General features: G+C 68.1%; 53 protein-coding genes, 3 tRNA genes, 1 pseudogene and 1 riboswitch (1 of these 58 cut by a window edge). Of the genes and pseudogenes, 24 read left to right on the top strand and 33 right to left on the bottom strand.

Annotated elements, in window-relative coordinates; translation table 11 throughout:
• The 3 genes from DK254_RS26720 to DK254_RS26710 form a co-directional block, all read left to right on the top strand.
• Nucleotides 1–603: the final stretch of an amino acid permease gene (locus tag DK254_RS26720; RefSeq protein WP_109937310.1), read on the top strand. It extends 864 nt beyond the left edge of the window; 603 of the gene's 1467 nt are visible here — the last part of the coding sequence; its start codon lies off the left edge, out of view; the stop codon is at nucleotides 601–603.
• Between the two features lie 39 nt (nucleotides 604–642).
• Nucleotides 643–780, top strand: a riboswitch (yybP-ykoY riboswitch).
• Between the two features lie 80 nt (nucleotides 781–860).
• The gene (locus DK254_RS26715; protein WP_109936247.1) at nucleotides 861–1442 is read left to right on the top strand and encodes a TMEM165/GDT1 family protein; all 582 of its coding nucleotides are present in this window, start codon (nucleotides 861–863) and stop codon (nucleotides 1440–1442) included.
• Between the two features lie 85 nt (nucleotides 1443–1527).
• Nucleotides 1528–1971, top strand: a complete 444-nt coding sequence (locus tag DK254_RS26710; protein ID WP_109936246.1) for a ketosteroid isomerase-related protein — start codon at nucleotides 1528–1530, stop codon at nucleotides 1969–1971.
• A 218-nt stretch (nucleotides 1972–2189) separates the two neighbouring features.
• Here the strand turns inward: DK254_RS26710 and DK254_RS26705 are convergent, their stop codons facing one another.
• Together DK254_RS26705 and DK254_RS26700 are read right to left on the bottom strand one after the other, a co-directional pair.
• Complete coding sequence (locus DK254_RS26705; protein WP_109936245.1) at nucleotides 2190–3173, bottom strand: NAD-dependent epimerase/dehydratase family protein; 984 nt, start codon at nucleotides 3171–3173, stop codon at nucleotides 2190–2192.
• Nucleotides 3174–3252: 79 nt separating this feature from the next.
• Entirely contained in the window at nucleotides 3253–4074 is an 822-nt protein-coding gene (locus tag DK254_RS26700) for a M48 family metallopeptidase (RefSeq protein WP_109937309.1), read from the bottom strand.
• Nucleotides 4075–4267: 193 nt separating this feature from the next.
• On the opposite strand from DK254_RS26700, the gene DK254_RS26695 reads away from it, so the two are divergent.
• Nucleotides 4268–6409, top strand: coding sequence for a methyl-accepting chemotaxis protein (locus DK254_RS26695; protein WP_109936244.1), 2142 nt, complete (start codon nucleotides 4268–4270; stop codon nucleotides 6407–6409).
• 357 nt (nucleotides 6410–6766) lie between these two features.
• Here the strand turns inward: DK254_RS26695 and hemH are convergent, their stop codons facing one another.
• Together hemH and DK254_RS26685 are read right to left on the bottom strand one after the other, a co-directional pair.
• On the bottom strand, nucleotides 6767–7792 hold the full coding sequence (gene hemH / locus DK254_RS26690) for a ferrochelatase (RefSeq protein ID WP_109936243.1): 1026 nt from the start codon (nucleotides 7790–7792) through the stop codon (nucleotides 6767–6769).
• A gap of 9 nt (nucleotides 7793–7801) precedes the next feature.
• The gene (locus DK254_RS26685) at nucleotides 7802–8728 is read right to left on the bottom strand and encodes a TIGR01777 family oxidoreductase (protein WP_109936242.1); all 927 of its coding nucleotides are present in this window, start codon (nucleotides 8726–8728) and stop codon (nucleotides 7802–7804) included.
• A 267-nt stretch (nucleotides 8729–8995) separates the two neighbouring features.
• Here DK254_RS26685 and DK254_RS26680 point away from each other — a divergent pair, with 267 nt between their 5' ends.
• From DK254_RS26680 to phrB, 4 genes are all read left to right on the top strand, one after another.
• On the top strand, nucleotides 8996–9979 hold the full coding sequence (locus DK254_RS26680; protein WP_109936241.1) for an NAD(P)/FAD-dependent oxidoreductase: 984 nt from the start codon (nucleotides 8996–8998) through the stop codon (nucleotides 9977–9979).
• Between the two features lie 117 nt (nucleotides 9980–10096).
• Nucleotides 10097–11056 carry a DUF523 and DUF1722 domain-containing protein gene (locus tag DK254_RS26675; protein WP_109936240.1) on the top strand — a complete coding sequence of 320 codons (960 nt, stop codon included), beginning with the start codon at nucleotides 10097–10099 and terminating at the stop codon, nucleotides 11054–11056.
• Complete coding sequence (locus DK254_RS26670) at nucleotides 11046–11996, top strand: MerR family transcriptional regulator (protein ID WP_109936239.1); 951 nt, start codon at nucleotides 11046–11048, stop codon at nucleotides 11994–11996. The genes DK254_RS26675 and DK254_RS26670 overlap by 11 nt, the downstream gene beginning before the upstream one ends.
• A complete protein-coding gene (phrB, locus tag DK254_RS26665; RefSeq protein ID WP_256595963.1) occupies nucleotides 11993–13483 on the top strand; it encodes a deoxyribodipyrimidine photo-lyase in 1491 nt (496 codons plus the stop codon). Before DK254_RS26670 ends, phrB begins: the two co-directional genes overlap by 4 nt.
• Before the next feature lie 251 nt (nucleotides 13484–13734).
• Here the strand turns inward: phrB and DK254_RS26660 are convergent, their stop codons facing one another.
• The 6 genes from DK254_RS26660 to hemA all read right to left on the bottom strand — a co-directional run bounded on the left by DK254_RS26660 (nucleotide 13735) and on the right by hemA (nucleotide 19106).
• Nucleotides 13735–14259: an acyloxyacyl hydrolase gene (locus DK254_RS26660; RefSeq protein ID WP_109936238.1), complete on the bottom strand. Its 525-nt coding sequence runs from the start codon at nucleotides 14257–14259 to the stop codon at nucleotides 13735–13737.
• 126 nt (nucleotides 14260–14385) lie between these two features.
• Nucleotides 14386–15180, bottom strand: coding sequence for a glutamate racemase (gene murI / locus DK254_RS26655; protein WP_109936237.1), 795 nt, complete (start codon nucleotides 15178–15180; stop codon nucleotides 14386–14388).
• A complete protein-coding gene (locus DK254_RS26650; RefSeq protein ID WP_109936236.1) occupies nucleotides 15173–15928 on the bottom strand; it encodes a molybdopterin-synthase adenylyltransferase MoeB in 756 nt (251 codons plus the stop codon). Before DK254_RS26650 ends, murI begins: the two co-directional genes overlap by 8 nt.
• On the bottom strand, nucleotides 15922–16752 hold the full coding sequence (gene prmC / locus DK254_RS26645) for a peptide chain release factor N(5)-glutamine methyltransferase (RefSeq protein ID WP_109936235.1): 831 nt from the start codon (nucleotides 16750–16752) through the stop codon (nucleotides 15922–15924). Before prmC ends, DK254_RS26650 begins: the two co-directional genes overlap by 7 nt.
• A 6-nt stretch (nucleotides 16753–16758) precedes the next feature.
• Nucleotides 16759–17841 (bottom strand): peptide chain release factor 1, encoded by a 1083-nt coding sequence (prfA, locus tag DK254_RS26640; RefSeq protein ID WP_109936234.1) that lies wholly within the window; start codon nucleotides 17839–17841, stop codon nucleotides 16759–16761.
• Entirely contained in the window at nucleotides 17838–19106 is a 1269-nt protein-coding gene (hemA, locus tag DK254_RS26635; RefSeq protein WP_109936233.1) for a glutamyl-tRNA reductase, read from the bottom strand. The genes prfA and hemA overlap by 4 nt, the downstream gene beginning before the upstream one ends.
• Nucleotides 19107–19296: 190 nt before the next feature.
• On the opposite strand from hemA, the gene DK254_RS26630 reads away from it, so the two are divergent.
• From DK254_RS26630 to DK254_RS26585, 10 genes are all read left to right on the top strand, one after another.
• A complete protein-coding gene (locus tag DK254_RS26630) occupies nucleotides 19297–21018 on the top strand; it encodes a tetratricopeptide repeat protein (protein ID WP_109936232.1) in 1722 nt (573 codons plus the stop codon).
• Between the two features lie 8 nt (nucleotides 21019–21026).
• Nucleotides 21027–21650, top strand: a complete 624-nt coding sequence (lolB, locus tag DK254_RS26625) for a lipoprotein insertase outer membrane protein LolB (RefSeq protein ID WP_109936231.1) — start codon at nucleotides 21027–21029, stop codon at nucleotides 21648–21650.
• 1 nt (nucleotide 21651) lies between these two features.
• Nucleotides 21652–22500 carry a 4-(cytidine 5'-diphospho)-2-C-methyl-D-erythritol kinase gene (ispE, locus tag DK254_RS26620; protein WP_109936230.1) on the top strand — a complete coding sequence of 283 codons (849 nt, stop codon included), beginning with the start codon at nucleotides 21652–21654 and terminating at the stop codon, nucleotides 22498–22500.
• A gap of 32 nt (nucleotides 22501–22532) precedes the next feature.
• Nucleotides 22533–22607, top strand: a tRNA-Gln gene (locus DK254_RS26615).
• 58 nt (nucleotides 22608–22665) lie between these two features.
• A tRNA-Gln gene (locus DK254_RS26610) sits at nucleotides 22666–22740 on the top strand.
• Nucleotides 22741–22824: 84 nt separating this feature from the next.
• Nucleotides 22825–23766, top strand: coding sequence for a ribose-phosphate pyrophosphokinase (locus tag DK254_RS26605; protein ID WP_024128138.1), 942 nt, complete (start codon nucleotides 22825–22827; stop codon nucleotides 23764–23766).
• A 106-nt stretch (nucleotides 23767–23872) separates the two neighbouring features.
• Nucleotides 23873–24481: a 50S ribosomal protein L25/general stress protein Ctc gene (locus DK254_RS26600; RefSeq protein WP_109936229.1), complete on the top strand. Its 609-nt coding sequence runs from the start codon at nucleotides 23873–23875 to the stop codon at nucleotides 24479–24481.
• A gap of 42 nt (nucleotides 24482–24523) precedes the next feature.
• Entirely contained in the window at nucleotides 24524–25108 is a 585-nt protein-coding gene (pth, locus tag DK254_RS26595; protein WP_109936228.1) for an aminoacyl-tRNA hydrolase, read from the top strand.
• A gap of 25 nt (nucleotides 25109–25133) precedes the next feature.
• Nucleotides 25134–26234: a redox-regulated ATPase YchF gene (gene ychF, locus DK254_RS26590; RefSeq protein WP_109936227.1), complete on the top strand. Its 1101-nt coding sequence runs from the start codon at nucleotides 25134–25136 to the stop codon at nucleotides 26232–26234.
• Between the two features lie 176 nt (nucleotides 26235–26410).
• Nucleotides 26411–26487 (top strand) — tRNA-Met (locus DK254_RS26585).
• Nucleotides 26488–26610: 123 nt separating this feature from the next.
• On the opposite strand, the gene DK254_RS26580 is transcribed toward DK254_RS26585, so the two are convergent.
• From DK254_RS26580 to DK254_RS35085, 8 genes and pseudogenes are all read right to left on the bottom strand, one after another.
• Nucleotides 26611–26916 carry a HigA family addiction module antitoxin gene (locus DK254_RS26580; protein WP_109936226.1) on the bottom strand — a complete coding sequence of 102 codons (306 nt, stop codon included), beginning with the start codon at nucleotides 26914–26916 and terminating at the stop codon, nucleotides 26611–26613.
• A gap of 172 nt (nucleotides 26917–27088) precedes the next feature.
• Complete coding sequence (locus tag DK254_RS26575; protein WP_109936225.1) at nucleotides 27089–27334, bottom strand: Arc family DNA-binding protein; 246 nt, start codon at nucleotides 27332–27334, stop codon at nucleotides 27089–27091.
• 342 nt (nucleotides 27335–27676) lie between these two features.
• Nucleotides 27677–27826: pseudogene (locus tag DK254_RS35280) on the bottom strand (type II toxin-antitoxin system Phd/YefM family antitoxin); the annotation flags it as partial.
• 53 nt (nucleotides 27827–27879) lie between these two features.
• Complete coding sequence (locus DK254_RS26565) at nucleotides 27880–29856, bottom strand: polymer-forming cytoskeletal protein (RefSeq protein WP_109936223.1); 1977 nt, start codon at nucleotides 29854–29856, stop codon at nucleotides 27880–27882.
• A gap of 15 nt (nucleotides 29857–29871) precedes the next feature.
• Nucleotides 29872–30528 carry a PilW family protein gene (locus tag DK254_RS26560; RefSeq protein ID WP_146219653.1) on the bottom strand — a complete coding sequence of 219 codons (657 nt, stop codon included), beginning with the start codon at nucleotides 30526–30528 and terminating at the stop codon, nucleotides 29872–29874.
• A complete protein-coding gene (locus DK254_RS26555; protein ID WP_109936221.1) occupies nucleotides 30525–30878 on the bottom strand; it encodes a hypothetical protein in 354 nt (117 codons plus the stop codon). The genes DK254_RS26560 and DK254_RS26555 overlap by 4 nt, the downstream gene beginning before the upstream one ends.
• A 22-nt stretch (nucleotides 30879–30900) precedes the next feature.
• Nucleotides 30901–31371 (bottom strand): Tfp pilus assembly protein FimT/FimU, encoded by a 471-nt coding sequence (locus tag DK254_RS26550; RefSeq protein ID WP_109936220.1) that lies wholly within the window; start codon nucleotides 31369–31371, stop codon nucleotides 30901–30903.
• Nucleotides 31368–31802, bottom strand: coding sequence for a type IV pilin protein (locus DK254_RS35085; protein ID WP_109936219.1), 435 nt, complete (start codon nucleotides 31800–31802; stop codon nucleotides 31368–31370). Before DK254_RS35085 ends, DK254_RS26550 begins: the two co-directional genes overlap by 4 nt.
• Nucleotides 31803–32405: 603 nt before the next feature.
• Here DK254_RS35085 and DK254_RS33930 point away from each other — a divergent pair.
• Entirely contained in the window at nucleotides 32406–32600 is a 195-nt protein-coding gene (locus DK254_RS33930; protein ID WP_089391182.1) for a hypothetical protein, read from the top strand.
• Between the two features lie 2 nt (nucleotides 32601–32602).
• On the opposite strand, the gene DK254_RS26540 is transcribed toward DK254_RS33930, so the two are convergent.
• The 9 genes from DK254_RS26540 to DK254_RS26500 form a co-directional block, all read right to left on the bottom strand.
• Nucleotides 32603–33598, bottom strand: coding sequence for an isocitrate/isopropylmalate dehydrogenase family protein (locus DK254_RS26540; protein WP_109936218.1), 996 nt, complete (start codon nucleotides 33596–33598; stop codon nucleotides 32603–32605).
• A gap of 87 nt (nucleotides 33599–33685) precedes the next feature.
• Complete coding sequence (gene can / locus DK254_RS26535) at nucleotides 33686–34330, bottom strand: carbonate dehydratase (RefSeq protein WP_089391184.1); 645 nt, start codon at nucleotides 34328–34330, stop codon at nucleotides 33686–33688.
• A 66-nt stretch (nucleotides 34331–34396) separates the two neighbouring features.
• Nucleotides 34397–35641, bottom strand: coding sequence for a C69 family dipeptidase (locus DK254_RS26530; RefSeq protein WP_109936217.1), 1245 nt, complete (start codon nucleotides 35639–35641; stop codon nucleotides 34397–34399).
• Nucleotides 35642–35804: 163 nt separating this feature from the next.
• Nucleotides 35805–36257, bottom strand: coding sequence for a ribosomal protein S18-alanine N-acetyltransferase (gene rimI, locus DK254_RS26525; protein WP_009617416.1), 453 nt, complete (start codon nucleotides 36255–36257; stop codon nucleotides 35805–35807).
• Nucleotides 36254–37063 (bottom strand): energy transducer TonB, encoded by an 810-nt coding sequence (locus DK254_RS26520; protein WP_109936216.1) that lies wholly within the window; start codon nucleotides 37061–37063, stop codon nucleotides 36254–36256. Before DK254_RS26520 ends, rimI begins: the two co-directional genes overlap by 4 nt.
• A 106-nt stretch (nucleotides 37064–37169) precedes the next feature.
• A complete protein-coding gene (locus DK254_RS26515; RefSeq protein ID WP_256595962.1) occupies nucleotides 37170–38186 on the bottom strand; it encodes a DUF6160 family protein in 1017 nt (338 codons plus the stop codon).
• 58 nt (nucleotides 38187–38244) lie between these two features.
• Nucleotides 38245–38790, bottom strand: a complete 546-nt coding sequence (locus DK254_RS26510; RefSeq protein ID WP_089391188.1) for a DUF6160 family protein — start codon at nucleotides 38788–38790, stop codon at nucleotides 38245–38247.
• A 15-nt stretch (nucleotides 38791–38805) separates the two neighbouring features.
• Nucleotides 38806–39870 carry a hypothetical protein gene (locus DK254_RS26505; protein WP_371921181.1) on the bottom strand — a complete coding sequence of 355 codons (1065 nt, stop codon included), beginning with the start codon at nucleotides 39868–39870 and terminating at the stop codon, nucleotides 38806–38808.
• Between the two features lie 160 nt (nucleotides 39871–40030).
• The gene (locus DK254_RS26500; protein WP_109936215.1) at nucleotides 40031–40636 is read right to left on the bottom strand and encodes a hypothetical protein; all 606 of its coding nucleotides are present in this window, start codon (nucleotides 40634–40636) and stop codon (nucleotides 40031–40033) included.
• A gap of 191 nt (nucleotides 40637–40827) precedes the next feature.
• Between DK254_RS26500 and mksB the strand changes: the two genes are divergently transcribed.
• The 5 genes from mksB to DK254_RS26475 all read left to right on the top strand — a co-directional run bounded on the left by mksB (nucleotide 40828) and on the right by DK254_RS26475 (nucleotide 48353).
• Nucleotides 40828–42105: an Mks condensin complex protein MksB gene (mksB, locus tag DK254_RS26495; protein WP_109936214.1), complete on the top strand. Its 1278-nt coding sequence runs from the start codon at nucleotides 40828–40830 to the stop codon at nucleotides 42103–42105.
• Nucleotides 42095–42829, top strand: coding sequence for an Mks condensin complex protein MksE (mksE, locus tag DK254_RS26490; protein WP_109936213.1), 735 nt, complete (start codon nucleotides 42095–42097; stop codon nucleotides 42827–42829). Before mksB ends, mksE begins: the two co-directional genes overlap by 11 nt.
• The gene (gene mksF, locus DK254_RS26485) at nucleotides 42826–45663 is read left to right on the top strand and encodes an Mks condensin complex protein MksF (protein WP_109936212.1); all 2838 of its coding nucleotides are present in this window, start codon (nucleotides 42826–42828) and stop codon (nucleotides 45661–45663) included. The genes mksE and mksF overlap by 4 nt, the downstream gene beginning before the upstream one ends.
• A 123-nt stretch (nucleotides 45664–45786) precedes the next feature.
• Nucleotides 45787–46794, top strand: coding sequence for an iron ABC transporter substrate-binding protein (locus DK254_RS26480; RefSeq protein WP_109936211.1), 1008 nt, complete (start codon nucleotides 45787–45789; stop codon nucleotides 46792–46794).
• Nucleotides 46794–48353, top strand: coding sequence for an iron ABC transporter permease (locus DK254_RS26475; protein ID WP_109936210.1), 1560 nt, complete (start codon nucleotides 46794–46796; stop codon nucleotides 48351–48353). Before DK254_RS26480 ends, DK254_RS26475 begins: the two co-directional genes overlap by 1 nt.
• Nucleotides 48354–48747: 394 nt before the next feature.
• Here the strand turns inward: DK254_RS26475 and DK254_RS26470 are convergent, their stop codons facing one another.
• The 6 genes from DK254_RS26470 to DK254_RS26445 all read right to left on the bottom strand — a co-directional run.
• Nucleotides 48748–51051, bottom strand: a complete 2304-nt coding sequence (locus tag DK254_RS26470; RefSeq protein WP_109936209.1) for a PqiB family protein — start codon at nucleotides 51049–51051, stop codon at nucleotides 48748–48750.
• A complete protein-coding gene (locus DK254_RS26465) occupies nucleotides 51044–51664 on the bottom strand; it encodes a paraquat-inducible protein A (RefSeq protein ID WP_109936208.1) in 621 nt (206 codons plus the stop codon). Before DK254_RS26465 ends, DK254_RS26470 begins: the two co-directional genes overlap by 8 nt.
• Nucleotides 51651–52307 (bottom strand): paraquat-inducible protein A, encoded by a 657-nt coding sequence (locus DK254_RS26460; RefSeq protein ID WP_109936207.1) that lies wholly within the window; start codon nucleotides 52305–52307, stop codon nucleotides 51651–51653. The genes DK254_RS26465 and DK254_RS26460 overlap by 14 nt, the downstream gene beginning before the upstream one ends.
• A gap of 116 nt (nucleotides 52308–52423) precedes the next feature.
• Nucleotides 52424–52813: a helix-turn-helix domain-containing protein gene (locus DK254_RS26455; RefSeq protein ID WP_109936206.1), complete on the bottom strand. Its 390-nt coding sequence runs from the start codon at nucleotides 52811–52813 to the stop codon at nucleotides 52424–52426.
• The gene (locus DK254_RS26450; RefSeq protein ID WP_109936205.1) at nucleotides 52810–54126 is read right to left on the bottom strand and encodes a type II toxin-antitoxin system HipA family toxin; all 1317 of its coding nucleotides are present in this window, start codon (nucleotides 54124–54126) and stop codon (nucleotides 52810–52812) included. The genes DK254_RS26455 and DK254_RS26450 overlap by 4 nt, the downstream gene beginning before the upstream one ends.
• 122 nt (nucleotides 54127–54248) lie before the next feature.
• Nucleotides 54249–55394 (bottom strand): ATP-dependent helicase C-terminal domain-containing protein (locus DK254_RS26445; RefSeq protein ID WP_305888138.1); only part of this gene is annotated, 1146 nt, incomplete at its 5' end.

Below are 55394 nucleotides of genomic sequence, written 5' to 3'. Positions count from 1 at the left end.
GCCGGCCTGGCCGCGGCCGCCGGGGTGATGAACGCGGTGATCCTCTCGGCGATCCTCTCCGCCGGCAACTCGGGGATGTACGCCTCCACCCGCATGCTCTACACCATGGCCCTGCATGGCCAGGCGCCGCGCCTGTTCCGGCAGATCTCGCAGAGCGGCGTGCCGCGCTATGCGCTCTACGCCACCACGCTGATCGGCGGCCTGTGCTTCCTCAGCAGCTTCATCGGCGACAAGACCGTCTACACCTGGCTGCTCAACACCTCGGGCATGTGCGGCTTCATCGTCTGGCTGGGCATCGCCATTTCCCACTACCGCTTCCGCAAGGGCTACCTGCTGCAGGGTGGCAAGCTCGACGACCTGCCCTACCGCGCCAAGTGGTTCCCCTTCGGCCCGCTGTTCGCCTTCGCCCTGTGCCTGGCGATCACCCTCGGGCAGAACTACCAGGCGTTCGTCGGCGAGCACATCGACTGGACCGGGCTGGTCGCCACCTACGTCAGCCTGCCGCTGTTCCTCGCCATCTGGTGGGGCTACCGCCTGAAGAACGGCAGCCGCTTCGTCCGCTACGAGGAGATGGACGTCACCTCCGGCCGCGACGTCGACTGAAAGTCAGGCTTGCCCAAGCCGGACGACTTGGGCAGAATGCGCCCCGTCCTAGGGGAGTAGTCTCCCGCGAGCGGCTCCCGCCCTCGCCCGGCACGCGTCAACACACTTGGTCCGCAGACCATGGCGCGTGCGGCCCCAAGGCCCGCAGCAGTCGGGCCCGGGTTTGACAAGACCTATGACACGAGCGATCCGACCCGGGGTGGGCGGATGGCGCGTGTCATCGGTGATTAGTCGACCCGCCCCCTTAGGAAAGCCTGATGGAATCCCTGTTCGTCCCCATCCTGGTGGTTGCCCTCGCCGAAATCGGCGACAAGACGCAACTGCTCGCCCTCGTCCTCGCCGCGCGCTTCCGCAAGCCCTGGCCGATCATCGCCGGCATCGTCGTCGCTACCCTGGTCAACCACTTCGCTGCCGGCGCCGTGGGCAAATGGGTCTCCACCTTCTTCTCCGAAGCCGCCCTGAGCTGGCTGCTGGCCGCCTCCTTCCTGGCCGTGGCGGCCTGGACCCTGGTGCCGGACAAGCTGGATGACGACGAAGAGGGCGGCCTGAAGAGGTTCGGCCCCTTCCTCACCACGCTGATCGCCTTCTTCCTCGCCGAGATGGGCGACAAGACCCAGGTCGCCACCGTGATGCTGGCCGCGCAGTACCCGCACTTCTGGCTGGTGGTGCTGGGCACCACCATCGGCATGCTGCTGGCCAACGTGCCGGTGGTGCTGGCCGGCAACTTCGCCGCCGAGCGCCTGCCGCTGGCGCTGATCCGCCGCCTGGCCGCCTGCGCCTTCGCCGTGCTGGGCCTGGTCGCGGCCTGGCACGCCGCCCAGCTGTCAGGGCTGTTCTGACGGCCGCTTCGGCGTGGCGGCCAATGCCGCCGCCATGCCACAGGCCTACAGTGACAACTGTCGTCCCTAGCTGAAGGAAACAGCCATGACTGACAAGGACCTGAAACGCCTCGCCCGCCAGCACATCGACCTGAGCTGGAACAAGGGCCGCCTGGCCCTGGCCACCCAGCTGCACAGCCCGGACTTCCTCTACAAGAGCAGCTTCTCCGCCCAGCCCCTGGACAGCGCCGGCTACCGGCAGCTGATCGAGGGCATCCGCACGTCCATGGACGACCTGGAAGTGGTGGTCGAGGAATGCATCGGCGAGGGCCACAAGGTGTTCACCTGGAGCACCCTGGTCGGCACCATCAGCCGCCCCGCCTTCGGCTACCCGGCCAGCGACAAGGTGCTCAGCATCCCCGGCATGGCCCTGTGGGTATTCAACAGCCACGGCAAGCTGCAGGAGCTGTGCACGCTGATCGATATGGAAAGCTTCCGCAGCCAGATGGGCCTGCAGAACCGCCCGCTGGCGGAGCAGGCGCTGCCCTGAGGCAGCGCCCTTCTCTTGTAGGAGCGGACCTTGTCCACGATAGCCGGACGTATCGGCGCGTTTCGCGGATAGGATCCGTGCCTACACCCCCCACCCACGCCATTCCAATGTAGGAGCGCGCCCTGCGCGCGAATCGCGGGCAAGGCCCGCTCCTACAGTTTGCGGTAAGGCACGGCATTTCCCGTGCGGACATGGCGCAGTCGGCAAGACTGTTGCGCCTACAGGTACCCGTTGGCGTGGAACCAGTCGATGGCGCGGTGCAGGGTGTCTTCCAGCGGCACGTGGCTTTCGAAGCCGATTTCCTCGCGGGCCTTGCGGCCGTCGAGGAACTGCCCGCCGGCCATCACCTCGATGGCGGTGTCGTCCAGCAGCGGCAGCTTGCCGGTCAGGCGGTAGCGCCAGCGGCCCAGGGTGGCCAGCGCGCGGGCGCGGTGCAGCGGCATCGGCTGCGGCGCCGGGCGGCCCAGCAGGCGGGCGATGGTGGCGGTGAGCTCGGCCATCTCCACGTTGTGCCCGGTGAGCAGGTAGCGTTCGCCGATGCGCCCGCGCTCCAGGGTCATCAGCAGGCCGCGCCCCGCTTCGCCGGCGTCGATCACGTTGCGTCGGCCCGGCACGTAGTGGGACATCTCGCCGCGGCCGATGGCGGTGATCAGGCGCCCGGTGGTCGGCCCCATGTCCAGCTCGCCCAGCACCATGCCGGGAATCCCGATCACCACCGGCAGGCCGCCGCGGGCCTGTTCGCGGGCCTGTTCGTCCAGCGCCCACTTGCACATCACATAGGCACTCTTGCCGGTGGGCAGGCTCTCGTAGAACAGCCCCTCGTGGCCGGGCAGCCCCTGGGGGTGCATGGGCATGGCGAAGGCCGAGCCGACGTAGAGGATGCGCGACACCTTGTTGTGCTGGCAGGCCGCGTAGAAGTGGTTGGTCTGGTCCAGGGCGCTGGCCACCTCCTCCTGCCAGCGGCGCGGCCGCTGCGGGTAGTAGCCGGCGCTGAAGATCACCGCGTCCAGCCCGCTCAGGGCGCGTTCCAGCCCCTTGTAGTCGAACAGTTCGGCGACCCGGCATTCCGGCTCCAGGTAGGCCAGGCGCTGGATCTGCGAGGACGGACGGTGGATCAGCACCAGTTGGTGGCCGGCGGCCTTGATGGCGCGCGCGGCATGATGGCCGAGGAGCCCGGTGGCTCCGAGTACTGCGATTTTCACTGGCGCTCCCTGGTGATGGTCGAACCGGCCGCGCGGGCGGCCGGCTGCAACGGATCGACGGCGTCGATCCCCCCGCTCGTCAATTGCGGCCCTTGGCCTGCTCGTACAGCGGCATCACCTTGGGAATGGCGGCCTGCAGGTTGGCCATGCGCGTGCTGTCCGCCGGGTGGGTGCTGAGGATCTCCGGCGGCGCATCGCCGCCCGCCTTGCCCATCTTCTCCCACAGGGTCAGCGCGGCCTGGGGGTTGTAGCCGGCGCGGGCGGCCAGCTCCAGGCCGATGAGGTCGGCCTCGGTCTCGTTCTGCCGGCTGTTGGGCAGGGTCAGGCTGTACTGCACCACCTGGTCGGCCAGCTGCATGCTGGTCTGGCCCATGCCCAGCAGCGCGCCGCCGAGGTTCTCGCCCATCTGCACGGCGTAGGCCCGGGACATCTGCTCGCGGCCGTGCTCGCGCAGGGCGTGGGCGATCTCGTGGCCCATCACCGCGGCGATCTCGTCGTCGGTGAGCTTCAACTGGTCGATCAGGCCGCTGTAGAAGATGATCTTGCCGCCGGGGCCGCAGTTGGCGTTGAGCTCGTCGCTCTTGATCACGTTGACCTGCCAGTCCCAGCCCGGGGCGTCCTGGCGGAACGAGCCGGTCTGCGGGATGAGCCGCGCGGCCACGGCCTTGACGCGCTTGGCGTCGCTGCTGCCGTTGTCCAGCTTGCCCGCGGAAGTCGCGTCGGTGAGGGTCTTCTGGTACGACTGCGAGTACATCTGGTCGACCTGCTGGCTCGACAGCATGCTGAACATGTACTGCTTGCGCTCGACGCCGACGGCGCCGCCGCTGGTGGTGTTCACCTGTTGGCAGCCGGCCAGCAGCAGGGCCGCGGCCAGGCCGGCGAAACGGAATACGCTGGACATGATGCTCTCCTGAAGCATTGCATTCTCCCTTGGACAGCGCGCAATGGTAGGCCGCCCCCCGATGGCCGGCAACCGCTGTGCGAGGGAGACGACACAAGGGCGTTACAACCCATTACAAGGCATTTCCTAAGGAAACGCTGAAGTCCTGCCGATACAGCGGAACAGGCTGTCCCTGGTACGCGGGTATTTCGTCATGAAGTTCAAGTCGATCCAGTTTTCCGTGGTGGCGCTGGCGGGGGCCAGCGTGCTGGCAGTGGTGGTGGCGCTGGTGCTGTATGCCCTGTTCGCCGGCGGGCGCACCCAGACGCTGGTGCAGGAACGTACCCAGGCGCTGCTGGAAAAGGTCATCAACGAACGCCTGGTGGCCCTGGCGCGCGCCCAGGCCAGCCAGATCCAGCGCGAACTGGAATACCCGCTGACGGTGGTCAAGGGCCTGGCCCAGGCCAACATGCTGATGGACGGCAAGGACGCCGAAGGCAAGCCGCTGCTGGGCATCAGCCGCGGCGAGATGTCCAACCTGCTGCGCCAGACGGTGCAGCAGAACCCCAAGCTGCTGGACGCCTTCGCCGGCTGGGAACCCGGCGCCTTCGCCGGCCCCGACAGCCTCTACGCCGGGCAGACCGGCGCCGGCTACGACGCCAGCGGGCGCTTCATGCCCTGGTGGTACCGCAAGGCCGACGGCAGCCTCACCGTGGAAGCCATGGGCGACACCCTGGAAAGCCAGAAGGTGCTGCCCACCGGCGTGCGCGAGGGCGAGTACTACCTGTGCCCGAAGGAACGCCACAAGCCCTGTGTGATCGACCCGGCGCCCTATGAGATGGGCGGCAGGATGGTGCTGATGTCGTCCTTCAACGCGCCCATCCTGGTCGACGGCCAGTTCCGCGGCGCGGTGGGCGCCGACCTGTCCCTGGACTTCATCCAGGACCTGCTCAAGGCCGCCGACAGCACCCTGTACGACGGCGCCGGCGAACTCGCGCTGATCTCCGCCAACGGCCGCCTGGTGGCCTACACCAAGGACGCCGGCAAGCTCGGCGAACCGGCCGACAAGGTACTCGACGCCTCCCAGGCCGCCAGCCTCGGCAAGCTGCAGGGCGAGCAGCCGCTGTACCAGCAGGACGAAGCCCGCGATACCATCGCCGTGTTCCTGCCCTTCGCCATCGGCGACACCGGCACACGCTGGACGCTGATGCTGGAAATCCCGCGGCAGGCCGTGTTCGGCGAACTCAAGCAACTGCAGGGCGCGCTCAAGGCGCAGAGCGATTCCGACACCCTGGGCATGACCCTGGTCGGCCTGCTCATCGCCGCCGGCGGCCTGCTGGTGATCTGGCTGGTGGGCCACGGCATCGCCCGCCCGCTGCGCCAGCTGGTGGGCATGCTCGACGACATCGCCCAGGGCGAAGGCGACCTCACCCGCCGCCTCGCCAGCGAGCGCGCCGACGAGCTGGGCTCCATCGCCCGCGGCTTCAACACCTTCCTCGGCAAGCTGCAGGGCATGATCGGCCAGGTGGTGACCTCGGTGCAGCACGTCAGCGACTCCTCCGAGCACACCGCGGACATCGCCATCCGCACCAACCAGGGCGTGCAGAAGCAGCTGGCGGAGATCGAGCTGGTGGCCACCGCCGTCCACGAGATGACCGCCACCGCCCAGGACGTGGCGCGCAACGCCACCCACGCGGCGGAAGCGGCCAGCCACGCCGACCAGGCCGCGCACCAGGGCAGGCAGATAGTCGAGAGCAGCTCAGCGGCGATCCAGGCCCTGGCCACCGAGATCGGCCGCGCGGTCGGCGTAGTGCAGTCGCTGGCCCGCGACAGCGAGAACATCAACGCCATCCTGGTGGCCATCCGCGGCATCGCCGAGCAGACCAACCTGCTGGCGCTCAACGCCGCCATCGAGGCGGCGCGGGCTGGCGAGCAGGGCCGCGGCTTCGCCGTGGTGGCCGACGAGGTGCGCAACCTGGCGCAGAAGACCCAGCAGGCCACCCAGGAAATCCAGACGATGATCCAGCAACTGCAGAACGGCACCCGCGAAGTGGTACAGGTGATGCAGCAGAGCCAGGAGAAGACCGACGACAGCGTGCGCCACGCCCACGAGGCCGCCCAGGCGCTGGAGTCGATCACCCAGGCGGTATCGGTGATCAACGACATGAACACCCAGATCGCCAGCGCCGCCGAGGAACAGAGCGCGGTGGCCGAGGACATCAACCGCAACGTCGCCAACATCGGCCTGGTCGCCAACCAGGTGGCCGGCGGCGCCGACGAAGCCTCCCAGGCCAGCGCCGAGCTGACCAGGCTGGCCGAGCAGCAGCGGCGGCTGGTGAATCAGTTCAAGGTCTAGAGAGCCCCTCTCCCCAGCCCTCTCCCGCAAGCGGGAGAGGGGGCTGTCCCGAGTGGCCTGGAAGCCGGGCATCATCCCCACACCACGCACGCGCTAACGGCATGCGCGTAGGGCGCATAACGCCTACGGCGTTATCCGCCGTTTTCGCCGGGCGCCGGCATTCCGGGCCAACGGCGGATAACCGCGAACGCTTATTCGCCCTACGAACCAGGTGCCGGGCCCAAGAGCCCCTCTCCCGCAAGCGGGAGAGGGGCTGTCCCGAGTGGCCTGGAAGCCAGGCATCATCCTCACACCACGCACGCGCTAACGGCTGCGCGTAGGGCGCATAACGCCTATGGCGTTATCCGCCGTTTTGCCTCACAACGGCTCCGGCAACCGCTCGCACAACCGCGCCAGCGCCAGCGCCCAGGCCTGCTGGTCGTTCAGGCAGGGGATCAGCACCAGCTCCTCGCCGCCGGCGGCGATGAACTGTTCGCGGCCGCGCTGGCCGATTTCCTCCAGGGTCTCGATGCAGTCGGCGACGAAGGCCGGGCACATCACCAGCAGGCGCTTCACGCCCTGCTTCGCCAGGACCTCCAGCTGCGCATCGGTGTAGGGGCCGATCCATTTGGCGCGGCCCAGCCGCGACTGGAACGACACCGACCAGCGGCCCTTCTCCAGGCCCGCGCGCTCGGCGAACAGCTCCGCGGTGCGCAGGCACTGGCTGCGGTAGCACAGCGCCAGGACTTCCGGGCGCACGTGGCGGCTGTCGGCGGCGTCGAGGTCGTGGTTGCGGTCGCCCACCAGCTTGCGGATGTGCCGCTCGGGCAGGCCGTGGAAGCTCAGCAGCAGGTGGTCGTAGGGCTGCTCCAGGTAGGGCTGCACGCTGGTCACCAGTGCCTGCTGGTATTCCGGCTCGGCGTAGAACGGCGGCAGCACCATCAGGCGCATGCCATGCAGGCCGAGCTGGCGGATCAGCCGCCGGGCCTCCTCGATGACGGTGGTGGTGGTGCTGTCGGCGAACTGCGGGTACAGCGGCGCCAGGGTCACCCGGCGCACGCCCTGCTCGTAGAGGTCCAGCAGGGCGTTCTCGATGGACGGCTGGCCGTAGCGCATGGCCAGCGCCACCGGGCCATGCGGCCAGTACTTGCGCATGACCTGCTGCAGGCGGCGGCTGATCACCACCAGCGGCGAGCCCTGGTCCCACCAGATGGAGGCATAGGCATGCGCCGACTCCTCCGGGCGCTTGCGCAGGATCAGCGACACCAGCAGGCGCCGCGCCGGCCAGGGCAGGTCGACGACGTACGGGTCCATGAGGAACTGGTCCAGGTAACGGCGCACATCGGCCACCTCCGTCGAGGCCGGCGAGCCCAGGTTGACCAGCAGCAGGGCGTTGAGGGTCATGCAGCATCCTTAGTGACGGTGGGCGGCGGCCGCCGGGCGATGCGCGAGGACATCGCCGAGGGCGGCCGGCAGATCGTTGTAGCGGAACACGAAGCCGGCTTCCAGCAGGCGCCGTGGCTCCACGCGCTGGCCGCCGAGCAACAGCAGCGACAGCTCGCCGAGCAGGGTGCGCAGGGCGAAGGCCGGCACGCCCAGCAGGGTCGGGCGGTGCAGGGCCTGCCCCAGCGCCCGGGTGAAATCGCGGTTGCGCACCGGCTGCGGCGCGCAGGCATTATACGGACCGCTGGCGTCGCTTCGCTGCAAGAGAAAATCGATCAGGCCGATCATGTCCTCGATGTGCACCCAGGACATCCATTGCCGGCCGTTGCCCAGCTGGCCGCCCAGGCCGAAGCGGAAGGCCGGCAGCAGGCGGGCGAGGAAGCCGCCCTCCGGCGCCAGCACCAGCCCGGTGCGCAGGCGCACCACGCGGATGCCGAGGCCCTCGGCCTGCAGGGCGATCTGCTCCCAGGCCAGGCACAGCTCGCTGGCGAAATCCTCGCCTGCCGCCGCGCTGCCTTCGTCCAGTGGCCGCTCGCCGGCATCGCCGTACCAGCCCACCGCCGAGCCGCTGATCAGCACCGACGGCCGCTGCTTGCGCCCCTCCAGCCACTCCACCAGGCGCTCGCTGAGGCGTACCCGGCTGTCCCACAGCAACGCCTTGCGCCTTGCCGTCCAGGGCCGCTCGGCGATGGGCTCGCCGGCCAGGTTGACCACCGCGTCGACCGGCTCGTCGCCCACCGCCTCGAAGCTGGAAACGCCCCGCACCTCGCTGCCGCAAAGGTCGGCAACGCGCTCCGGGCGGCGGCTCAGCACCGTCAGCCGATGGCCGGCGGCGCTCCAGTGGCGGCACAGGCGGCGGCCGATCAGGCCGGTACCGCCGGTAATGAAGATGTGCATCTGAACCTCCTTGCGCTGAACTCCCACACCTACCATCAGTCTGGACGAGGGAACGGCGCTTGCATTACCGCACCCGTCCGAGTGTGGCGAACGTCTACGCTGTAAATGCCGGAACCGATACGCGACGCCCCCGAAGGAATGGCCACGAAGCGTGGACGGAATTCCGCTCGACCGTTCGAACGGCGACCGAACAACTATACAAATAAAACCGATTGTACAAGGTTGTTCGACTCGCTAACCTGAACACAACAACCTACGAGGCATGTCATGAGCGCCCCCATTGCCATCATTGGCACCGGAATCGCCGGACTCTCAGCCGCCCACGCCCTGCTCGACGCGGGACAGGAAGTCCAGCTCTTCGACAAGGGCCACGGCAGCGGCGGCCGCATGGCGAGCAAGCGCAGCGACGCTGGCGCGCTCGACCTCGGCGCCCAGTACTTCACCGCCCGCGACCGCCGCTTCCTCGACGCCATCCAGCACTGGCGCGACGCCGGCTGGGTCGCCGAGTGGGACCCGGCCCTGTACCAGTACCGCGACGGCATGCTCAGCCCGTCGCCGGACGAGCAGCCGCGCTGGGTCGGCACGCCGCGCATGAGCGCCATCACCCGTGCGCTGCTGCAGGGCCTGCAGGTCACCTTCTCCTGCCGCATCACCGAAGTCTTCCGCGGCGAGCACCACTGGCACCTGCAGGACTCCGAAGGCTGCAACCACGGCCCGTTCAGCCACGTCCTGGTCGCCACCCCGGCGCCCCAGGCCGCGGCGCTGCTGGCCGGCGCGCCCAAGCTGGCGGCGGCGGCGGCGAGCATCGCCATGGAGCCGACCTGGGCCGTGGCCCTGGGCTTCGCCGACCCCCTGCAGACGCCGGTGCAGGGCTGCTTCGTCCAGGAAGGCCCGCTGACCTGGATGGCCAGCAACCGCTGCAAGCCCGGCCGCGACGAGCACATGGACACCTGGGTACTGCACGCCAGCAGCAGCTGGAGCCGGCAGAACATCGACAAACCCAAGGAAACGGTCATCGAGCACCTGCTGGGCACCTTCGCCGAAATGATCGGCTGCGCGGTGCCGGCGCCGGTGTTCGCCCTGGCCCATCGCTGGCTCTATGCCCGGCCGCTGGAAGCGCACCAGCTGGGCGCGCTGGCCGACGCCGACCTGGGCATCTACGCCTGCGGCGACTGGTGCCTTTCCGGCCGCGTCGAGGGCGCCTGGCTGAGCGGCCTGGAAGCGGCCCGCCGGCTGCTGCAGCACCTCTGAGCCCGACGGCGCCCACCAGGGCGCCGCACCCTGTACAAGCAATTTGCCGCTGTACAACTCCCGGCCTATGCTGAAAAATAGTTGTACACGTGAAGCCTACTTGTACAGGGCCAGACCATGTCCACTTCCCCTCCCCGGCCCAGGCTCGGCATCAGCGCCTGCCTGCTCGGCGCGAACGTCCGCTACAACGGCGGGCACAAGGCTTCGCGCCTGTGCCTGGAGGACCTTGCCCGGCATTTCGATTTCGTCCCGCTGTGCCCGGAAGTCGCCATCGGCCTGGGCGTGCCGCGCCCGACCCTGCGCCTGGTCGGCGAGGCCGCCCGGCCGCGCGCCGTGGACAGCCGCGATGCGACCCTGGACCACAGTGCGGCATTGCGTCGCCATGGCGCGGAGCAGGCCGGCCAGCTGGACGAACTGGGCGGCTTCATCTTCATGCAGAAGTCCCCCTCCTGCGGCCTGCACCGCGTCAAGCTCTACCCCGACGACGGCCAGCCGCCCCTGGCGATTGCCCGCGGCCTGTTCGCCGAAGCCTTCTGCGCCGCCCGCCCCGAGCTGCCGGTGGAAGAGGAAGGCCGCCTGCACGATCCCCGCCTGCGCGAGAACTTCGTCACCCGCGTCTACGCCCATCTCGACTGGCTCGCCCTGTGCCGCGCCGGGCTGACGCACAAGGCGATCCTCGATTTCCACTCGCGCTACAAGTACCAGCTGCTCGCCCACCACCCGCGCCTGTACGCCGAGCTGGGCCACCAGCTGGCGGATATCGGCCGGCACCCGGCGGAGCATTTCGGCCCGCTGTACTACCGCACCTTCAGCCAGGCGCTGGGCCACTGCGCCAGCCGCGGCAGCCACAGCAACGTGCTGCAGCACCTGGCCGGCTACCTCAAGCGAGCCCTGGCGGCGGACGACCGCGCCGAACTGCAGCGGCTGATCGAGCAGTACCGCCACGGCGACGTGCCGCTGGTGGTGCCCCTGGCGCTGCTCAAGCACCACTTCCGCCGCCACCCGCACCCGTACATCGCCCGCCAGGCGTACCTGCAACCCCACCCCGAGGCCCTGGGTCTACGCAATGCCATCTGAACGAAGCGACACCCTTCCCGACGATTATCGCCAGGCGCTGGCCGCCGGCTGGCTGCCCATCAGCGAAGTGGCGCGGCGCACCGGGGTGAACCCGGTGACGCTGCGCGCCTGGGAGCGCCGCTACGGGCTGGTCGTCCCCCAGCGCACCGCCAAGGGCCACCGCCTGTACTCCACCGAGCAGCTGGAGCGCATCCGCCACGTCCTCACCTGGCTGGAACGCGGCGTGGCGGTGGGCAAGGTGCGCGACCTGCTCGACGAACCGCCACGGGCGGCAGCCGCAACCCACTCGCCCTGGGACGACCTGCGCCAGCAGGCGCTGGGCGCCATCGCCCGGCTCGACGAACAGCGCCTGGACGAGCTGTTCAACGGCGCCCTGTCGATCTACCCGGCGCAGACGCTGTGCGAGCACCTGATGCTGCCATTGCAGCGCGACCTCCAGCAGCGCTGGCAGGGCCAGTTCGGCAGCGGCCTGGAGCGCCTGCTCTACCATTCCTGGCTGCGCAGCAAGCTCGGCGGCCGCCTGTACCACTACAACCGCCAGCAGCAGGGGCGGCCACTGCTGCTGGTGAACCAGTCGGAGCACCCGCGGGAGACCGGCCACTGGCTGTGCGCCTGGCTGGCCAGCGCCGCCGGCTGCCCGGTGCAGGTGTTCGACGGCCCGCTGTCCTGCGCCGAGATCGCCCTGGTCGAACAGCGCCTGAACCCGCGCGCCCTGCTCCTCTACTCCGACCAGAGCCTGAGCCCGACGCACCTGGCGCGCCTGCTCGACGGCTGCATCTGCCCCACCCTGCTGGTGGGCGCCAGCGTGAACATCCACGCGCGGGAGCTGGCCGACCTGCAGCGCGGCAGCCACCCGGGCCTGCACCTGGCGCAGGACCCGCTGCAGGCGCGCGCCACCCTGCAGGCACTGGGCCTGCTCAACGGCGGGGGCGGCGAATGAGGCGCCAACTGCTCTGGCTGCGCAGCGACCTGCGCGTGCACGACAACACCGCCCTGGCCGCCGCGGCGCAGGCCGGTCCGGTCATCGCCTGCTACCTGCTCAGCCCCGGCCAGTGGCGCGCCCACGACGACTCGCCGAACAAGGTCGACTTCTGGTTGCGCAACCTGCAGGCGCTGCGGCACGACCTGGCGCGGCTGAACATCCCGCTGCTGGTGCGCGAAGCGGATACCTGGTGCCAGGCACCCGAAGTCCTGCTGCAGCTGTGCCAAACGCTGGGCATCGCCGCGGTACGGGTGAACGAGGAATACGGCCTCCACGAAAGCCGCCGCGACGAGACGGTGAAGCGGCGCCTGGCCGAAGCCGGGGTGGGCTTCCACAGCCACCTGGACCAGCTGTTCTTCGCCCCCGGCAGCCTGCTCACCCGCGGCGGCGCCTACTTCCAGGTCTTCAGCCAGTTCCGCAAGCTCTGCTACCAGCGCCTGGCCAGCGCCCTGCCCGCCTGCCTGCCGGCGCCGCCACCGCAGGCGCCACTGGACGTGGCCAGCGACCCCGTGCCCGACGAACTGCCCGGCTTCGCGCCCAGCGCCGCCCAGGCGCGCGAGTTCTGGCCCGCCGGGGAAAAGGCCGCCGGCGAGCGCCTGGCCGGCTTCGCCGAGGACGACCTGGCGCATTACCACGAACGACGCGACCGCCCAGACCTCGACGGTACCAGCCAGCTCTCCGCCTACCTGGCCGCCGGCGTGCTCTCGCCGCGCCAGTGCCTGCACGCGGCGCTGGCGAACAACCGGGGCGAGTTCGAGAGCGGCGGCCCGGGCCCCGTGGCCTGGATCAACGAGCTGCTCTGGCGCGAGTTCTACAAGCACATCCTGGTCGGCTTCCCGCAGGTCAGCCGCGGCCGCGCCTTCCGCGCACAGACCGAGGCACTGCCCTGGCGCCACGCGCCGGCGGACCTGGAAGCCTGGCAGCAGGGGCGTACCGGTTTCCCCATCATCGACGCGGCGATGCGCCAGTTGCTGGCCACCGGCTGGATGCACAACCGCCTGCGCATGCTCACGGCCATGTTCCTCAGCAAGAACCTGCTGATCGACTGGCGCGAAGGCGAACGCTGGTTCATGCGCCACCTGGTCGACGGCGACCTGGCGGCGAACAACGGCGGCTGGCAATGGAGCGCCTCCACGGGCACCGACGCCGCGCCCTACTTCCGCCTGTTCAACCCGCTGGCGCAGTCGCGCCGCTTCGATCCCCACGGGCGCTTCCTGCGCCAGTGGCTGCCGGAGCTGGCGCAACTGGACGGCGAAAGCCTGCACGAGCCATCGCGCCTGGGGCTGTTCGGCGCGCCCGGCTACCCGGCGCCGATGCTCGACCTGGCGGCGAGCCGCGAGCGGGTGCTGGAGGCTTTCCGCAATCTGCCGGGGGCTGAATCCGCCCAGGCGAGCACGGCTTCTCGTAGGAGCGAGGGGGGACGCCTAGTTCTTGCTCGCGAATGAGCCCCGCAGCGGAGTCTGTTCGCGAGCAAGCTCGCTCCTACGAAGAGCACTCCGGATGCGGTGCTACCCGCTCCTACATGGGAACGATGTGGGCGAGACGTCGGAGCGGATCTCATCCGCGAATCGTGCCGGGTTATCCGCCGTCGGCCGGAACACTAACGTCCGCCCTACGGATTTCCGGAGAATGGCTCGTAAACCCAGGGCATGAAAAAACCGGCCACCTGGGCCGGTTTTTTCGTACAGCAAAATTCTTACAGCGGATGGCTGTAGAACAGGCTGTAGGACTCGATGCCGTCGTTGGGCATCGACAGCCCGGCATTCGAGTAGTGGATGGCACGGATGCCCACCGACTGGCCGCCGGCGAACTTCAGGCCGAAGCCCAGGCGGTCCTCGAAGGCGAAGGCGCTGCCCAGGTCATGGTCGCCGACCTCGGAGCCGCTGAAGCCGGCGATGCCGATGCCGGCCTCGATGAAGGGCTTCACGCTGTCGCCATTGAACTGGTAGACGAACACCGGCGAGAAGGACAGCGAATAACGGGCACCCGCGCGGTCACCGGCGCCCCAGTAGGTGACGCCGGTGTCCCAGTAGCCGGTCAGGTGGCCGGTACCGCTTTCCCACCAGGTCTTGTCCCAGTCGAAACTCGCACCCAGGCGCAGGGCCACGTCGCCCTGGCCGGTGGCGCCTGCCGCGGCGGTCAGATTCGCGGCCTGCGCTGCGCCGGCGGCACCCACCATCATGATTGCGGCCAAGGCGGCCTGCGAGAGTAGCTTCTTCATCGAAAGATCCTTATGGATAAGCTGAATGAAAAATCCCCGCGAATAGCTAACGATTATAAGGCGAATTGCCAGATTAGGCCTGGGAATTGTCAGCAGATTGTTACGCCTCTTCAGAATCTGCTTTGCTTAATCGGCAAAAAATCTGACCGATCCATCAAGGCCCCACAACACCGGCAACACCCTCTCGAACATCTCGACCGCCCCGCTGGTGAAGAAGTGCGTTTTTTTTGCCGGCCCCAGTGCCTGCTGGCCACGGCCGACCAGCGATGCCTGCAGGTGGCGGGCCACCGCGGCGCCGGTGTCGATCAGCGACACCCCGCTCGGCAGCATCCGGCCCAGCAGCGGGCGCAGGAAGGGGTAATGGGTGCAGCCGAGGATCAGGGTGTCGCAGCCTTCGGCCAGCAGCGGCTCGACGAAGCCCTGGAGCAGTTCGCGGGTCTGCGGCCCGTCCAGGTCGCCGGCCTCGATGCGCTCGACCAGCCCCGGGCAGGGCTGGGTGACCACCCGCACGTCGCTGGCGAAGCGGTCGAGCAAGGCGGCGAAGCGTGCGCTCTTGAGGGTGCCGGTGGTGGCCAGCACGCCGACCACGCCGCTGCGGGTCGCCGCCGCGGCCGGCTTCACCGCCGGCTCCATGGCCAGGATCGGCAGCTGTGGATAACGCTCCCGCAGGTCGGAGGCGGCCGCCGCGGTGGCGGTGTTGCAGGCCAGCACCAGGGCCTTGCAGTCCTGGGCGATGAGGAATTCGGCGATACGCCGGCAGCGCTCGCGGATGTATTCCGGGGTTTTCTCGCCATAGGGCACGTGGCCGCAGTCGGCCAGGTACACCAGCGATTCGTCGGGCACCCGCGCGCGGATCTCGCGCAGCACCGAAAGGCCGCCGACGCCGGAGTCGAAGACGCCTATCGGCCGCTCGTCAGCCATGCGTTACGCCGCAGACCGAGCACTGCGGGTCGCGCTTCACGCGCAGCTCGCGGAAGCGCGTGCCCAAGGCGTCCACCAGCAACAGGCGGCCTACCAGCGGCTCGCCGAAGCCGGCCAGCAGCTTCAGCGCCTCCAGCGCCTGCAGGCTGCCCACCAGGCCCACCAGCGGCCCGACCACGCCGGCCTCGCTGCAGGTCAGCTCGGTTTCGCTGCCATGGCCGTAGAGGCAGTGGTAGCAGGGGCTGTCGTCGCGGCGCGGGTCGAACACCGAGAGCTGGCCTTCCAGACGGATGGCCGCGCCGCTGACCAGCGGCTTGCCGGCGGCGACGCAGGCGGCGTTGACCGCCTCGCGGGTGGAGAAGTTGTCGCAGCAGTCCAGCACCAGGTCGACCTGGGCCAGCACCGCGGCCAGGGAATCCCCGTCCAGCGCCTGGCGGTGCGGCACCAGCTTCACCTGCGGGTTGATGGCGGCCAGGCGGGCCATCGCCGAGTCCACCTTGCTGCGCCCGACCTGGGTGCTGTCGTGCACCACCTGGCGCTGCAGGTTGGTCACATCGACGCTGTCGAAGTCGGCCAGGTGCAGCTCGCCGACGCCGGCCGCGGCCAGGTACAGCGCCACCGGCGAGCCCAGGCCGCCGAGGCCGACGATCAGCGCACGGGCATTCTTCAGGCGCAGCTGGCCGTCGATGTCGATCTGCGGCAGGAGGATCTGCCGGCTGTAGCGCAGCAGTTCTTCGTCGTTCAACATGGCAGGCGCCCCAGACTGATGCGTTCGTGGCCGCCGAGGTCGCGGCGGCTTTCCACCTCGCGGAAACCATTGCCCAGCAGCAGGTCGCGCACCGCCGGGCCCTGGTCGTAGCCGTGCTCCAGCAGCAGCCAGCCGCCCGGCTCGAGGAAGCGCGGGGCCTGGCCGACGATCAGGCGGATGTCGTCGAGGCCGTCGGTGCCGGCCACCAGCGCGCTCTTCGGCTCGAAGCGCACGTCGCCCTGCTGCAGGTGCGGGTCGTTGCCGGGAATGTACGGCGGGTTGCCGACGATCAGGGCGAAGCGCTCGCCTTCCAGCGCGGAGAACCAGTGGCTCTGGCGGAAGCCGACATTGGCCAGGCGCAGGCGCTCGCGGTTGCGCTCGGCCAGGGCCACGGCCTCGGGAATGCGGTCGACGCCGGTGACCTGCCAGCTCAGGCGCTCGCAGGCCAAGGCCAGGGCGATGGCGCCGGTGCCGGTGCCCAGGTCGAGCACCCGCGCCGGGCTGGCCGGCACCAACTGCAGGGCGGCTTCCACCAGCAGCTCGGTGTCCGGGCGCGGGATCAGGGTGTGCGGCGCCACTTCCAGGTCCAGGCTCCAGAAGCCCTGGCGACCGAGGATGTAGGCCACCGGCTCGCCGGCGCGGCGGCGCGCCAGCCAGCCTTCGAAGCGTTCACGCACCTCGCGGTCGACCACCCGCTCCGGCCAGGTGCGCAGGAAGCTGCGCGGCTTGCCCAGGGCGGCGGCCAGCAGCAGCTCGGCGTCCAGGCGCGCGCTGGGCGAGTCGGGCAATTGCGCTTCGGCGAGCAGGGTCATGATGGTGGCCATGGCGCCTCAATCCCCCAGGGCGGCCAACTGGTCGGCCTGGTATTCCTGCAACAGCGGCTCGATCACCTGTTCCACTTCGCCTTCCATGACTTCGCCCAGGGAGTACAGGGTGAGGTTGATGCGGTGATCGGTGACCCGCCCCTGCGGGAAATTGTAGGTGCGAATGCGCTCGGAGCGGTCGCCCGAGCCCACCAGCAGCTTGCGGGTGCTGGCGATGGCCTGCTGCGCCGCGGCCTGCTGCTGGTCGTTGAGCTTGGCCGCCAGCCAGGCCATGGCCTTGGCGCGGTTCTTGTGCTGCGAACGCTCTTCCTGGCACTCCACCACGATGCCCGAGGGGATGTGGGTGATGCGCACGGCCGAGTCGGTCTTGTTCACGTGCTGGCCGCCGGCGCCGGAGGAGCGGTAGGTGTCCACCCGCAGGTCGGCCGGGTTGATCTCGATGGCCGCCTGCTCGTCGGGTTCCGGCAGCACCGCCACGGTGCAGGCGGAGGTGTGGATGCGGCCCTGGGACTCGGTCGCCGGCACGCGCTGCACGCGGTGCGCGCCGGATTCGAACTTGAGCTTGGCGTAGACGCTGTCGCCCTCGACGCGGGCGATCACTTCCTTGTAGCCGCCGTGCTCGCCCTCGTTCTCCGAGAGCACCTCGACGCGCCAGCCCTGGCGCTCGGCATAGCGCGAGTACATGCGGAACAGGTCGCCGGAGAAGATCGCCGCCTCGTCGCCGCCGGTGCCGGCGCGGATTTCCAGGAACACGTTGCGCCCGTCGTTCGGGTCCTTGGGCAGCAGCATGCGTTGCAGGCGGTCTTCCAGCTCGATCAGGGAGGCCTTGGCGCTGGCGACCTCTTCCTCGGCCATCTCGCGCAGGTCCGGGTCACTGTCCTTGAGCAGCGCCTGGGCGCCCTCGAGGTCGGCCTGGGTCTTGCGGAAGTCGCGGAACGCCAGGATCACCGGCTCGACTTCGGCGAACTCGCGGGAATAGGCACGGAACTTGGTCTGGTCGCTGATCACCTCGGCGTCGCCGAGCAGAGCGGTGAGCTCCTCGTAGCGGTCGCTGAGGTTGTCCAGCTTGGTCAGCAGGGAGGCTTTCATCGCTTCTCAAGGCCCTCCTCGAGGGCGAACAGTTCCTGCGCCAGGGCCAGCGCATCGATGCGGCCCTCGGCGGAGAGTTTCTTCATCTGCACGCTGGGGGCGTGCAGCAGCTTGTTGGTCAGGCCGCGGGCCAGCTGGGCGAGGATGTCGCCGGGGTCGCCGCCGTTGGCCAGCAGGCGCTGGGCCTTCTGCAGTTCCTCGTCGCGCAGGCGCTCGGCCTGCTGGCGGTAGGCGCGCAGCACGTCCACCGCGGCCAGCTCGCGCAGGCGCTGCATGAACTCGACGACGCCCTCGCCCACCAGTTCCTCGGCGGCCTGGGCCGCGCCCTGGCGGCTCTTGAGGTTCTCGGCGACCACTTCGTGGAGGTCGTCGACGCTATAGAGGTAGACGTCGTCCAGCTCGCCGACTTCCGGCTCGATGTCGCGCGGCACGGCGATGTCGACCATGAACATCGGCTTGTGCCGGCGCTGCTTGAGCGCCCGCTCCACCGCGCCCTTGCCGAGGATCGGCAACTGGCTGGCGGTGGAGCTGATGACGATGTCGCTGTGCGCCAGGTGCTCGGGCATGTCCGCCAGCAGGATGGCCTCGGCACCCAGCTCCTGGGCCAGCAGGCTGGCGCGCTCGAGGGTGCGGTTGGCCACCACGATGCGCTTCACGCCCTGCTCGTGCAGGTGACGGGCGACCAGGGTGATGGTCTCGCCGGCGCCGATCAGCAGCGCCTGGCTGCGGTGCAGGTCGCTGAAGATCTGCCGCGCCAGGCTGACCGCGGCGAAGGCCACCGACACCGGGTTCTCGCCGATGGCGGTGTCGGTGCGCACGGTCTTGGCGGTGCTGAAGGTGGCCTGGAACAGGCGGCCGAGCATCGGGCCTATGGTGCCGGCCTCGCGGGCCACGGCGTAGGCGGACTTCATCTGGCCGAGGATCTGCGGCTCGCCCAGCACCATGGAGTCCAGGCCGGCGGCCACGCGCATCATGTGGCGCACCGCGTCCTCGTCCTCGTGCACGTAAGCGCAGCTGCGCAGCTCGTCCAGGCTCAGGCGGTGGTAGTCGGCCAGCCAGGCCAGCACGTCCTCGGCCTCCGGGTGCTCCAGCTCCAGGTAGAGTTCGCTGCGGTTGCAGGTGGAAAGGATCGCCGCCTCGCGGCTGGCGGTCAGCCGGCAGAGCAACTGCAGGGCCTCGACCATCTGCCCGGGCGTGAACGCCACGCGCTCACGGACGGCCACCGAAGCTGTCTTGTGGTTGATGCCAAGGGCAATGAAGGCCATGCGGGATCGCTGAGGTAATTCAGGAAGCCCGCAATTGTCCTACGTCGACCGGTAGAGGACAACCACCGCAATACAAGCAGTCGATCTGTGCGTCTATGCTGGGTTTTGGCTGCCCCCACCCCATGGGCTTGCCGAATGGCTTATGTCATGATGGGGCACAACCCGCCGTCCAGGTCCCTCTCTTTCGTCTATGAACAAATCCCTAGCGCTGCTGACCGCCCTGTTGCTGCTCGGTGGCTGCCAATCCATGCTGCACAAGGAACCGGCGCCGAAGCCGGCCAAGGACAGTGCGGCCAGCGCGGAGAAGGGCCGCAAGTACGGTTCCTTCAGCGAGGACACCCTGTATTCCCTGCTGGTGGCGGAGATCGCCGGCCAGCGCAACCGCTTCGACATCGCCCTGGCCAACTACGTCGACCAGGCCAGGCAGACCCAGGACCCGGGCGTGGCCGAGCGCGCCTTCCGCATCGCCGAGTACCTGGGCGCCGACCAGGAAGCCCTGGACACCTCGCTGATCTGGGCCAAGGCCGCCCCCGACGACCTCGACGCGCAGCGCGCCGCCGCCCTTCAGCTGGCGCGCACCGGCCAGTACGACGAATCCATGGTGTACATGGAGAAGGTCCTCAACGGCCAGGGCGACACCCACTTCGACTTCCTCGCCCTGTCCGCCGCGGAAACCGACGCGGACACCCGCGCCGGCCTGCTGCAGAGCTTCGACCGCCTGCTGAAGAAGTACCCCGACAACGGCCAGCTGCTGTTCGGCAAGGCCTTGCTGCTGCAGCAGGACGGCCGCCCGCAGGAGGCCCTGAGCCTGCTGGAGAGCAAGCCGGCCAGCCGCCATGACGTGGCCCCCATGCTGCTGCGCGCGCGCCTGCTGCAGAGCATGAAGCGCAGCGACGAGGCCCTGCCGCTGCTCAAGGCCGGCATCAAGGAACACCCGGACGACAAGCGCGTACGCCTGGCCTACGCCCGCCTGCTGGTGGAGCAGAACCGCCTGGACGACGCCAAGGCCGAGTTCTCCGCCCTGGTGCAGCAGTTCCCCGACGACGACGACCTGCGCTTCTCCCTGGCCCTGGTGTGCCTGGAAGCCCAGGCCTGGAACGAAGCCAAGGTCTACCTGCAGGAACTGGTCGAGCGCGACAGCCACACCGACGCCGCGCACTTCAACCTCGGCCGCCTCGCCGAGGAACAGAAGGACCCGGAAACCGCGCTCAAGGAATACGCCCAGGTCGGCCCGGGCAACGACTTCCTCCCGGCGCAGCTGCGCCAGAGCGAGATACTCATGGACTCCGGGCGCAGCGCGGAAGCCTCGCGACGCCTGGCCGAGGCCCGCGAGCGCCAGCCCGACTACGCCATCCAGCTGTACCTGATCGAGGCCGAGGGCCTGTCCAACCGCAACCAGGCCGACCGCGCCTGGCAGATCATCGAGCAGGGCACCAAGCAGTTCCCCGACGACCTCAACCTGCTCTACACCCGCTCCATGCTGGCGGAGAAGCGCGACGACCTGGTGCAGATGGAGAAGGACCTGCGCCTGATCATCCAGCGCGAGCCGGACAACGCCATGGCGCTCAACGCCCTGGGCTACACCCTGGCCGACCGCACCACGCGCTACGACGAGGCCCGCGAGCTGATCCAGAAGGCCCACCAGTTGAACCCGGACGACCCGGCCATCCTCGACAGCCTGGGCTGGGTCAACTACCGCCTGGGCAACCTGGACCAGGCCGAGACCTACCTGCGCCAGGCCCTGGAGAAATTCCCCGACCACGAAGTGGCCGCGCACCTGGGCGAAGTGCTCTGGGCCCGCGGCAAGCAGCGCGAGGCCCGCGAAGTCTGGAGCGCCGCCCTGCAGAACCAGCCCGACAGCCCGGTGCTGCGCGACACCCTGCTGCGCCTGACCGGGTCCAAGACCCCCTGAGATTTCCCATGCGTCTGATTCACGTCCTTGGCGCCGCCGCCCTGCTCCTGCTCAGCGGCTGCGCCGGCTTCACCACCCAGGAAGCCCTGCAAGGCCAGGGCAACGCCGACAGCTGGAAGACCCACAAGGAACGCGTCGCCGCCCTCGACGGCTGGCAGATCGACGGCAAGGTCGGCATCCGCGCCCCGAAGGACTCCGGCAGCGGCACCCTGTTCTGGCTGCAACGCCAGGGCTACTACGACATCCGCCTGTCCGGCCCGCTGGGCCGCGGCGCCGCGCGCCTGACCGGGCGCGAGGGCGCGGTGACCCTGGAAGTCGCCGGGCAAGGCCGCTACCAAGCCGAGTCCCCCGAGGCCCTGCTGGAGCAGCAGATGGGCTGGCGCCTGCCGGTGTCCCACCTGCTCTGGTGGGTGCGCGGCCTGCCGGCGCCGGACAGCAAGAGCCGCCTGACCCTCGACAGCGACAGCCGCCTGGCGCGCCTGGAGCAGGACGGCTGGGACGTGGAATACAGCAGCTACGCCCAGCAGGACGGCTACTGGCTGCCCGAGCGCCTGAAGCTGCACGGCAAGAACCTGGACGTCACCCTGGTGATCAAGAGCTGGCAACCGCGCCTGCTCGGCCAGGCGCACTGACATGCAAGCGCGCCTGACCCTGCCGGCCCCGGCCAAGCTCAACCTGTTCCTGCACGTCCTCGGCCGCCGCGCCGACGGCTACCACGAGTTGCAGACGCTGTTCCAGTTCCTCGACCACGCCGACGAACTGCACTTCGCCCCGCGCGAGGACGGGCAGATCCGCCTGCACACCGAAATCCCCGGCGTGCCCCACGACAGCAACCTGATCGTCCGCGCCGCGCGCCAGTTGCAGGAGCAGTCCGGCTGTCGGCTGGGCGCCGACATCTGGCTGGACAAGCGCCTGCCCATGGGCGGCGGCATCGGCGGCGGCAGTTCCGACGCCGCCACCACCCTGGTCGGCCTCAACCACCTCTGGCAACTGGGCTGGGACGAGGACCGCCTGGCGGCCCTGGGCCTGGGCCTAGGCGCCGACGTGCCGGTGTTCGTGCGTGGCCGCGCGGCCTTCGCCGAAGGGGTGGGCGAGCGGCTCACGCCGGTCGAGCTGGAGGAGCCCTGGTTCCTCGTCGTCGTGCCGCAAGTCTTTGTCAGCACAGCAGAAGTTTTCTCCGATCCCGAGTTGACACGGGATACTCCGCCCATTAAAGTTCGCAGCCTTCTCGGGGTGGACGGTCGAAACGACTGTCAGACGGTCGTCGAGAAACGTTACCCAGCTGTACGTAACGCGCTGATGTTGTTGAACAAATTCACATCGGCCAGATTGACCGGAACCGGAGCTTGTGTGTTTGGGAGCTTCCCAAACCAGGGCGATGCTGATAAAGTTCGCCGCCAACTTCCGGCCACTCTGCCAAGCTTCGTCGCACGGGGTCGCAACACCTCTCTGTTGCATCGCAAGCTTCAAGAGCTGACCTGAGAAGGAATGCAGAGCATTCGGTTGTACGATACAGGGGCGTCGCCAAGCGGTAAGGCAGCAGGTTTTGATCCTGCCATGCGTTGGTTCGAATCCAGCCGCCCCTGCCATTAACCCCACGGGGGGTTGCGTACGACGGTAACGGAAGCGCTGCACAGCAAAATTCATAGGGGCGTCGCCAAGCGGTAAGGCAGCAGGTTTTGATCCTGCCATGCGTTGGTTCGAATCCAGCCGCCCCTGCCATATACAAAAAAGCTGTTCAAAAGCCACGGCCTTTGAACAGCTTTTTGGTTCATCAGGCCCACCCTCAGCCGGCAGGTACTGCGCGTGTCCAAGATGATGGTCTTCACGGGGAACGCCAACCCCGACCTGGCACGCCGAGTCGTGCGTCAACTGCACATTCCCCTCGGTGATGTTTCCGTCGGCAAGTTCTCCGATGGCGAAATCAGTGTCGAGATCAACGAAAACGTCCGCGGCAAGGACGTCTTCCTGATCCAGCCGACCTGCGCTCCGACCAACGACAACCTGATGGAACTGGTGGTGATGGCCGATGCCTTCCGCCGCTCCTCGGCCACTCGTATCACCGCGGTCATCCCCTACTTCGGCTATGCCCGCCAGGATCGCCGTCCGCGTTCCGCCCGCGTGGCCATCAGCGCCAAGGTCGTGGCCGACATGCTGACCGTCGTGGGCGTCAACCGCGTCCTCACCGTCGACCTGCACGCCGACCAGATCCAGGGCTTCTTCGATATCCCCGTCGACAACATCTACGGCTCGCCCGTACTGGTCGACGACATCGAGGACCAGCGCTTCGAGAACCTGATGATCGTCTCCCCGGACATCGGTGGCGTGGTGCGCGCCCGCGCCGTCGCCAAGTCCCTGGGCGTCGACCTGGCCATCATCGACAAGCGTCGTCCGAAGGCCAACCAGTCCGAAGTCATGCACATCATCGGTGATGTCGAAGGCCGTACCTGCGTACTGGTCGACGACATGGTCGATACCGCCGGCACCCTCGGCCACGCCGCCAAGGCTCTGAAAGAGCACGGCGCCGCCAAGGTCATCGCCTACTGCACCCACCCGGTGCTGTCGGGCCGTGCCATCGAGAACATCGAGGGTTCCGTACTGGACGAGCTGGTGGTGACCAACACCATCCCGCTGTCCGCCGCTGCCCAGGCCTGTGGCCGCATCCGTCAACTGGACATCGCGCCGGTCGTCGCCGAAGCCATGCGCCGGATCAGCAACGAAGAATCGATCAGCGCCATGTTCCGCTGAGGAACAGGGCCTGACGAAAGCGCCCCGCCGCGGCGGGGCATTTGAAGAGTCGCCCGAACGCTGGTCGCAAGCGCTCGGGCGATCTTGTCATTGTGGAGATAGTGTAATGGTTGACTTTGTTCTGAATGCCCAAGCGCGTTCCGACCTGGGGAAAGGTGCGAGCCGCCGCCTGCGTCGTAATGCCGGTCTGGTTCCCGCGGTCATCTACGGTGGCGAGAAAGCCCCGGTTTCCGTGACCCTGGAACTGCGTGAAATCGCCAAGCTGCTGGAAAACGAGGCTGCCTTCAGCCACGTCATCGCCCTGAACGTCGATGGCGCCAAGGAAACCGTGCTGATCAAGGCCCTGCAGCGCCACCCGGCCAAAGGCTTCGTCATGCACGCCGACTTCCTGCGCGTCGTCGCCGACCACAAGCTGACCGCTCACGTTCCGCTGCACTTCCTCAACGAGGAAACCGCAGTCGGCGTCAAGCAAGGCGGCGGTGAAGTTTCCCACGTCGTCTCCGAAGTCGAAGTTTCCTGCCTGCCGAAAGACCTGCCGGAATTCATCGAAGTCGACCTGGCGAAAGTCGAAGTCGGTCAGATCGTTCACCTGTCCGACCTCAAGCCGCCGAAAGGCGTGGAACTGGTTCAGCTGGCCCATGGCAACGACCTGGCCGTGGCCAACATCCACGCTTCCCGCGTAGTCAAGGAAGAAGGTGAAGGCGCTGCCGAGTAATCACTCGCCAGCCTCTCAGCCTCCAAGGAAAGGGCCCTCGTCGTGACCGCCGTGCAACTGATCGTTGGCCTGGGCAACCCAGGCCCGGAATACGACCAGACCCGGCATAACGCGGGGGCCCTTTTCGTCGAGCGCCTGGCCGACCGCGAACGCGTCAGCCTGAACTTCGACAAGAAGTACTTCGGCCTGGTCGGCAAGTTCAACCACCAGGGCCGCGACGTTCGTCTGCTCATCCCCACCACCTACATGAACCGCAGCGGCCAGGCCGTGGCGGCGCTCGCCGGTTTCTTCCGCATTCCGGTCGAAGCCATCCTGGTGGCCCACGACGAACTCGACATGCCTCCCGGCGTCGCCAAGCTCAAGAAAGGCGGCGGCCACGGCGGGCACAACGGGTTGCGCGACATCATCGCCCAACTCGGCAACCAGAACGGCTTCCACCGCCTGCGGCTTGGCATCGGCCATCCGGGGCACAGCAGCCTGGTCTCCGGCTTCGTTCTCAGCCGCGCCCCGCGCAGCGAGCAGGAGCTGCTCGACACCAGCATAGATTCCGCCCTCGGCGTGCTGCCGGAGATGCTCGCAGGGGACTGGACCCGCGCGATGCAGAAGCTGCACAGCCCGAAGGCCTGACCCGTCTCCGCCAGAGGTACACAGCATGGGCTTCAACTGCGGCATCGTCGGCTTGCCCAACGTCGGCAAATCCACCCTGTTCAACGCCCTTACCAAATCCGGTATCGCGGCGGAGAACTTCCCCTTCTGCACCATCGAGCCGAACAGCGGCATCGTGCCGATGCCCGACGCGCGCCTCGACGCCCTGGCGGAGATCGTCAAGCCCGAGCGGGTGCTCCCCACCACCATGGAGTTCGTCGACATCGCCGGCCTGGTGGAAGGCGCCTCCAAGGGTGAAGGCCTGGGCAACAAGTTCCTCGCCAACATCCGCGAGACCGACGCCATCGCCCACGTGGTGCGCTGCTTCGAGGACGACAACGTCATCCACGTGGCCAACAGCGTCGACCCCAAGCGCGACATCGAGATCATCGAGCTGGAACTGATCTTCGCCGACCTGGAAAGCTGCGAGAAGCAGCTGCAGAAGGTCGCGCGCAACGCCAAGGGCGGCGACAAGGACGCGATCGCGCAGAAATCCCTGCTGGAGAAGCTGATCCCGCACTTCAGCGAAGGCAAGCCGGCGCGCTCGCTGATGAAGAACCTCGGTGACGAAGAGAAGCGCCTGGTGCGCGGCTTCCACCTGCTGACCAGCAAGCCGGTGATGTACATCGCCAACGTCGCCGAAGACGGCTTCGAGAACAACCCGCACCTGGACGTGGTGAAAGCCATAGCCGAGGAAGAAGGCGCCATGGTGGTGCCGGTGTGCAACAAGATCGAGGCCGAGATCGCCGAACTGGACGACGGCGAGGAGAAGGACATGTTCCTCGAATCCCTCGGCCTCGAAGAGCCCGGCCTGAACCGCGTGATCCGCGCCGGCTACGAACTGCTGCACCTGCAGACCTACTTCACCGCCGGGGTGAAGGAAGTCCGAGCCTGGACTGTCCGCGTCGGCGCCACCGCCCCACAGGCCGCGGCGGTGATCCACACCGACTTCGAAAAAGGCTTCATCCGCGCCGAAGTGGTCGCCTACGACGACTTCATCCAGTTCAAGGGCGAACAGGGCGCGAAAGAAGCCGGCAAATGGCGCCTGGAAGGCAAGGACTACATCGTCAAGGACGGCGACGTGATGCACTTCCGCTTCAACGTCTAAGCCCTGCCGGCGCGCCAAAGCGCCACTCCAGGCCTAGAAAAGGCCCCGCGCACCCCGCGGGGCCTTTTTCGTTCCCGCCCTACCGCTCGTCCCGCTAAACGCTTGAAAGAACAGAAAAATATCTAGCCAAAGGGGGTTGACAGTCCCCCGAAAGATCCGGAAAATGCGCGCCACTCGGCTACATAGCTCAGTCGGTTAGAGCGCAGCATTCATAATGCTGATGTCCCAGGTTCAAGTCCCGGTGTAGCCACCATTATTTTCAAGGGGTTAGCGAAAGCTAGCCCCTTTTCTTTTGGGGCGGCAGACTACAACCTATCTCCCCTCTTCCGCCCGCATCGCCATTCGCGAGGCCCTTGCATTCCCTCGGTAGCTAGCTCTAGCCACGACCGGCCAGTGGCTCAACTTCGTGCACGATTTGCTCACCATTTGCCGCATAGGCAGTGGCCAGCGCGCACGCGCTCTGCAGGTTCATCCAGAAATCAGCCGACGTGCCGAAGTAGCGAGCCAAGCGGATAGCCATATCCGCGGAGACATCTCGACGCTCGCGAATGATGTCGTTGACGGTCGGAACCGACACCTTGAGGGCTCGTGCCAAGGTCGTCGGAGTTATCCCCAGCTCCAGCAGGAACTCTTCATGGAGGACTTCCCCTGGATGGACGGGGCGCATTCCGTTGGTTTTCATGATCTCCCCCTCGTGGTAGCCCACTAATGGCCTGACTGAGTTAGCGATGGGAAGCGCAAGGCAGGCTACTTCTTCCAAGGATCGACATGGGCTGCGCATCGATCCAGATGCATAACGGCCGATTCCAGCTCAGCCCGTCCCAATACTGAAAGAACACGGGTATCGAGCAGGATCATTCGTCGAAGTCCGCCGCACGGGCCTTGCACTTGCTAACAGGAGGCTCGATGTCCAACTCGCTTATGGATGCAAAGCGTGCGTGAATCCGACTACCCAAGCCTCCCCGCTTTTCACTCCCGGAGAGCGCCTGAGCCAGGATCACCAGAATCTCCTCCTCCATCGAACGACCATGGCTAGCAGCAACCACACGAAGTTTGGCCTCGAGGTCTGCTTCCAGGTTTCTGATGGTGACGTTGACCATAGGAACCTCCAATGCGATCGGGATCAAAGCTCATCCAACGAAACATCCCTGGAAGGCTCTTCGCGACGCTGCTCCACGATCAGGCACAACTCGACATCGTCGTCAGCCGTTTCAGTAACGTCGGATATCTCGATCGACTGCATTAACGTAGATAGAGGCATGAAGGGCTCCAAGTGCTCAGGTGACATGCTCATGATGTTCGAGGAGCGTCCCGGAATGCTCTGCAAGATTAGGGTGCCCCTTCCTTGCATCCTGTAATGCCTGGCGAAGGTGTGCCGTAGGACGTGAACCGTCGACCTGGAGCCTCCACCTCCCCGTCCGCCGATGACCAGGCGGTTGATGTCATCTACTCCCCTTATCCCCCTTACGCGTCCTTTTACGACGATTCGGCTTGCCTGCCTCCATCTGAGCCAGCGAGCGTGCCAGGTGAGCGGCGTTAGCCGGGGACCTCAGCAAGTGGAAGGTTTCCACCAGGCTGTTGAAGTCATCGAGCCTGTCCATAAGCCGCATCTGTCTTTGCTCCCTATGCGGATATCGTCTTCCCCTCACAGGTACCTCACCCACTTCGCCCTGGCGCTGGCCTTCACGTCGCAGTTGGACAAGCACGACCCCATACCCGGAACGTCATCCGGCCTGTAGTCCGGCGGGAGGTCCGCCAGGTCGAGTTCGAGGTCGTTCAGGAAGTCGCTGCTGCCCTCTCCCCAGCCGGCGGCGGTGATGTAGCCGCGGATCTTGCTGTCGCCCGTGGCGGACAGGCGGTTGCCGGCGATGACGCTGCCGTTGATTTCGCTCTGGCTGCCGAGGCTGATGTCGCCGCCCTGGAACTGGCTGTCGACCACGCCGCCGGCCAGCAGTCCTATGTTGCCGATGGAGTTGCTCTTCAGCTTGCCCGTCGCCATGTCGCACAGGTTGCTGGGGTAGAGCCCCGTGAAGTCGATGTGGGGGTACTGGATGCTGCAGATGAACTTGAAGCCGCTGTAGTTGACCGCCGAGACGACCACCTGGCCGCCGGTGCTGATCGAGCGGGTCGACAGGAAGCTGTTGTGGTAGTTGCCGTTGGAGATGTGCAGGTCCCCTTCGAACCACAGGACGCCGGGCGCCAGGCTCTTGCCCGCCAGGGTCCACTTCCTGTTCCGGCTGTCGTAGGACAGGCAGCCCTGCTCGCTCGCGTGGCCCTGGCAGATCGTCCGGGCCTGCCGGCGATCGGCCGGGGCCGGGTCGAGGCAGTTGGCGCTGGTGTCGACCTGCAGGCAGAGGAAGTCCCTCCAGCCCCTGCCGTCGTGGGAGTAGTTGCCCAGGAAGTACTCGCCATCGGCGAGGCCGTTGACGTTGCGCACGGTCACCCGGCGTTGCCCCGCCGCGAATTCGAAGACGTAGTTGGCCCCCGCCTTGAGGGTGTAGGCGTCCACCGTCGGTTTCTGCGGCATGACGTAGGGTTCGAGCTTGGCCATCAGTTCGAAGCTGACTTCCGCCGGCGCCTGGACCTTGTCGATGGCCGGGCAGTTGCTGACGGCCAGCGCCCTGATGCTGTCGAACGTGGTCCAGCCTACCGCCGGGCAAGTGATGGTCGCCCGGCTGTTGATGGTCCGCACGTTGAGCCAGGCGTTGATGGCGATGTTCCCCACCGCATTGGCCGTTTCGGCCATGCCGTTGCGCAGGGTGAGCGTCCTGCCGGCGGTCAGGCTGCCGTAGCCGGAGCCGCCGGCGCGGATCTCGCCCAGGGCGTTGCCGGTCTCCACGCGGCCGTTGTCGATGAGCAGGTTGCCGTTGGTGTTCAGTTCTCCGCTCTGCGCCCCGCTCTGCATGGCGATGCCGCCCAGCGCCGAGCCCTTGAGCACGGAGGCCGAGCCTTTCAGCGTCAGGGTGCCGTTGGCGTAGGCCTCGCCGACGCTGGCGCTGCCTTCGAGGGTGATGTCCTTGGTCGCGCGCAGCGCCTCCACGCCGTTGACCGAGCCCTTGAGGGTCGCCGAGCCATCGACGTTGAGCTTGGCGTTTTCCTCGCCCTCGATATCGATGTCGCCGGAGGCGTTGAGATCGCCGTGGATGTCGATGACGCCGTCGTGCTCCGGGCTGGGGGCGCTGCCGGGCGTCACCTGGTAGACGACCCGCAGCAGCGTCGCCGCCTGCGCCACCGCATGCCGGTTGCGCAGGTCGGCGGTGATGCTGTACGCCCTGTCCTCCTCCGCCTCCCCGGGCGGCTCGACGTCGATGATCTTCAGCGTCAGCGCATTGCTTCCCAGGCTGGCCTCCCGCTCGTCGCCCACGGCCAGTCGGGCCAGCCGGGATTCGTCCTCGGGAAATTGCGAATCCTCCTCCGCCAGCTTCAGGAAGTACCGGCGGAAGACCTCCACGCCGGTCCAGACGCCGGCCTGGGACTGGCTGGCGGCCTGTGCCGCCACTTGCCGGTCTTGGTTGCCGCGCACACTGAAGATCAGCGACAGGGCGATGACACCCAGCGCCAGGGCGCTGACCAGGACGGTGAGGATGGTTGCCGCGCCGCGTTGGCGAGAAGGTGCATTCATGGTGGACGATCCCCGTCAGGCGTCGGATGCAGGAAGGTTGAGGAGGCAGATGCGATAGCTGACCGGAGGCACGTCGGCCCCGGCCTGCTGCGTCGAGCTGGGCGCGGAGAGGGTGACCGTGGGGTGCCTCCGGGCCTCGCCTATCGCGCCGAACGGCGAGCACACCTCCTCCGCCAGTTCGATGCGCAACTGGCTTTCGTTGCGGTTGCGGAACAGCAGCAGGTCCTCGGCCGGCGCCCAGGCGAGGCTCGCCAGGCCGGTACCCAGCGAGCAGTCGGGCGCCCGCAGGCGCGAGAGGATGCGCAGGGGCTGGCCGTTTTCCGCATCGCGCCCCGCCCGCTCGACGAGGCCGCCGCAGGTGGGCCGCGCGCCGTCCCGGAAGCGCCAGAGCAACGCCTCCCGGGGCTCCGCCTGGCCGTCCAGGGCGAGCCGGGCCACGGCCAGGGCCTCGCCCGCGCCTGCCGCCATGCCGTAGCCCGCCCCCTGGATGTCCATCTGCAGCGAGGCCAGGGCCGTGGCCAGCTCGCCGTCCTGGTTGGCCTCGCGCCTGGCCTGGGTGCCGATGGACGAGAAGGTCCTCAGGCTGGTCATCAGCACCAGCATCACCAGCACCGAGATCAGCAGGCCCACCATCAGGCCGACCAGGCTCATGCCCCCTTGCCGGCCGCTCATGCCCCGCCTCCCACGGCGATTTCGTCGCCATCCAGGGAGACCTTGAGCAGCAGCGGCGGGCTGATCTTCCCGAGGGTGGTGCCGGCCACCTGCACGGTGGTGGCGGCGCAGCCCGTGACCGTCACCGGGATCGGCCGGGCGGAGCCGGGCAACTGGATGACGGCCCCTTCGCGGGCGCACAGGTCGACGCCTTCCTGGCCATTGCGCTGCAGCAGGTCGCGCATCTGCGCCACCGCCAGGGCCTGCAGGTTGCCGTTGCGCTGGTTGGCCAGGGTCATGGCCATGCCCAGCGCCAGCCCCAGGCAGAGGATCGACATCAGCACCACGCCGATCAGGGCATCCAGCAGCACGTAGCCCTGCTGGCCGCGGGCCTCAGTGGAGGGAGACGGAAATACTGGAGCGTCCATAGACAAGTTCGAGCTCGTTGCCGGCGCAGGTGGCATCCATGCTGGAGCTCCCGCGGTTGTTGAAGGACATGCAGACCAGGGCGTGGCTCCCGGCCTTGGGGCGCGTGGTCAGCTTCTCGGGCAGGCGGGCCTGCCAGAGCACTGGCGAGGTACAACTGGCGGGGGTGTCGGCGTCCCTTGCCGAGCGCACGGTCAGCTGGCCCTTGCCCAGGCAGACGAAGCTGGCCGCCCGGTCCCCGCCGATGCCGTGCGGGTTGCGCAGCGCGGCGGCCTTGGCCCGGCCATAGGCCTCGCGCCAGATGCCTTCGGCGGTGTTCAGCCTGGCGTGCTCGACCCAGGCCGTGGTGAAGGGGGACGCGAGCATCGCCAGCAGCCCGATCAGCGCCACCACCACCATCATCTCGATCAGCGTGAAGCCGGCGTGCTTCGGGTTCATTTCCAGTCCCTGCCGCCGCCATGGGGGCAATCGCCCCGGCGCACGCCCTTTTCGTCGATGCTCATGTTGCAGTCCCTCGCCGAGCCGCTGAGCCCGGCGCCCCTGGCCTTGGCCCGGTAGCCACCAGGCAGCGAGCTCACCGAATAGCTGAAGGCCCGCTCGGACGGGCGCCAGCCGTCGAACTGCCGCATGACCGCGGAGGTGCCCTTGAACTCGCCCTCGGGAAAGGCCATCGCGCGCTGGTAGCCGGCCTCGATGACCATGCTCAGGGCGACGAGGTCCACCTGCGCGGAGCGGATCCGCGACTTGTTGATGTAGTGGTCGTACGCCGGGAATGCGATGGCGGAGAGGATGCCGACGACCGCAACGGCGACGAGCAGCTCGATCAGCGAAAAACCGCGCTGTCGACAATCGAGTGGACGATGACGCATGTCTGGACTTGCTCTGGAGGAGTGGGAAACGGTTCCGCGCGGCATTGCGCGTCTTTTTCCACTTAAAGTCACGGAGCGGGGAAAAGCCACCGGGAGAAAGCAAAACAACGGAAGGACTCACATTTAAGCGGCCGAACGGAATAAGTCCGCACTCGCTCTGCAAACCCCGTCAATCAAAAAGTCCAGCTTGCTTCTCAAAACGTTATATTTCTTAGGAATCTTCCGTAATACGGGCGCCCCGAATCGACGCGGCGTATATCCATGGGATCTCGAAAAAGCATCAGCCGGATGAAAAGTACAATCTAAAAACCGTAAATTACCGGGCGACTTGGATATCGCACCGAACTCACCAGGCAGAAATCACGCTTATCAACTTCCCCATATATTTCCTACAAACTTTCGAGAATAAGACTTCCTGAAAAGTAACGATTGTTTCACCCAGGGAAAAACTCCTTCGCACGCTCGTTAGCTAGCTAACGGCAACCCCGGACGCTACCTTTGTCCCGGCAGGTTCTTCCATTTCCTGCACTCCCGCATGGCCATTGCCCGCCCCCGCTCCGAGCGGGCAATGGTCTCTTTTTCCCGCTCGTTCAGGACGTCGCCATGCGTTACCTCGTCCGCACACTGGTTGTGGTTTGTCTTTCCCTGTTCCTGGGGCTGGCGGCCCGGGAATGGACCTTGTTCGTCCAGGCGCTGCCCATGGGCGGTGGCCTGCGCGCGATGCTCGCGGTGCTGCCGCTGCTGGCCGTGGGCAGCGGCAGCGCGACCTGGCTGGCCGCCCATCCCGAGCAGGGGTAGCCCTAGAGCCGCTGCAGCACGCCCTCGCCCACCACGCGGGTGGTTTCCAGGCCATGGTCGAGATGGCCTTCGTCGCGCAGGAAGCCTTCCACCGCGCGCTCGATGCGCGCGGCGCCGGCTTCGTCGTGCCAGTGGAAGCGCAGCAGCATGGCGGCGCTAAGGATGGCTGCCAGCGGGTTGGCGCGGCCGCTGCCGGCGATGTCGGGGGCGCTGCCGTGCACGGGTTCGGCCAGGACCAGTTGGTCGCCCATGTTCAGCGAGGGCGCCAGGGCCAGGCCGCCACCCCAGTGGCTGGCGAGGTCGGAGAGGATGTCGCCGAACAGGTTGCTGGTGACGATCAGGTCGAAGGCTTCCGGGCGCTCCACCAGTTGCAGGGCGGCCACGTCCACCAGGCGCTCGTCGAGCACGTCGCCCCAGCCTTCGGTCACCAGCAGGTCGCGGCAGGTGTCGCGGAACAGGCCGCAGGTCAGCGGCAACACGTTGGCCTTGTGCACCAGGGTGATGCGCCGCGCCTGGCGCTGCCGGGCGATGCGCGAGGCGGCCTGGGCCAGGCGGGTGCAGGCGGCGCGGCTGATCACCCGTTCGGCGACGGCCACGCCGTCGGCTTCCCAGTGCTCGCGGCCGCTGTACAGGCCTTCGCTGTTCTCGCGCAGGACCAGCAGGTCGACGCCGGCGCGGGGCGACACCACCGGCCAGGTGCGCACCGGGCGCAGGTTGAGGTACAGGCCCAGTTCCTGGCGCAGGCGCAGGATGGCGCTGCGGTAGCCTTCCACCTTGTGGCTGGGCGAGGACACCGCGCCGAACAGCCCGGCCCCGCATGCCCGCAGGGCCTCCAGGGTGGCTTCCGGCACCGAGGTGCCATGGCGCTGGAAGCAGTCCCAGCCCGCCTCGGCCTCGCGCAGGCGCAGCCCGGGCAGCAGCTTCTGCAGCACGGCCACGGCCGCCGGCAGCACCTCGCGGCCGATGCCGTCGCCGGGGATCACGCAGAGTTCACGCATGCTCGTCTCGTCGTGGACAACCTACCCACTATCTTCGGGCCAGCCGGCCCGCCCGGCGAGGCAGGCCGGACGACCGGCAGGGACGGCTCAGAGCTGGCCGATGGGGCGCAGGCGGTACTGCGGCGGCAGCTGGTCCAGGCCACTGACGGTGACGTTGAGGTTCTTCCAGCGGCCGTCCTTGATGCCGTAGATGCAGCCGTGCACCGACAGCGGCTGGCCGCGGTGCCAGGCGTTCTGCACGATGTTGGTGTGGCTGACGTTGGCCACCTGCTGGATGACGTTCAGCTCGCACAGGCGGTCGACGCGCTCTTCCTCGGTGGCGAACTGCGCCAGGTGCTCGCGGTACTCGTAGGCGAGGTCGCGGATGGTCCGCAACCAGCCGTCGATCAGGCCGAACTGCTGGTCCTGCAGCGAGGCGCGCACGCCGCCGCAGCCGTAGTGGCCGGTGACCAGGATGTGCTTCACCTTGAGCACGTCCACCGCGTACTGGATCACCGACAGGCAGTTGAGGTCGGTGTGCAGCACCACGTTGGCGACGTTGCGGTGGACGAACAGGTCGCCGGGCAGCATGCCGACGATCTCGTTGGCCGGCACCCGGGCATCGGAGCAACCGATCCACAGGTACTCGGGGGCCTGCTGGCGTGCCAGTTTGGCGAAGAAATCCGGGTCTTCGCGGTTGATCGCCTCGGCCCAGCGGGCATTGTTCTCGAACAGCTGTTCCAGGTCGCTCATGGTGGCTCCTCCTCTTCGGCTGGCGCACCTTACGTAACGCCGGCGGCCTTTGACAAGCGCTACCGCTCAGGGCGTGGCGTGCTGCCGCCACCAGCGCGGCAGGCGCGGCTCCAGTTGCCCGGCCAGCTGCTGCCAGGCAGCGTGCCAGGCCTCCGCCTCGGCGGCCAGGCGCGCCCAGTCGGGGTTGCGGCGGTCCAGCGCAGCGAGCTGCTCGGCCTCGAGCCAGGCGTGCCCGGCGCGCAGGGCCGCGGCGAACTCGGGGTCCACCAGGGCGCGCCGATGCACCGCCTCGAAGCGGCACCACAGCGCCTGCTCCAGCGGATCGTCGGCCTTGCTGAGCAGGCTGGCGCCGGCGGCCGCCTCGAAGCCCAGTGGCTGGAACAGCGACAGGCACGGCGCCGAGGTGCCGGTGGCGGCCAGGCGCGGACCGTCCGGGCCCAGGCGGGCGATGAGGCTGGCGGTGGTCTGCGAGGGGCGCCAGAAGCTGCCGGCGTGCATGCACACCTGGCGGTTGTCGTGGCGGGTGAAGTTGTGGTCGCGCCGGCCATGGTTGCGCAGGGCTACCACCAGGGCTTCCCAGCCGGGCTCGCGCGGGCAACTGGCGAGGAACTCCTGGTTCAGCCGCCGGCGCTGGTGCGCCCCGGCCACCCAGGGCAGCAGGCGGCCATCGAAGGCGCGGGCGAAGTGGAAGTCGCCGCGGCCGTTCCAGCAACCCAGGCGGCGCGCGTGGGCCGGCAGGTCGTGGCTGCACAGGTCGTACTCGTGGCCGATGCTCAGGGCGTTGGAGATGGCCCAGCGCTGCACCCGCCGGGCGGCCCACAGGCGGCCGGCGGTCTCCAGCACCCAGGCCTCGCCGGCGTCGGCGATGACGAAGCTGTTGTCGTAGCGCAGGCGCTTGTTGCGAAAGCCCGCCGGCCCGCCCTGGCCGTGGCGCTCCAGCAGGCCGGTGATCACCTCCAGGGCCTCGCGCGCGCTGGCGCCGCGCTCCAGGCCCAGGCGTACCAGGTCCATGCCCAGCAGCGCCTCGCCGCCCTGGTCCACCAGGCGGGTGAAGACCGCTTCGTTGCCGATGGCCACGCCATGTTCGTTGACGCCCATTTCCGCCCCCCACAGCCAACTGGGCTGGCTGAGGATGACGGCCTGGCGGTCAGGCACCTGGGGGATTTCCAGGTAGGTGGTGCGCAGTTGCCTGGCCGTATCGCCGTGCACCGCCGGCAGGCGCAGCAGGCGCTGCGGCTCGGAGGGCTCGCGGTCGCTGTTCTTGGCGAACCAGGTGCAGCCGTCGGCGCGCAGGACGAGGGTGTCACACATGGACACCCCCCTGCCGCGCGCCGGCGGCATGTGAGGCGGGAAGCGGATGACGACGGGCAGGCGCCGCCGCTGCAGCGGTTGGCTTCATGTCGCGACCTTGTTCTTGTTATTGATCGCCCAGCCTACGCCTGTGCGCGGCGGCCGGATATGGCCGGGATGCCGGTCAGTCGAGCAGCGTGCAGGCCATCACCAGGGCGTCCTCGCGCCCGCCCACCGCCGGGTAGTAGCCGCGCCGGCGGCCGATCTCGTTGAAGCCGAAGCGTTCGTACAGGCGGTAGGCGCTCTGGTTGGTCTCGCGCACCTCCAGGAAGCACTCCCGCGCGCCCAGCTCGCCGGCCCGCGCCATCAGGTGCTCGAGCAGGCGCAGGCCGAGGCCGCGGCCCTGGCTCTCCGGCTTGACCGTGATGTTCAGCAGGTGCGCCTCGTCGAGGATGATCTGGATGACGCCGTGGCCGACCTGCTGGGTGCCTTCGAACATCAGCCAGCAGTCGTAGCTCTTCAGGCCGTCGGTGAAGATGCCGCGGGTCCAGGGGTGGCTGAAGGCGGCGTACTCGATCTTGAGCACGGCATCGAGGTCCGCCTCGGTCATCGGGCGGAAGGAAATCGCGTCGGTCATTCTGCGTTCTGGTCCATCCAGCGCTGGCGCACCCGGCGCATGGCGCGCCACAGCTCGCCCTTGAGGGCGGGTTCGTCGCTCAGCCGCTCCAGGCCCGGGATGGCCCAGGCCACGCCGAGTTCCTCGATCTGCAGCTCGCGCAGCAACGCCTCGTCGTCCGCCTCGCCGGCGAAGCGCACGGCGGGCCGGCCGACCAGCCACAGGCAGCGGCACGGGCCGCTGTCTTCCAGGCGCGCGGCGACGAAGCCCTGGACGAATTCGCGGGCCGCCTGCGGACCCTGGTCCATGTTGCCGCCGGAGAGCAGCGGCCAGCGCACCGGCTCGCCGAGCAGTTGCGGGCTGTCCGGCAGGCCGGCGGCGCGCAGCAGGTCCTTGAGCAGCAGGTAGGCCGGGTCGCGGCTGGCCAGGGGCTCGCCGGTGGGCAGTTCGACCAGCAGCGCACAGGCGCCGGCGCGCAGCAACTGCAGGCTGAAGCGCGGCGGCGGCTCGACCGGCGCGCGTGGCGCAGGCGCCTCGGCTTCGGCAGGCGCCTCGGCGGCCACCGGCGTGCGGGCCTGGGCGGCGGGGCGCGGCACCACCACCGGGATCGACGGCCGGGCCTCGGGGGTGGGCGCCGGCTTCTCCGGCGCGGCGGCCGGCGTGCTGGCGACTTCGGGCGCAACGCTCGGCGCCGGGGCCTGGACGGGCTCCGGCGCTTCCAGCAGCTGCGGGCGCGAAGGCGCGGCGAAGGGCAGCACCACGCGCGGCAGCCAGGAGGCGACCTGCATGGCGCCAAGATAGGCGCGGCGGCGGGCTTCTTCGATCAAGAGTCCTGTACCTGTGGGCATCCTGCGGGCGCAGGGCTAAACGCAACGGAGCGGAATTGTCGCGTGAAACGCGCCCGACGGAAAGGCCGGCCGGCGGATGGGCCGCTCAGCAGCCCTTGTTCATGCCGACGCAGGTGTCCTGGCGGGGGATGCCGTTGAAGGCCTGGTTGAAGTCGATGTTGATCGGCGAGACCAGGTTGCCGTTGGCGTCGCGGTACTTGGGCATGTTCATGAAGGCGCCCTTGAGCGCGGTGATCATCTGCCCGGTGTCCATGTCGCGCCACTGCACGTCCTGGCTCTGCAGGGAGATGAAGAAGCCCTTGGCGGCGCCGGCCATGCCGGCCTGGCTCAGGTCGCCCACCGGCAGCGACTGGAACTGGCTGAGCTTGAAGCAGGTGGTGATGCCGAGGATGGCGCAGCTGTTGGAGGTGAACAGGCCGGTGACGATGTCCGTCCACAGCGGCACGCAGCCGTTGGTGCAGTCCAGTTGCGAGCCGTTGGTCATGCCGGCGTAGGTGCCGCGCACCGGGTCGCTGGCGCCGCCGGAGGTGACCAGGCCGGCATCCGCCTCCACCGTGCTGCTGCGGTAGATGCCCGCCAGGCCGAGCAACAGCTGTTGCCCTACCGTGGCCTTGTTGTAGATGGCGTCGGCAGTGCCCTTGATATGCACCGGAATGTTCCCGGTCAGCGACTGGATGTCGCCGGAAAGCACGCCCTTGGCCTGGTTGAAGCCGATGCGCACGCCGACCATCTTGTTGCCGTCGTAGGCGAACTCGACGTACGGATCGACGATGGTGAAGGGGTTGATCTGCCCGGTCTGGTTGTTCACCGTGCCCAGGGCGAAGTTGTTGATGGAAATGTCCGCGCTGTTGGCGGCTTCGCCGGCGCGGTCGTAGAGGCCGAGCTGCAGCTTGTTCATGTTCAGCTGCGTCTCCACCGTGGCGCCGATGTTCAGCCGGGTGTAGTTGATCCCCGCGGCGGCGTCGGTGGCCAGGTTGATGAAGGCCTGGCCGGTGACGTCGGACAGCTGGCTGTCGCTCAGCGCCCGCAGCTCGGCATTAGCGCCGCCGGCCAGGCACAGCAGCAGGCCGGTCAGCAGCAGGCGCCGCATGGAGCGCCGCATGGAAAAGAGCCTCATTGGTTTTCCCCCTGGAGCTTGGTCCCGGCCATGCGAGCTCCCCTCATCGTGCCGGGACCTGGAACAGGTTGAGGTTGCCCTGCACGTGCAGCACGCCGTCGACACGGGCGCTGAGCAGGTCGGTCTGCACCAGGCCCGCATCGGTGCTGCGGGCCTTGTTGGCGCCGGCCAGGGTCATGCTGACGCCGTTGAAGTTGACGTCCTTCAGGCCCACCCGCAGGACCTGGCGGTTGAAGGCGGCACCGTCGCCACCGAAGCCACTGTTGATGGACAGGATGTCGACCGTGACCTCGTCGAAGCTGAAGGTCCCGCTGATGTTGTCCAGCACCAGGAAGTTGTTGCCGCTGCCCGCCGGCTGGATCGCCACGCGCGCGCCGCAGCCACCCGGGCAGCGGGTGATGCTGGGGGTCTTCTGGACGTTGACCGTGACGCCCAGGCTCAGGCCGTCCTGGCCGACCACCCGGCCGAGATCGTCGTCCGGCAGGGTGCGCAGCTCGGCCTGCGCGGCGGTGCCGGCCAGCAGCGCCAGCAGCGCGACGGCGCCGGCCCGTGACAGGCGCCTGGTCGGCAGCAGCGGTGGAAGGTTCATCGTGCCGTGCTCCGCTCAGAGGTTGTGGGACGTGACTTTGAGGTAGTTGAAGCTCAGCCCGGACAGCTCGCTGCGCCCCAGGTTGACCCCGCCGGTTGGCACCGCGCCGTAGGAGGCCCGGGTGCCACCGATGTTCAGGTTGTCGATCACCAGGCTGGTGCGCGGCGCGTTGGCGTAGAAGTCCGCGGCGTTGGCCGCGGTCAGCATGGGCAACTCGAAGGTGAAGTTGCCGTCGGCGGTCACCGACAGCAGCAGCGGCTGGGACTTGCCGTAGCCCAGGGCGACGCTGGCGTAGGCGTTGGTCAGGTAGACGCTGCGCGCGGCCTTCTCCGCCGCGCTGGCGCAGCTGGCGTTGCCCGCGGCGCAGGAGAGGATGTCCAGGGTCTTGGCATAGAGGTTCAGGCGCAGTTCGCCGACCAGTTGGCTGCGCGCGCTGGAGCCCCACAGGCGCAGGTAGCTGCCGTCCATCGCCAGGTCCTGGAAGTCCAGGGCCAGCACGTCGGTGCGGGTGCCGCCGCTGACCGGCACGGTGAAGTCGAAGCGCGCCCCCAGGTCGACCTTCTCGCTGGCGCGGCTCGAACAGCCGCTGCCGGCGCCGGCGAAGCCGCTGATGCAGGGCTGCCCGGCGTTGTTGGCGATCAGCGGCGGGAAGGCCAGTTCGAGCACGTCGGCGTCGCTGGGCAGGGTGTTGACCACGCGGCCGTCGTTGAGCTGGGTGGTGAGCACCGACCCCTTGGCCAGGTTGAGCTTGAAGGGATAGGTCAGGCGGCCGATGGTGACCGGCTGCAGGTTGCTGCCGTGGTTGCTGCCGGAGGCCCCCAGGTAGAGGTTGCGCACCGCGATGGACACGTCCTTGCCGTTGGGGTCCTTCAGCCCGGTGACGGTGGTAGTGGCCTTGCTGCCGTCGATCATGGCGTTGTCCACCACGAAGCCGATGCCGGCACCCTGCACGTCGGATAGCTGATCGTCGTCCAGGGCGACCATGTCGGCATGCGCCGCCAGGGCCATCCAGGCAAGGCAGGCGCCCGTCGCCAGCGCAAGGCGGGTGGGGCGCGGAAGGCTGATACGGCTGCTGGCCATGGCCACCTCTTGTTCTTTTCTCGTTCGCCGATCCAGGGACAAAAGCCCTGTCTGCCACTATAGGGAGCCGTCGGCCCTTGCGGCCCGACCCATAGTCGAGAATCGCCTGCTGGCAGCTGGCCGCCGTGTTACCCAAGGTCACACCGGCGTAACAACCCCGTCAGCCGTGGCGGAACAGCCCGATCAGGTGCTCGGCGATGGCGCCCTTGATGGCCTCGAGGTTCAGCCGCGACTGCGCCTGCAGCTTGGCGCTGTTGAGCCGGTGCAGGTGCAGCGAGGGCATGCGCGCCTCGTACTCGCGCAGGTCACCCTTGACCAGCACCGGCAGGAAGGGCTCGTCGCGCATGCGGTAGCGGCGGATCAGCAGCTTCAGGCCGTCCTGGAACGGCAGCTCGGCGGAGCCCACCAGGCGGTGTTCGCCGGGGATCTTCAGGTACAGGCCGCGGTGGCCCATGGTTTCACCGGGCAGGATGTGGATGCCGGTGGGCTCCACGGCGCCGGCGGGGATGTCGTGGAAGGTGTCGAACCAGGCCTGCTCGTTGGGCAGGATGGTGATGCCGCCCTCCTGGCTCTCCGGGATCACGAAGCTGTAGTTGCTGTAGAGCTTTTCCACGTAGGAGGAGTAGATGCACAGGCGGTTCTCGAAGCGCCTGAGGAAATCGATGGCCTCGCTGCGGTCGGTGATGGCGTCCAGGTCCCAGTCCAGGTCATCCTGGCGCTCCAGTTCGGCCCAGCGGGCCTTGGCGAGTGCGGCGTCGTAAGTCATGGCGGCAATTGGCTATTGGCTGAGAGCCAACTGGCAGAAAACATGCCAGCAATTTCAGGGGGTTAACGCCAGTTTTCAGGGCCATGGCGGCACCCCGCACGGCGTAAACTGCCGCGTTTCGTCACCCCTTCCGCCGCGGGCGGACCTTTGCAGTACAATCGCCCCCTTTACCCGTCACCTGCGGTTACCCGATGATCGACCCCCGACGCGTACTGCGCGCCCTCGCCGAACACTGGGCCCTGCTGGAACCGCTCTGCGAGCGCTTCGACAGCGGCACCCTGAGCCTGGCCGAGCTGCGCCTGCAACTCACGGCGCAGCTGCCCGAAGGCAGCCCGGCGGATGTCACCGCCCTGCTCGACCAGTGGATCCGCCTGGACATCCTGGTGCCGGTGGCCAAGAGCCCCAACCGCTTCGAGCTGAACGCCCAGATCCACGACTTCCTCGCCTACCTGCGCCACGAGCACCGCCTGGGCCTGTGCCTGGAGATCGAGGCCTACCTGCGCCACCTGGAACGCCTGGCCGGCTACATCCGCGACGCCTTCGAGGTGCGCGACGGCAACGACCTGGCGCGCCAGTTGCGGCTGCTCGACATGCGCGTGCGCGACGTGCTGAAGAAGCTGGCCAACGACGAACAGGCGCTGATCGCCGTGGCCGAGCGGGCCAAGACCAGCGACCGGCAGATCCCCCTGCGCCAGCGCTACGCCGAAGTCCTGGCGACCTGGGACGAATACGTCGAGCCGATGATCCAGCTGGTCTCCGCCGACGGCGCCTTCGAGCAGGGCGTGCGCCGCGTCGAGCAGGTGCTGCTGCGCCTGCTGGGCGAACAGCAGCGCCTCGGCCAGCTGGTCGACGACGACCAGTTGCTGCGCACCCACGCGCGCATCCTGGAGATGCAGACCACCGCCCAGCTCACCCTGCGCCGCGCCCGCGAACTGCTGCTGCCGCTGCGCGAGGAGGCCCGTCGGCACAACGCCATCACCCGTGGCGCCGCCCTGGCCCTGTCGGTGATCCGCCGCAAGGGCATCGAAGCCGTGCCGCAGGCCTCCATGCCGCTGTTCACCCGGCCGCAGAGCACCTTCCTCGGCAGCGCCTCGCAGGTGGAAAGCTACGTCTTCGCCCTGGCCCGCTTCGAGCCCAAGCCGGCGCACTTCCCCAAGGCGACCGGCAAGCGCGGCGGCGACGGCCCGCGCGCCGCGCCGCGCACCGCGCGGGAGATGCTCGAGCGCTGCCAGGCCGCCCTGCCGCTGCCGGACCTGATGGTCTGGCTGCTGGAGCAGGAGCCCGAAGGCGCCACCGACGAGCTGCTCTACTGGTTCTCGCGCCTGTCGCGCGACGGCCGCTTCCAGCGCGAGCGCCTGGAGCGCCGCGACTACGATACCGCCCAGCACAGCGTCAGCCTGTGCTCCTTCGCCCTGCTGGCCGCCCAGAGCGGCAAGGGCGACAAAGCGAGCGAAACCCATGCAGATTAATCTTTCCGAACTGACCCAGCTCGGGCCCATCTTCCGCGAGCTGTTCAAGGGCTTCCACATCAGCCGCCGCGACCCCGAGCTGTACAGCCAGCTGTCCAACCAGCAGGACCAGTACCGCGCGCTGTTCCGCTCGCTGGGCTTCGAGCTGGTGTGCGACACCCGCGGCTTCTACTACTTCGTGCCCGAGCAGGTCGGCGCCCAGGTGAACAAGACCGCCCAGCGCCTGGCGCTGTTCACCTTCATCCTGGTCGAACACCTGGCCGACCAGAGCCGCGACCCGCTGGCCGTGCTCGACGGCGGCAGCATCGGCCGCGACGAACTGCCGCCACTGCTGGAGAAATACCGCGACCTGTTCCTGCAGGCCGAAGTGACCACCCAGGAAGAACTGGAAGAAAAGGTCATGCGGCGCATGACCCAGCTCGGCTTCGCCGCCGAGGACAACGGCGTGTACCGCTTCCTGCCGCCGATGCACCGCTTCCTCGACGTCTGCCTGTCGGTGCAGCAGGACCGCGATCTGGCCGCCAGCCTGCACGCCAAGGACCTGGCCTACGTCGCCCCGGCCCTGGCCGAGGAAGACGAAGAGCCCATCGTCAGCCTGGAAGAGCCCTGCGAGCCGGCGCCGCTGCTGGCCGAAACCGCCGCGGTTGAAGCCGGGGAAAACGAGGAAGACGCCATCGCCCGCGCCATCGCCGAAGAACAAGCCGACATGGAGGCCCAGGCATGACCCAGGAACGCTACGGCATTCGCCGCTTCGCCCTGCTCAACACCGCCGGCTACAGCCTCGGCATCTTCCCCCTGGAACAGCCGCTGTCGGTGTACGGCGCCAACAACCTCGGCAAGTCGGCGTCGATCAACGCGCTGCAGTTCCCGATCCTGGCGCGCATGTCGGACATGAGCTTCGGCAAGTACAGCCTGGAAGCCTCGCGCAAGTTCTACTTCGCCACCGACACCAGCTACATCCTCATCGAGCTGGAACTGCCCCACGGCCGCCACGTCATCGGCTGCGGCGGGCGCGGCCCGGGCGGCGGCTTCGGCCACCAGTTCTTCGCCTACCAGGGCGAGCTGGACCTGGAGCACTACCAGAAGAACGGCACCTGCCTGCGCCTGCGCGAGCTGTACGCCAGCCTCGAACGCGCCGGGCTGAAGGCCTACGAACTCAAGCCCGACGAACTGCGCCGGCTGCTGGTCGGCGGGCATACCTCGGTGCCGCTGGACCTGACGCTGATCCCGCTGCGCTCCACCAGCGAACAGAGCCTGAAGACCTTCCGCTCGCTGTTCATCAACCTGCTGCACATGCGCGAGATCACCGCGGCCAAGCTCAAGCAGCTGTTCCTCGACGCCTTCGAGCACAGCCTGCGCTCGGGCAGCGTCGACTACATCGCCGCCTGCGAGGAAGCCTTCCGCGACGTGCGCCGCATGGAAGGCGACTACCAGGCCCTGGTGGCCGCCGGCCCGCTGGTCGAGGCACTGGCCAACGGCGTGCAGCAGCGCGAGTTCCTGCGCGGCAAGATGCACCGCCTCTCGCCGCTGCTCGACAACCTGCTGGGCACCTGGGAAGACTACGCCGGGGCACGCAAGGAAGAGCTGGTGATCCAGGCCGAGCACTACCGCAACGAGCAGGACGGCCTGCAGAACGAACAGCGCGGCGGCACCGCCGAACTGATGCGCCTGGAGCGCGAGATCAGCGAGATCCAGCGCTGGATGGGCGAGCTGGCGGTACTGAAGAACCGCTTCGCGCTGGTCGAGGACGCCAAGATTCTCGAGCAGCAGTTGCTCGCCGCCAAGGACGCCCACGACGAACTGGCCGGCGCCCTGGCGCACTCGCGGCAGTTCACCAGCGAGGACCTCGACGAGCGCGTGCGCGACCTGGAGAAGCGCGTGAAAAGCGTGCGCCAGCAGCTCGAACACGCCGACAACAACAGCTACGCCCGCCTGCGCGAAGAGTTCTCGCAGCAGGACGTGGAACGCCTGATGCGCCTGTTCAACGGCGCGCTGTTCAGCCTGCCGCTGGGCGACAAGGGCGTGAGCCTGGACGAGGACGGCCAGTGGGTCGGCAGCGTCGAGAAGATTCTCGACCACTTCAAGGGCGAGCGCTTCGAAGTGCCCGGCCTGTCCATCGACCTGTCGCACATCGAGCCGCCGGCGCTGCAGGCCCTGGCCGACCGCGCCGCCCTGCGCGACCAGAAGGAGCGCCTGGAGAAAGAGCTCAAGCAGCTCAAGACCCAGCAGGCCGTGGCCGCCGACCGCCACGCCAGCAAGGCCCAGGCCGACAAGCTGTACCAGGAGGTGCTGGATGCGCAGAAGGCCCTGGAAGACTACCGCCGCAGCCAGACCCTGAGTGCCGAGGAGCCGGCCAAGCTGGAAACCCTGGCGCAGCTGGAAGCCACCCAGGACGAGCTGAAGCGCTCGGCCGACGCCTTCACCGAACGCGTCCAGCAGCTGTCCGCCAAGCTGCAGCTGGTGGGCCGCCAACTGGCCGACCTGGAAGCCAAGCAGCGCACCCTCGACGACGCCCTGCGCCGCCGCCAGCTGCTGCCCGCCGACCTGCCGTTCGGCACGCCGTTCATGGAGCCGGTGGACGACTCCCTGGACAACCTGCTGCCGCTGCTCAACGACTACCAGGACACCTGGCAGCAACTGCAGCGCATCGACGGCCAGATCGAGGCGCTGTACGCCCAGGTGCGCCTGAAGGGCGTGGCCAAGTTCGACAGCGAGGACGACCCCGAGCGCCGCCTGCAACTGCTGATCAACGCCTACGCGCACCGCACCGACGAGGCCCTGACCCTGGCCAAGGCGCGCCGTGCGGCGGTGACCGACATCGCCCGCACCCTGCGCAACATCCGCAGCGACTACGACAACCTGGAACACCAGCTGGCGCTGTTCAACCGCGAGATCAACAAGCGCCAGGTCTCCAACCTGCAGAGCTTCCGCATCGTGCTGGCGCCGAACAAGGACGCCCTCAAGCACATCGACCAGATCATCCACAGCGCCGGCCAGTACGAGGAAGGCGAGAACCTCTCGGTGTTCGACCTGACCCAGAGCGCCGAGCAGGATGCGAAGAACGAGGAAGCCAAGGACTACCTGTCGCGCCTGGTGGCGGCGAACAACAACCAGCTGGGCCTGAAGGACCTGTTCGAGCTGGCGTTCGAGATCACCAAGGTCGGCGGCCAGCCGATCGTCCACACCGACATCGACGGCGCCGCCTCCAACGGCACCACCATGACCATCAAGGCGCTGACCAACATGTACCTGTTGCTGCACCTGATGGACCGCGAGCAGGCCGGGCGCATCCGCCTGCCCTACTACCTCGACGAGGCCGCCGACATCGACGAGCGCAACCAGGCCGCGCTGCTGGAGACCAGCCTGCAGCTGGGCTTCGTGCCCATCCTGGCGAGCGTCAAGCCGCAGGTGTCGGCGCAGGTGGCCATCGACCTGGAAGGCGGCAGCGGGCCCAGCGGCATCTACATCGACGAGGCGGACTGGAAGTTCATCCGCCGCCGCGAACTCGCCGTCGACCGCCCCGCCGCCGAGGCCGAGGAGGCCGCGGAACCGGCCTGACCGCCCGCCGCCGCCGGCACGCAACCGGCGGCGGCGTTCATGAGCAGGCTATGGAGTTTGGCCGGAAAGGCCAGGTTACATATAATGGCTTGCATTCTCATTGGCGACACCACGGGAGTTTCCATGTCTGTTCGTCTGCTCGCCGGCGTCAAGGGCGCTGTCCTGGCCTGCCTGCTCGGCGGCCTGTCTCTGCATGCCGCGGCCGATCCGGTCACCCTCACCCTGTACAACGGCCAGCACGCCGCCACCGGCATCGCCATCGCCAAGGCCTTCACCGACAAGACCGGCATCCCGGTGAAGATCCGCAAGGGCGGCGATGGCCAACTGGCCAGCCAGATCACCGAGGAAGGCGCGCGCTCGCCGGCCGACGTCATCTACACCGAGGAATCACCGCCGCTGATGCGCCTGTCCGGCGCCGGCCTGCTGGCCCCGCTGGACGCCGGCACCCTGGCCCTGGTCGAGGCGCAGAACGCCGGCGGCAAGGGCGACTGGGTGGGCATCACCGCGCGCGCCCGGGTGCTGGCCTACAACCCGAAGAAGATCGACGAGAAGGACCTGCCCAGGAGCCTGATGGACCTGTCCGACCCGCAGTGGTCCGGGCGCTTCGGCTTCGTGCCCACCAGCGGCGCCTTCCTCGAGCAGGTCTCGGCCGTGATCAAGCTCAAGGGCCGCGACGCCGCCGAGGACTGGCTGACCGGGCTGAAGGCCTTCGGCGCCATCTACACCAACAACGTCACCGCCATGAAAGCCGTGGAGAACGGCGAGGTCGACATGGCGCTGATCAACAACTACTACTGGTACACCCTGAAGAAGGAGAAGGGCGAACTGAACTCGCGCCTGTACTTCTTCGGCAACCAGGACCCGGGCGCGCTGGTCACCGTCTCCGGCGCCGCCGTGCTCAAGTCCAGCCAGCACCCGAAGGAAGCCCAGCAGTTCGTCGCCTTCATGCTCAGCGAAGAGGGCCAGAAGGCCATTCTCAGCCAGTCCGCCGAGTACCCGCTGCGCAAGGGCATGCAGGCCGACCCGCAGCTCAAGCCGTTCACCGAGCTGAACCCGCCACAGCTCAGCCCCGCCGACATGGGTGAGGCCAAGGACGCGCTGGACCTCGAACGCGACGTCGGCCTGAACTGATGTCCATCGCCGCGCCCGTGGTCCAGTCCCGCGGCGGCCACGGGCGCAAAGCGCCGCTGTGGCTGCTGCCGCCGGTGCTCCTGCTCGCCCTGCTGGCGGCGCTGCCGCTGTTCTACGTCGCGGCCAAGGCCTGGGACTCGGGCTGGCACGTGGCCTGGGAACTGCTCTGGCGGCCCTACGTGTTCCGCCTGTTCGGCAACACCCTCAAGCTGCTGGTGCTGGTCACCGTGCTCAGCGCCCTGCTCGGCCTGGCCTGCGCCTGGCTGGTGGAGCGCAGCGACCTGCCCGGGCGGCGCTACTGGAACGTGCTGCTGTGCCTGCCGTTCGCCATCCCCTCCTTCGTCAGCAGCTTCACCTGGGTGTCGCTGAGCCCGGCCTACGAGGGCCTGGGCGGCGCGGTGCTGGTCATGGCCATGTCCAAGTACCCGTTGGTGTACCTGCCGCTGGCGGCCACCCTGCGCAACCTCGACCCGTCGCTGGAAGAAAGCGCGCGCATGCTCGGCGTGTCGCGCCGCCAGGTGTTCTGGCGGGTGACCCTGCCGCTGCTGCGCCCGACGCTGGCCGCCACCAGCCTGCTGGTGGCGCTGCACATGCTGGTGGAGTTCGGCGCGCTGTCGATCCTGCGCTTCCAGACCTTCACCACGGCGATCTACCAGGAATTCGAACTGGAATTCAGCAACGCCACCGCGGCCATGCTCTCCTCGGTGCTGCTGGCGCTGTGCTTCCTGCTGCTGTGGCTGGAACTGCGCATGCGCGGCCGCGGCCGCCTGGTGCGCACCGGCCAGGGCAGCGCGCGGCAGGCCGGGCGGGTGCGCCTGGGCGCCTGGAAATGGCCGCTGCAGCTGCTGCTGGTGGCGCTGGTGGTGGTCGGCACCGGCATCCCCATGGCCATGCTCGGCTACTGGCTGCTCACCGGCGCCTCGGCGGCCTTCCCGCTGCTGGAGATCGGCCAGGCGCTGCTGTCGTCGCTGTCGCTGTCCTTCGGCGGCGCCCTGCTCGGCTGCCTGCTGGCGCTGCCGGTGAGCATCCTGGTGGTGCGCTACCCCGGGCCGCTGGCGCGCTGGGCGCAACGCCTGCCCTACCTGCTGCAGGCCCTGCCGGGGCTGGTGATCGCCCTGTCGCTGGTGTACTTCGCCCTGCACTACGTCCCGGACCTGTACCAGACCAACGCCCTGCTGCTGATCGCCTACGCCCTGCTGTTCCTGCCCCTGGCCCAGGCGCCGATCCGCGTGGCCCTGGAAAAGGCCTCGCCGCAACTGGAGGAGGCCGCCCGCACGCTGGGCCAGACGCCGCTGCGCGCCTTCCTGCGCATCACCCTGCCGATCATCTCCCCGGCCATGGGCGCGGGCTTCGTGCTGGTGTTCCTCGACAGCATGAAGGAACTGACCGCCACCCTGGTGCTCGGCCCCACCGGGCTGACGACCCTGGCCACGGCGGTGTGGGTGCATACCTCGACGCTGGAATACGCGGCGGCGGCGCCCTATGCGGCGCTGCTGATCCTGATCTCGGGGGTGCCGGTGTACCTGCTGACCACCCGGGCGGCGCGCAGTAGCCGCTGAGGCGCCAGGCTTTTCGTAGGAGCGAGGGGGGCGCCTGGCTCTTGCTCGCGAAAGGTATCATCCCGAAGAGCACCCTCTCCCCAGCCCTCTCCCTGAAGGGAGAGGGGGCTTGTCCGTGCCGAGAGAAGATCCGGTTCCAGCCGGCAGTTTTGGGTGTTGCCGGCTGACTCCAGAACACCAGCGTCTGCCCAACGGTCCCCTCTCCCTTCAGGGAGAGGGTTAGGGAGAGGGAAAGGAGCCAGACCCAAGCACCGAAGCCACCGGTGAACACGATTCGCGAGCAAGCTCGCTCCTACAAAAAGCCCAAGGCCCCAAAAGAAAACGCCCCGCCCGGTCTCCCGGCGGGGCGCTTGGCCTCGGATAAGCGGCGTATAACCGCGAACGGTTATACGCCCTACTCGCCCACCGCCTTCCCCAGCGGAATCTTCGGCGCCCACTGCAGCCATTCGTCCTGGTACTCGTCGAACAGCGCGAAGGTCTGCCCCGGCCGCGCCGCGGCGCCCATCTGGGCGTTGTCCGGGGTGGCGAAGGCCACGCCGCCGGCGAGGATGGTCTCGAAGGACTCGGTGCGCACCTTCACGCCCTTGAACAGGCCGGCATCCACCCCGACCCCGCTGGTGTTCCAGAAGCGGCTGCCGGTGCGCACCAGGGGCGCGTAGCGCGGCTCGATGAGGATGTGGACGAGCACCCGGTCGCCCTGCTCGCCCAGCTCGAAGGAGGTGACCTTGCCCACCTGCACCTCGCGGTAGGTCACCGGCACGCCCGGCTTCAGCGAGCCGCGGCGGGCGGCGCTGAGGGTCAGGCGCAGGCCGTCGGCGTCGAGCAGGCGGTTGGGCTGCTGCGCCAGCAGGCTGAAGCTGTTCTGCGCCGGGCCCGGCTTGGCTGCCGGCAGCACCTCGATGTAGGGGCCGCTGACCAGGGTGCCGAGGTTCTCCGCGCCGCCCAGGCCGAGCTGCGCCGAGACCACCCAGAAGCGGCTGCCCTGGCGGGCGATGCTGTCCTGGGCCTTGACCAGGCGGGCCTTGAGCACCACGCCGCCGAGGTCGCGGCTGAGGTCCACCTGCTCCACGCGGCCCACGTCCAGGCCGCGGTAGCGGATCACGGTGCCCTCGCGCAGGCCGTCGGCCGAGTCGGCGCGCAGTTCGATCACCTGGCCCTTGGCGTGGGCGCTTTCCTCGCTGTCGTAGAGGGCGAAGCGGCGCACCTTGGTGATGGGCGCGGCCTTGGGGTCCGGGGTGTCGAAGGCGATGCCGCCGCTGATCAGCGTCTGTAGCGACTCGCTCTTGAACTTGATGCCGTTGAGGTCGCCGCTCAGGGTCACGCCGCTGACGTTCCAGAAGCGCGTGGAAGTGTTCACCAGGGCCGCGTATTCAGGCTCGATGTGCACGCCCACCACCACCCGCTGGCGGTCGCGGGACAGCTGGTAGCTCTGCACGGTGCCGACCTTCATCTGCCGGTAGAGGATGGGCGTGCCCACCTCCAGCGAGCCCAGGCGGTCGCTGGTCAGCACCAGGTGCAGGCCCGGCGCGTCGAGGTTCAGCGGCGGCGCCTTCGGGCGGATGGTGAAGTCGCGGGTGGGCTCACCGTCCTTGGCGAAGCGCACGGCGATGTAGTTGCCCTTCACCAGCGCCTCCAGGCCGGTGATGCCGGCCAGGGAGATGCTCGGCTTGACCAGCCAGAACTCGGCCTTGGTGTTGAGGAAGTCTTCGGTGCGCGGGTCCATCGACAGGGTCGCGGTGGCGCCGTTGAAGTCCTTGTTCATGTCGATGGTCTTGACCGTGCCGACCTGCACGCCGTTGTACATCACCGGGGTGCTGCCGGCGGAAAGGCCGCTGACGTCGTCGACCTTCAGGCGCACCGCCAGGCCCGCCTGGGCGGCGTCGTAGTCCTCGTAGAGGCGGAACGGCTTGGTCGGGTCGGTGGGCGGGCTGTCCGGGTAGCTGTCCGGGGTGGCGAAGGCGATGCCGCCGGCGGCGATGCTGGCCAGCGACTCGGTGCGCAGCTTCAGCCCGCTGAGGCTGCCGGACAGGGTGATGCCGCTGGCGTTCCAGAAGCGCGTGTGCTTGCGCACCAGGTTGGCGTAGGCCGGCTCGATGTGGACCTTCACCTCGATGGTCTTCTGGTCCTCGGCCAGTTGGTAGCTCTTCACCTGGCCGACCTGGATCTGCCGGTAGTAGATGGGGCTGCCCTGCTCCAGCGAGCCCAGGCGCTCGGCCTTGAGCACCAGGTGCAGGCCGGGCAGGCTGTCGGACAGCGGCGGCGGCTCCTTGAGCGCGACGAAGTCGTGGTTGAGCTCGCCCTTCACCGGGTCGATGGCGATGTAGTTGCCCGACACCAGTGTCTCCAGCCCGGTCACCCCGGCCAGCGAGACCCGCGGCTTGACCAGCCAGAAGCGCGTGCGCTCGCTCAGGTACTCGATGGCCTCCTTGCGCATCTCCACCGTGGCGGTCACGCCCAGCGTCGGCTTGTTCACGTGCAGGTCGATCACCTTGCCCACGGCGATGCCCTTGAAGATCACCTCGGTCTTGTTCGCCTGGATGCCGTCGCCACTCTCGAACTGGATGTTGATCGTCACCCCGGCCTGGTCGTAGGCCCGCCAGGCCAGCCAGGCGCCGATCGCCAGGGCGATCAGCGGCAGGATCCAGATCGCCGACCAGTTGGTGGTCTTGCGCAGCTTGGGGGTGGGGAGTTCACTCATCGTCGTTTTCCGCGTCCGTGTTATCCCAGATCAGCCTGGGATCGAAAGTCACTGCGGCCAGCATGGTCAGCACCACCACGCAGGCGAAGGCGGCCGCGCCGAGGTTCGCCTCGATGCTGGCCAGGTTGCCGAAATTCACCAGGGTCACGAGGATGGCGATGACGAAGATATCGAGCATCGACCAGCGACCTATCCATTCGATGAAACGGTACATCACGATGCGCTGCCGCGCCGACATCGGCTGGTGGCGCTGCACCGAGTAAAGCAGCAGGGCGATGCCGACCAGCTTGAAGGTCGGCACCAGGATGCTGGCGACGAACACCACCGCGGCCACCGGGATCATGTCCGCGTGGATCAGCTCCACCACCCCTTCCATGATGGTCGCCGGGGTGCCGCTGCCGAGGAAGTTGACGGTCATGATCGGCAGCAGGTTCGCCGGGATGTAGAGGATGGCCGCGGTGATCAGCAGCGCCCAGGTGCGGGTGAGGCTGTTCGGCCGCCGCGCGTGCAGCGCCGAGCCACAGCGCGAACAGTGCTGCGGCTCCTCGTCGGTGGCGCGGTTGAGCTGGTGGCATTCGCCGCAGGTCAGGATACCGGCGTCAATGGCCCTCATCGTCGAACTCCCCGGCCAGTTCTTCCCACACCTGGTGGCGCGACATGGTCACCTCCAGCCATATCTGGCTGAACAGCAGGCCGATGAAGCAGGCCAGGCCCACGCCGATGTGCAGCTCGGCCATGTCGATCAGCTTGACGATGGCCACCAGGATGCCCATCAGGTAGACCTCCAGCATGCCCCACTCGCGCAGGTGCTGGTACCAGCGCAGCAGCTGCATGGCCTGCCCGCGTGCCACGTCGAAGCGTAGGCTGCAGAGGACGAACAGCTGGCACAGCAGCTTGGCCAGGGGGATCACCATGCTGCACAGGAACACCACGATGCCGACGCCTTGCATGTTCGAGTTGTAGAGCCCCTGCACCCCGCTCCAGACGGTGTCGACGCCGGTCTGGCCGAGGATGTTGATCTTCATGATCGGCAGGAAGTTGGCCGGCACGTACAGGATCAGCGCGGTGAGCACCAGCGCCAGGGCGCGGCGCACCATGTGCGGCCGGTGGATCTCCAGCTCGTAGCCGCAGCGCGGGCAGACCGAGCGGTTGCCCGTGGGGACCGGCTCGCGGCGCATCAGCAGGTCGCATTCATGGCAGGCGATCAGCTGCTCCAGCGGCAGGTCTTGCAGCGCTCGGCTATCGGTTTCGGACATGGGGGGACTCGCGGCGATTTGTGCCTATTGTAGCCGAGGCGGCCGCTCTGGCGCTGCGCCCGGGCGCCCTCGAAAGCCTGCGAAACGCCCCCGCGGTGCTGGCCATGGGTGCGCCTTCAGGCCTTGCTCTTCCCGGCAGGCCCGGCCGCTGCCCGGCGCTTCGCCATGGAGGGGCTGGTACCGCGAGGAAGGGGCCGGCCCTCGGCCTTGCCGGACCGCGCCGGGAACGCCGCATCGGCCACGATCGAAGCCAGCGCCATCCTCATGCCGAACTTGTTGAGGATGCCGTTGAGCGTTCCGAGGGTGGGATTCCCCTTGTCGTTCTCCAGCTGGTAGAGCGCCTTCGTCGACATCCTGCACATGGCGGCGAAGGTGTCCTGGTCCAACCCGGTGACCTCGACACGCAGCCGACGGATGGAAACACCGAGCGACTCCCGGCCCTGCACGTTCGCCCGGAGGATGTCGTCGATCAGCCGTTGGCGCTCCTCGACGGTGATGTCTCTCATAGCAGCCCCCATTCGCCCAGGCGTCTGTCCAGATGGTTGAGCGGGATGTTCGCCGAGCGCTTCACCTCGTCGGGCAGGTCCGCGAGCAATTCGGGAAGGGCCCTGAATGCCTGTGCGGCCTTCTTCAGGCGAGCCATCAGGGCGTTCGGCTCGGCAATGCCCTTCAGGGCGGCGCAGACCTCGGCCCAATCCGGATTCCCCCTGCGTTCGCTCTCCCACTTCGTCGCGCGCGTTATGCCCTCGGCATCGAGCACCATCGGCGCCAGGTCATAGACAGGCGCCAGCTGGAACCGACCGGCGCTGCGGAAGATCGCAGTGTTCCGACCATGGTTGTCCGAATTGCCGAGGATCTTGTTCAGCAGGTCGCGCCGGACATATTCGAATACCAGGTCCTCCACTTCCGCGCCCTGGCCATTGGCAGTCCAGAGGGCAGCCAGGCGCTGGAGAACGTCCTCGTGGGCCATCCTCTGCCCCTGTTCGGTCACCTGACAGACCGAGTAGATCGATTCCATGGGAATGCGCTCGACCCGCCCATCGACTATGCGGCGGTCGAAGCGGGGCATCCACAGACTCGGCCGCGTCCCCTCGCAAAGCGCCAGCCCATCGATGGGAACGGTGTCTAGCCCCAGTTCGGCGATGGCCCGGTAGTAGTGGTATTCGGCCCGAAGAATGGCCTTGTCGGTCTCGCTCACCCGGTTGCGGGCGAACTTGATCAGCCAGTGCCGGCGCACCTGGTCGTCCGCGAGCATGGCGTCGGCATGAAGCTGCCCCTGGTCGTCCTCGGCCATGAGCAGCTTCGGCGCCTCGCCTTGCGCCCCCGTGGCGCCGCCCAGCGCGGCCCCCGTCTCGTAGGCGTATTCGAGGAACTCGTTCGTCCTGTCCTCCACCTCCTGGCGCGCGAAGGCCTCTTTGCGCGTGGTATCGAGATAGTCGAACGACTCCTTCACCCGCAGATGCCCGATGGGCGACGGCGTGCAGCGCTTGAAGATGAAGAGCCCCACGTCCATCCCCTCGGGCTTGTCGCCGCCGAACCGCTTGAGCAGGGAACGGTATGCCGCGCCCGCGGGAATGATGTCGTAGACGAAGGCCGGGTACCCGGTACCTCGCACCGAATTCCAGCCCAGCGGCAAGTTCACGCTCACCGCCGGCTCCATCACCGAGTCCATCCGCTCGATGAACGTCACGAGGTAGTCCGTGGCATAGCCGGCCGAGGTCGCTCCGAGCGAAACCTTCTCGGGGTTCTCGACCGTCAGCACCAGGGCATCGTGCCACTGGCCATCGACGTAGGTCTGGAGCGTGAGTTGCTCGGACATGTGGGCGCCTGAATCGGAACTCTGATACCGACCAATTTAGCTATACCCGCATTTTCCGGCAATACAATTCCGATTCAAGTAGTGAGCAGACAATAAACCAGCATTTTAATTCCGACTCATGCTCATCTGCGCGGCTTGGCCCGCGCGGTCGGCTCGGCGATCAGCGGGTCGTCCGGCCAGTAGTGCTTGGGGTAGCGGCCCTTGAGGTCCTTCTTCACCTCGGCGTAGGTGCTGCGCCAGAAGTTGGCCAGATCCTGGGTCACCTGCACCGGGCGCTGCGCCGGCGACAGCAGGTGCAGTTTCACCGCCAGGCGGCCGCCGGCGATGCGCGGGGTGTCGGCCAGGCCGAACAGCTCCTGCAGGCGCACCGCCAGCACTGGCGGGTTTTCGCTGTAGTCCAGACGGATGTTCGAGCCGGACGGCACCTGCAGGGTGCGCGGCGCCAGTTCGTCCAGGCGCTGCGGCAGCGGCCAGGACAGCAGGCCGTGGAGGATGCCGGGCAGCTCCAGGTTGGCGAAGTGGGCCAGGCGCGAGACCTTGCCCAGGTAGGGCAGCAGCCAGGCCTCCAGGCTCGCCAGCAGGGCCTGGTCGCCGACGTCGGGCCACTCGCTCTCGCCCTTGCTTTCCAGGTCGAGCCGGCGCAGCAAAGCGATCCGCGCCTGCCACTGGCGCAGCTCCGGGGTCCAGGGCAGCAGCTCCAGGCCCTTGCGCCGCACCAGGCCGAGCAGCGCGCGGCTGCGGGCCTCGGCGTCGAGGTTGGGCAGCGCCTCGCTGGACAGCACCAGCTCGCCGACCTTGCGCTGGCGCTCGGCGCGCAGCACGCCTTCGCGCTCGTCCCAGTCCAGCTCGTCGTGCACCCTCACCTGCTCGGCCAGCACCGAGTCGAACAGCGCCGCGTCCAGGGCGGCGGCCAGGTAGATGCGCTCTTCGCGCTGGCCCTGGCGGCTGCCGAGGTCGGCGACCACCAGCCAGGGCTCCTTCATCAACGCGTCCGGTTCGCCGAACTGCGCGGCGCGGCCGTTGGCCAGGCGGTATTCGCCACCGCCCCCGCGGCGCTGGCGGGCCACGCGGTCGGGATAGGCGAAGGCCAGCAGCGCGCCGAGCCAGCGCGGGTGATCGGGGTCGGCCACCGCTTCGACCGGCTGGCCGCGCAGGTAGCCGCGGAATTGCCGGGCCAGCTGCCGCGCGCGCTGCACCGCGCCGCGGCTGGCGCGGTTGCCGGCCGACTCCCCGGCCAGCAGGGCGGTGCGCTCGTGCAGGTCGGCGCC

The sequence above is a fragment of the Pseudomonas sp. RW407 genome (assembly GCF_003176655.1).
GTDB lineage: Bacteria > Pseudomonadota > Gammaproteobacteria > Pseudomonadales > Pseudomonadaceae > Pseudomonas > Pseudomonas delhiensis.
Note: the sequence above shows the minus strand (reverse complement) of the source record. Positions and strands in the feature narration are given on the sequence as shown.

Bases quoted from the DNA above. Each gene is read 5' to 3' on its own strand.
- DK254_RS26715 (WP_109936247.1), top strand. From the start codon at position 861: ATGGAATCCCTGTTCGTCCCCATCCTGGTGGTTGCCCTCGCCGAAATC.
- DK254_RS26710 (WP_109936246.1), top strand. From the start codon at position 1,528: ATGACTGACAAGGACCTGAAACGCCTCGCCCGCCAGCACATCGACCTG.
- DK254_RS26700 (WP_109937309.1), bottom strand. From the start codon at position 4,074: ATGTCCAGCGTATTCCGTTTCGCCGGCCTGGCCGCGGCCCTGCTGCTG.
- DK254_RS26695 (WP_109936244.1), top strand. From the start codon at position 4,268: ATGAAGTTCAAGTCGATCCAGTTTTCCGTGGTGGCGCTGGCGGGGGCC.
- hemH (WP_109936243.1), bottom strand. From the start codon at position 7,792: ATGACCCTCAACGCCCTGCTGCTGGTCAACCTGGGCTCGCCGGCCTCG.
- DK254_RS26685 (WP_109936242.1), bottom strand. From the start codon at position 8,728: ATGCACATCTTCATTACCGGCGGTACCGGCCTGATCGGCCGCCGCCTG.
- DK254_RS26680 (WP_109936241.1), top strand. From the start codon at position 8,996: ATGAGCGCCCCCATTGCCATCATTGGCACCGGAATCGCCGGACTCTCA.
- DK254_RS26675 (WP_109936240.1), top strand. From the start codon at position 10,097: ATGTCCACTTCCCCTCCCCGGCCCAGGCTCGGCATCAGCGCCTGCCTG.
- DK254_RS26670 (WP_109936239.1), top strand. From the start codon at position 11,046: ATGCCATCTGAACGAAGCGACACCCTTCCCGACGATTATCGCCAGGCG.
- phrB (WP_256595963.1), top strand. From the start codon at position 11,993: ATGAGGCGCCAACTGCTCTGGCTGCGCAGCGACCTGCGCGTGCACGAC.
- DK254_RS26660 (WP_109936238.1), bottom strand. From the start codon at position 14,259: ATGAAGAAGCTACTCTCGCAGGCCGCCTTGGCCGCAATCATGATGGTG.
- murI (WP_109936237.1), bottom strand. From the start codon at position 15,180: ATGGCTGACGAGCGGCCGATAGGCGTCTTCGACTCCGGCGTCGGCGGC.
- DK254_RS26650 (WP_109936236.1), bottom strand. From the start codon at position 15,928: ATGTTGAACGACGAAGAACTGCTGCGCTACAGCCGGCAGATCCTCCTG.
- prmC (WP_109936235.1), bottom strand. From the start codon at position 16,752: ATGGCCACCATCATGACCCTGCTCGCCGAAGCGCAATTGCCCGACTCG.
- prfA (WP_109936234.1), bottom strand. From the start codon at position 17,841: ATGAAAGCCTCCCTGCTGACCAAGCTGGACAACCTCAGCGACCGCTAC.
- hemA (WP_109936233.1), bottom strand. From the start codon at position 19,106: ATGGCCTTCATTGCCCTTGGCATCAACCACAAGACAGCTTCGGTGGCC.
- DK254_RS26630 (WP_109936232.1), top strand. From the start codon at position 19,297: ATGAACAAATCCCTAGCGCTGCTGACCGCCCTGTTGCTGCTCGGTGGC.
- lolB (WP_109936231.1), top strand. From the start codon at position 21,027: ATGCGTCTGATTCACGTCCTTGGCGCCGCCGCCCTGCTCCTGCTCAGC.
- ispE (WP_109936230.1), top strand. From the start codon at position 21,652: ATGCAAGCGCGCCTGACCCTGCCGGCCCCGGCCAAGCTCAACCTGTTC.
- DK254_RS26600 (WP_109936229.1), top strand. From the start codon at position 23,873: ATGGTTGACTTTGTTCTGAATGCCCAAGCGCGTTCCGACCTGGGGAAA.
- ychF (WP_109936227.1), top strand. From the start codon at position 25,134: ATGGGCTTCAACTGCGGCATCGTCGGCTTGCCCAACGTCGGCAAATCC.
- DK254_RS26580 (WP_109936226.1), bottom strand. From the start codon at position 26,916: ATGAAAACCAACGGAATGCGCCCCGTCCATCCAGGGGAAGTCCTCCAT.
- DK254_RS26575 (WP_109936225.1), bottom strand. From the start codon at position 27,334: ATGGTCAACGTCACCATCAGAAACCTGGAAGCAGACCTCGAGGCCAAA.
- DK254_RS26565 (WP_109936223.1), bottom strand. From the start codon at position 29,856: ATGAATGCACCTTCTCGCCAACGCGGCGCGGCAACCATCCTCACCGTC.
- DK254_RS26560 (WP_146219653.1), bottom strand. From the start codon at position 30,528: ATGAGCGGCCGGCAAGGGGGCATGAGCCTGGTCGGCCTGATGGTGGGC.
- DK254_RS26550 (WP_109936220.1), bottom strand. From the start codon at position 31,371: ATGAACCCGAAGCACGCCGGCTTCACGCTGATCGAGATGATGGTGGTG.
- DK254_RS35085 (WP_109936219.1), bottom strand. From the start codon at position 31,802: ATGCGTCATCGTCCACTCGATTGTCGACAGCGCGGTTTTTCGCTGATC.
- DK254_RS33930 (WP_089391182.1), top strand. From the start codon at position 32,406: ATGCGTTACCTCGTCCGCACACTGGTTGTGGTTTGTCTTTCCCTGTTC.
- DK254_RS26540 (WP_109936218.1), bottom strand. From the start codon at position 33,598: ATGCGTGAACTCTGCGTGATCCCCGGCGACGGCATCGGCCGCGAGGTG.
- can (WP_089391184.1), bottom strand. From the start codon at position 34,330: ATGAGCGACCTGGAACAGCTGTTCGAGAACAATGCCCGCTGGGCCGAG.
- DK254_RS26530 (WP_109936217.1), bottom strand. From the start codon at position 35,641: ATGTGTGACACCCTCGTCCTGCGCGCCGACGGCTGCACCTGGTTCGCC.
- rimI (WP_009617416.1), bottom strand. From the start codon at position 36,257: ATGACCGACGCGATTTCCTTCCGCCCGATGACCGAGGCGGACCTCGAT.
- DK254_RS26515 (WP_256595962.1), bottom strand. From the start codon at position 38,186: ATGCGGCGCTCCATGCGGCGCCTGCTGCTGACCGGCCTGCTGCTGTGC.
- DK254_RS26510 (WP_089391188.1), bottom strand. From the start codon at position 38,790: ATGAACCTTCCACCGCTGCTGCCGACCAGGCGCCTGTCACGGGCCGGC.
- DK254_RS26505 (WP_371921181.1), bottom strand. From the start codon at position 39,870: ATGGCCAGCAGCCGTATCAGCCTTCCGCGCCCCACCCGCCTTGCGCTG.
- DK254_RS26500 (WP_109936215.1), bottom strand. From the start codon at position 40,636: ATGACTTACGACGCCGCACTCGCCAAGGCCCGCTGGGCCGAACTGGAG.
- mksB (WP_109936214.1), top strand. From the start codon at position 40,828: ATGATCGACCCCCGACGCGTACTGCGCGCCCTCGCCGAACACTGGGCC.
- mksE (WP_109936213.1), top strand. From the start codon at position 42,095: ATGCAGATTAATCTTTCCGAACTGACCCAGCTCGGGCCCATCTTCCGC.
- mksF (WP_109936212.1), top strand. From the start codon at position 42,826: ATGACCCAGGAACGCTACGGCATTCGCCGCTTCGCCCTGCTCAACACC.
- DK254_RS26480 (WP_109936211.1), top strand. From the start codon at position 45,787: ATGTCTGTTCGTCTGCTCGCCGGCGTCAAGGGCGCTGTCCTGGCCTGC.
- DK254_RS26475 (WP_109936210.1), top strand. From the start codon at position 46,794: ATGTCCATCGCCGCGCCCGTGGTCCAGTCCCGCGGCGGCCACGGGCGC.
- DK254_RS26470 (WP_109936209.1), bottom strand. From the start codon at position 51,051: ATGAGTGAACTCCCCACCCCCAAGCTGCGCAAGACCACCAACTGGTCG.
- DK254_RS26465 (WP_109936208.1), bottom strand. From the start codon at position 51,664: ATGAGGGCCATTGACGCCGGTATCCTGACCTGCGGCGAATGCCACCAG.
- DK254_RS26460 (WP_109936207.1), bottom strand. From the start codon at position 52,307: ATGTCCGAAACCGATAGCCGAGCGCTGCAAGACCTGCCGCTGGAGCAG.
- DK254_RS26455 (WP_109936206.1), bottom strand. From the start codon at position 52,813: ATGAGAGACATCACCGTCGAGGAGCGCCAACGGCTGATCGACGACATC.
- DK254_RS26450 (WP_109936205.1), bottom strand. From the start codon at position 54,126: ATGTCCGAGCAACTCACGCTCCAGACCTACGTCGATGGCCAGTGGCAC.